The 57,671-nt window shown below is 32.1% G+C and carries 54 protein-coding genes and 1 tRNA gene (1 of these 55 running past the window's edge); 30 read left to right on the forward strand and 25 right to left on the reverse strand.

From position 1 onward, the window contains the following. The 3 genes from ltrA to ybeY all read right to left on the reverse strand — a co-directional run. On the reverse strand, positions 1–1,027 hold a 1,027-nt coding region (ltrA, locus tag ACYSNX_RS03610; protein WP_461753326.1), incomplete at its 3' end, for a group II intron reverse transcriptase/maturase. Positions 1,028–1,542: 515 nt separating this feature from the next. Further along, the gene (gene mnmG / locus ACYSNX_RS03615; RefSeq protein ID WP_461753327.1) at positions 1,543–3,420 is read right to left on the reverse strand and encodes a tRNA uridine-5-carboxymethylaminomethyl(34) synthesis enzyme MnmG; all 1,878 of its coding nucleotides are present in this window, start codon (positions 3,418–3,420) and stop codon (positions 1,543–1,545) included. Between the two features lie 40 nt (positions 3,421–3,460). Beyond that, positions 3,461–3,880 carry an rRNA maturation RNase YbeY gene (gene ybeY / locus ACYSNX_RS03620; protein WP_461753328.1) on the reverse strand — a complete coding sequence of 140 codons (420 nt, stop codon included), beginning with the start codon at positions 3,878–3,880 and terminating at the stop codon, positions 3,461–3,463. Between the two features lie 2,506 nt (positions 3,881–6,386). Between ybeY and gltX the strand changes: the two genes are divergently transcribed. The 3 genes from gltX (at position 6,387) to ACYSNX_RS03635 (ending at position 9,650) form a co-directional block, all read left to right on the forward strand. Next, positions 6,387–7,901, forward strand: coding sequence for a glutamate--tRNA ligase (gene gltX, locus ACYSNX_RS03625; RefSeq protein WP_461753329.1), 1,515 nt, complete (start codon positions 6,387–6,389; stop codon positions 7,899–7,901). 140 nt (positions 7,902–8,041) lie between these two features. Beyond that, positions 8,042–8,575 (forward strand): hypothetical protein, encoded by a 534-nt coding sequence (locus tag ACYSNX_RS03630; protein ID WP_461753330.1) that lies wholly within the window; start codon positions 8,042–8,044, stop codon positions 8,573–8,575. Positions 8,576–8,678: 103 nt separating this feature from the next. Next, positions 8,679–9,650 (forward strand): SPFH domain-containing protein, encoded by a 972-nt coding sequence (locus ACYSNX_RS03635; protein WP_461753331.1) that lies wholly within the window; start codon positions 8,679–8,681, stop codon positions 9,648–9,650. An 82-nt stretch (positions 9,651–9,732) separates the two neighbouring features. Here ACYSNX_RS03635 and ACYSNX_RS03640 read toward each other — a convergent pair whose 3' ends face one another. The 4 genes from ACYSNX_RS03640 to ACYSNX_RS03655 all read right to left on the reverse strand — a co-directional run bounded on the left by ACYSNX_RS03640 (position 9,733) and on the right by ACYSNX_RS03655 (position 12,493). Then, positions 9,733–9,984: a DUF6327 family protein gene (locus tag ACYSNX_RS03640; protein ID WP_461753332.1), complete on the reverse strand. Its 252-nt coding sequence runs from the start codon at positions 9,982–9,984 to the stop codon at positions 9,733–9,735. A gap of 12 nt (positions 9,985–9,996) precedes the next feature. Beyond that, entirely contained in the window at positions 9,997–10,347 is a 351-nt protein-coding gene (locus ACYSNX_RS03645; protein WP_461753333.1) for a phage holin family protein, read from the reverse strand. Between the two features lie 15 nt (positions 10,348–10,362). Next, on the reverse strand, positions 10,363–10,704 hold the full coding sequence (locus ACYSNX_RS03650; RefSeq protein WP_461753334.1) for a YtxH domain-containing protein: 342 nt from the start codon (positions 10,702–10,704) through the stop codon (positions 10,363–10,365). Between the two features lie 106 nt (positions 10,705–10,810). Continuing rightward, positions 10,811–12,493 (reverse strand): glutamine--tRNA ligase/YqeY domain fusion protein, encoded by a 1,683-nt coding sequence (locus tag ACYSNX_RS03655; protein ID WP_461753335.1) that lies wholly within the window; start codon positions 12,491–12,493, stop codon positions 10,811–10,813. 132 nt (positions 12,494–12,625) lie between these two features. Here ACYSNX_RS03655 and folB point away from each other — a divergent pair, with 132 nt between their 5' ends. Next, complete coding sequence (gene folB, locus ACYSNX_RS03660) at positions 12,626–12,982, forward strand: dihydroneopterin aldolase (RefSeq protein ID WP_461753336.1); 357 nt, start codon at positions 12,626–12,628, stop codon at positions 12,980–12,982. Between the two features lie 87 nt (positions 12,983–13,069). Further along, a tRNA-Cys gene (locus ACYSNX_RS03665) sits at positions 13,070–13,143 on the forward strand. 105 nt (positions 13,144–13,248) lie between these two features. On the opposite strand, the gene ACYSNX_RS03670 is transcribed toward ACYSNX_RS03665, so the two are convergent. The 3 genes from ACYSNX_RS03670 to rnr all read right to left on the reverse strand — a co-directional run bounded on the left by ACYSNX_RS03670 (position 13,249) and on the right by rnr (position 16,870). Beyond that, positions 13,249–13,926 carry a LysE family translocator gene (locus ACYSNX_RS03670; protein WP_461753337.1) on the reverse strand — a complete coding sequence of 226 codons (678 nt, stop codon included), beginning with the start codon at positions 13,924–13,926 and terminating at the stop codon, positions 13,249–13,251. 89 nt (positions 13,927–14,015) lie between these two features. Continuing rightward, entirely contained in the window at positions 14,016–14,693 is a 678-nt protein-coding gene (locus ACYSNX_RS03675) for a head GIN domain-containing protein (RefSeq protein ID WP_461753338.1), read from the reverse strand. A gap of 2 nt (positions 14,694–14,695) precedes the next feature. Beyond that, positions 14,696–16,870: a ribonuclease R gene (gene rnr, locus ACYSNX_RS03680; RefSeq protein WP_461753339.1), complete on the reverse strand. Its 2,175-nt coding sequence runs from the start codon at positions 16,868–16,870 to the stop codon at positions 14,696–14,698. Positions 16,871–17,239: 369 nt separating this feature from the next. On the opposite strand from rnr, the gene ACYSNX_RS03685 reads away from it, so the two are divergent. From ACYSNX_RS03685 to rpiB, 3 genes are all read left to right on the forward strand, one after another. Continuing rightward, positions 17,240–18,136 (forward strand): 3-hydroxyacyl-CoA dehydrogenase, encoded by an 897-nt coding sequence (locus tag ACYSNX_RS03685; protein ID WP_461753340.1) that lies wholly within the window; start codon positions 17,240–17,242, stop codon positions 18,134–18,136. 182 nt (positions 18,137–18,318) lie between these two features. Then, the gene (locus ACYSNX_RS03690) at positions 18,319–19,932 is read left to right on the forward strand and encodes an AMP-binding protein (RefSeq protein WP_461753341.1); all 1,614 of its coding nucleotides are present in this window, start codon (positions 18,319–18,321) and stop codon (positions 19,930–19,932) included. Positions 19,933–19,983: 51 nt separating this feature from the next. Further along, positions 19,984–20,415, forward strand: coding sequence for a ribose 5-phosphate isomerase B (gene rpiB, locus ACYSNX_RS03695; protein ID WP_461753342.1), 432 nt, complete (start codon positions 19,984–19,986; stop codon positions 20,413–20,415). A gap of 60 nt (positions 20,416–20,475) precedes the next feature. On the opposite strand, the gene ACYSNX_RS03700 is transcribed toward rpiB, so the two are convergent. Beyond that, positions 20,476–20,742 (reverse strand): DUF1294 domain-containing protein, encoded by a 267-nt coding sequence (locus ACYSNX_RS03700; protein WP_461753343.1) that lies wholly within the window; start codon positions 20,740–20,742, stop codon positions 20,476–20,478. A gap of 56 nt (positions 20,743–20,798) precedes the next feature. Here ACYSNX_RS03700 and ACYSNX_RS03705 point away from each other — a divergent pair, with 56 nt between their 5' ends. Further along, entirely contained in the window at positions 20,799–22,922 is a 2,124-nt protein-coding gene (locus ACYSNX_RS03705) for a Tex family protein (RefSeq protein ID WP_461753344.1), read from the forward strand. Positions 22,923–23,022: 100 nt separating this feature from the next. On the opposite strand, the gene ACYSNX_RS03710 is transcribed toward ACYSNX_RS03705, so the two are convergent. Next, a complete protein-coding gene (locus tag ACYSNX_RS03710; protein ID WP_461753345.1) occupies positions 23,023–23,241 on the reverse strand; it encodes a twin-arginine translocase TatA/TatE family subunit in 219 nt (72 codons plus the stop codon). 190 nt (positions 23,242–23,431) lie between these two features. Between ACYSNX_RS03710 and ACYSNX_RS03715 the strand changes: the two genes are divergently transcribed. The 7 genes from ACYSNX_RS03715 to purD all read left to right on the forward strand — a co-directional run bounded on the left by ACYSNX_RS03715 (position 23,432) and on the right by purD (position 31,645). Then, entirely contained in the window at positions 23,432–24,319 is an 888-nt protein-coding gene (locus ACYSNX_RS03715) for a M23 family metallopeptidase (protein WP_461753346.1), read from the forward strand. A 5-nt stretch (positions 24,320–24,324) separates the two neighbouring features. Next, the gene (locus ACYSNX_RS03720; protein ID WP_461753347.1) at positions 24,325–25,812 is read left to right on the forward strand and encodes a GH3 auxin-responsive promoter family protein; all 1,488 of its coding nucleotides are present in this window, start codon (positions 24,325–24,327) and stop codon (positions 25,810–25,812) included. A 29-nt stretch (positions 25,813–25,841) separates the two neighbouring features. After that, positions 25,842–27,521 carry a DUF6909 family protein gene (locus ACYSNX_RS03725; protein WP_461753348.1) on the forward strand — a complete coding sequence of 560 codons (1,680 nt, stop codon included), beginning with the start codon at positions 25,842–25,844 and terminating at the stop codon, positions 27,519–27,521. A gap of 153 nt (positions 27,522–27,674) precedes the next feature. Continuing rightward, a complete protein-coding gene (gene rfbC / locus ACYSNX_RS03730; protein ID WP_461753349.1) occupies positions 27,675–28,226 on the forward strand; it encodes a dTDP-4-dehydrorhamnose 3,5-epimerase in 552 nt (183 codons plus the stop codon). After that, the gene (gene rfbD, locus ACYSNX_RS03735; protein WP_461753350.1) at positions 28,220–29,005 is read left to right on the forward strand and encodes a dTDP-4-dehydrorhamnose reductase; all 786 of its coding nucleotides are present in this window, start codon (positions 28,220–28,222) and stop codon (positions 29,003–29,005) included. The genes rfbC and rfbD overlap by 7 nt, the downstream gene beginning before the upstream one ends. A gap of 212 nt (positions 29,006–29,217) precedes the next feature. Continuing rightward, positions 29,218–30,201 (forward strand): UDP-glucuronic acid decarboxylase family protein, encoded by a 984-nt coding sequence (locus ACYSNX_RS03740; RefSeq protein ID WP_461753351.1) that lies wholly within the window; start codon positions 29,218–29,220, stop codon positions 30,199–30,201. A gap of 172 nt (positions 30,202–30,373) precedes the next feature. Further along, a complete protein-coding gene (gene purD, locus ACYSNX_RS03745) occupies positions 30,374–31,645 on the forward strand; it encodes a phosphoribosylamine--glycine ligase (RefSeq protein ID WP_461753352.1) in 1,272 nt (423 codons plus the stop codon). Positions 31,646–31,652: 7 nt separating this feature from the next. On the opposite strand, the gene ACYSNX_RS03750 is transcribed toward purD, so the two are convergent. Beyond that, on the reverse strand, positions 31,653–31,883 hold the full coding sequence (locus tag ACYSNX_RS03750; RefSeq protein WP_461753353.1) for a DUF6341 family protein: 231 nt from the start codon (positions 31,881–31,883) through the stop codon (positions 31,653–31,655). A gap of 112 nt (positions 31,884–31,995) precedes the next feature. Here ACYSNX_RS03750 and ACYSNX_RS03755 point away from each other — a divergent pair, with 112 nt between their 5' ends. Next, positions 31,996–32,934: a DUF6427 family protein gene (locus ACYSNX_RS03755; RefSeq protein ID WP_461753354.1), complete on the forward strand. Its 939-nt coding sequence runs from the start codon at positions 31,996–31,998 to the stop codon at positions 32,932–32,934. Here the strand turns inward: ACYSNX_RS03755 and upp are convergent. Continuing rightward, positions 32,929–33,582 carry a uracil phosphoribosyltransferase gene (upp, locus tag ACYSNX_RS03760; RefSeq protein ID WP_461753355.1) on the reverse strand — a complete coding sequence of 218 codons (654 nt, stop codon included), beginning with the start codon at positions 33,580–33,582 and terminating at the stop codon, positions 32,929–32,931. The genes ACYSNX_RS03755 and upp overlap by 6 nt on opposite strands. Before the next feature lie 59 nt (positions 33,583–33,641). Here upp and ACYSNX_RS03765 point away from each other — a divergent pair, with 59 nt between their 5' ends. From ACYSNX_RS03765 to argH, 11 genes are all read left to right on the forward strand, one after another. After that, the gene (locus ACYSNX_RS03765) at positions 33,642–34,247 is read left to right on the forward strand and encodes a DUF4254 domain-containing protein (RefSeq protein WP_461753356.1); all 606 of its coding nucleotides are present in this window, start codon (positions 33,642–33,644) and stop codon (positions 34,245–34,247) included. A 75-nt stretch (positions 34,248–34,322) separates the two neighbouring features. Then, entirely contained in the window at positions 34,323–35,366 is a 1,044-nt protein-coding gene (locus ACYSNX_RS03770) for a glycosyltransferase family 9 protein (RefSeq protein WP_461753357.1), read from the forward strand. Between the two features lie 25 nt (positions 35,367–35,391). Next, positions 35,392–35,910, forward strand: a complete 519-nt coding sequence (locus ACYSNX_RS03775) for an adenine phosphoribosyltransferase (RefSeq protein WP_461753358.1) — start codon at positions 35,392–35,394, stop codon at positions 35,908–35,910. Positions 35,911–36,302: 392 nt separating this feature from the next. Beyond that, a complete protein-coding gene (locus ACYSNX_RS03780; protein ID WP_461753359.1) occupies positions 36,303–36,983 on the forward strand; it encodes a GNAT family N-acetyltransferase in 681 nt (226 codons plus the stop codon). Between the two features lie 18 nt (positions 36,984–37,001). Further along, a complete protein-coding gene (gene argG / locus ACYSNX_RS03785; RefSeq protein ID WP_461753360.1) occupies positions 37,002–38,198 on the forward strand; it encodes an argininosuccinate synthase in 1,197 nt (398 codons plus the stop codon). A gap of 10 nt (positions 38,199–38,208) precedes the next feature. Next, positions 38,209–39,180: an N-acetyl-gamma-glutamyl-phosphate reductase gene (gene argC / locus ACYSNX_RS03790; RefSeq protein ID WP_461753361.1), complete on the forward strand. Its 972-nt coding sequence runs from the start codon at positions 38,209–38,211 to the stop codon at positions 39,178–39,180. Between the two features lie 12 nt (positions 39,181–39,192). Beyond that, on the forward strand, positions 39,193–40,329 hold the full coding sequence (locus ACYSNX_RS03795) for an aspartate aminotransferase family protein (RefSeq protein ID WP_461753362.1): 1,137 nt from the start codon (positions 39,193–39,195) through the stop codon (positions 40,327–40,329). Between the two features lie 15 nt (positions 40,330–40,344). Continuing rightward, positions 40,345–41,337, forward strand: coding sequence for a Rossmann-fold NAD(P)-binding domain-containing protein (locus ACYSNX_RS03800; RefSeq protein ID WP_461753363.1), 993 nt, complete (start codon positions 40,345–40,347; stop codon positions 41,335–41,337). Between the two features lie 23 nt (positions 41,338–41,360). Continuing rightward, a complete protein-coding gene (gene argB / locus ACYSNX_RS03805) occupies positions 41,361–42,143 on the forward strand; it encodes an acetylglutamate kinase (protein WP_461753364.1) in 783 nt (260 codons plus the stop codon). 30 nt (positions 42,144–42,173) lie between these two features. Beyond that, positions 42,174–43,238: a M20 family metallo-hydrolase gene (locus ACYSNX_RS03810; RefSeq protein ID WP_461753365.1), complete on the forward strand. Its 1,065-nt coding sequence runs from the start codon at positions 42,174–42,176 to the stop codon at positions 43,236–43,238. A 1-nt stretch (position 43,239) separates the two neighbouring features. Beyond that, complete coding sequence (gene argH, locus ACYSNX_RS03815; RefSeq protein ID WP_461753366.1) at positions 43,240–44,571, forward strand: argininosuccinate lyase; 1,332 nt, start codon at positions 43,240–43,242, stop codon at positions 44,569–44,571. A 47-nt stretch (positions 44,572–44,618) separates the two neighbouring features. On the opposite strand, the gene ACYSNX_RS03820 is transcribed toward argH, so the two are convergent. From ACYSNX_RS03820 to ACYSNX_RS03830, 3 genes are all read right to left on the reverse strand, one after another. Further along, positions 44,619–45,671 carry a 2Fe-2S iron-sulfur cluster-binding protein gene (locus ACYSNX_RS03820; protein ID WP_461753367.1) on the reverse strand — a complete coding sequence of 351 codons (1,053 nt, stop codon included), beginning with the start codon at positions 45,669–45,671 and terminating at the stop codon, positions 44,619–44,621. Between the two features lie 506 nt (positions 45,672–46,177). Beyond that, complete coding sequence (gene pheS / locus ACYSNX_RS03825; RefSeq protein ID WP_461753368.1) at positions 46,178–47,194, reverse strand: phenylalanine--tRNA ligase subunit alpha; 1,017 nt, start codon at positions 47,192–47,194, stop codon at positions 46,178–46,180. Positions 47,195–47,285: 91 nt separating this feature from the next. Further along, positions 47,286–47,642, reverse strand: coding sequence for a hypothetical protein (locus tag ACYSNX_RS03830; RefSeq protein ID WP_461753369.1), 357 nt, complete (start codon positions 47,640–47,642; stop codon positions 47,286–47,288). Positions 47,643–47,725: 83 nt separating this feature from the next. On the opposite strand from ACYSNX_RS03830, the gene ACYSNX_RS03835 reads away from it, so the two are divergent. Further along, a complete protein-coding gene (locus tag ACYSNX_RS03835; protein ID WP_461753370.1) occupies positions 47,726–48,277 on the forward strand; it encodes a CvpA family protein in 552 nt (183 codons plus the stop codon). Here the strand turns inward: ACYSNX_RS03835 and ACYSNX_RS03840 are convergent. From ACYSNX_RS03840 to ACYSNX_RS03875, 8 genes are all read right to left on the reverse strand, one after another. Further along, positions 48,274–49,035 carry a tetratricopeptide repeat protein gene (locus ACYSNX_RS03840; RefSeq protein WP_461753371.1) on the reverse strand — a complete coding sequence of 254 codons (762 nt, stop codon included), beginning with the start codon at positions 49,033–49,035 and terminating at the stop codon, positions 48,274–48,276. The genes ACYSNX_RS03835 and ACYSNX_RS03840 overlap by 4 nt on opposite strands. Positions 49,036–49,038: 3 nt before the next feature. Continuing rightward, positions 49,039–50,799, reverse strand: coding sequence for a BatD family protein (locus tag ACYSNX_RS03845; protein ID WP_461753372.1), 1,761 nt, complete (start codon positions 50,797–50,799; stop codon positions 49,039–49,041). 6 nt (positions 50,800–50,805) lie between these two features. Further along, positions 50,806–51,684, reverse strand: a complete 879-nt coding sequence (locus tag ACYSNX_RS03850; protein WP_461753373.1) for a tetratricopeptide repeat protein — start codon at positions 51,682–51,684, stop codon at positions 50,806–50,808. 14 nt (positions 51,685–51,698) lie between these two features. Beyond that, the gene (locus ACYSNX_RS03855; RefSeq protein ID WP_461753374.1) at positions 51,699–52,739 is read right to left on the reverse strand and encodes a VWA domain-containing protein; all 1,041 of its coding nucleotides are present in this window, start codon (positions 52,737–52,739) and stop codon (positions 51,699–51,701) included. 6 nt (positions 52,740–52,745) lie between these two features. Further along, positions 52,746–53,747 carry a vWA domain-containing protein gene (locus ACYSNX_RS03860; protein ID WP_461753375.1) on the reverse strand — a complete coding sequence of 334 codons (1,002 nt, stop codon included), beginning with the start codon at positions 53,745–53,747 and terminating at the stop codon, positions 52,746–52,748. Continuing rightward, a complete protein-coding gene (locus tag ACYSNX_RS03865) occupies positions 53,747–55,369 on the reverse strand; it encodes a BatD family protein (RefSeq protein ID WP_461753376.1) in 1,623 nt (540 codons plus the stop codon). The genes ACYSNX_RS03860 and ACYSNX_RS03865 overlap by 1 nt, the downstream gene beginning before the upstream one ends. A 10-nt stretch (positions 55,370–55,379) precedes the next feature. Beyond that, the gene (locus ACYSNX_RS03870; protein WP_461753377.1) at positions 55,380–56,243 is read right to left on the reverse strand and encodes a DUF58 domain-containing protein; all 864 of its coding nucleotides are present in this window, start codon (positions 56,241–56,243) and stop codon (positions 55,380–55,382) included. A gap of 95 nt (positions 56,244–56,338) precedes the next feature. Beyond that, positions 56,339–57,343 (reverse strand): AAA family ATPase, encoded by a 1,005-nt coding sequence (locus tag ACYSNX_RS03875; protein ID WP_461753378.1) that lies wholly within the window; start codon positions 57,341–57,343, stop codon positions 56,339–56,341. Positions 57,344–57,511: 168 nt separating this feature from the next. Between ACYSNX_RS03875 and ACYSNX_RS03880 the strand changes: the two genes are divergently transcribed. Next, positions 57,512–57,671, forward strand: partial view of a DUF5929 domain-containing protein gene (locus ACYSNX_RS03880; RefSeq protein ID WP_461753379.1) — the start only. The gene runs 995 nt beyond the window's last position; only the first 160 of its 1,155 coding nucleotides appear in the window; it begins with the start codon at positions 57,512–57,514; the stop codon falls past the right edge of the window.

The following is a 57,671-nucleotide window of genomic DNA, read 5'->3' on the forward strand; positions in this document are numbered from 1 at the left end:
CCTTGAGCCTCTCTTTGAGTTTACTATAACTTTTAGAGTGAATGTAGAATGCCCACTTCCTATCTTTAGTTACATAAAAACTATATCCTAGGAATTTCTTTCCTCTGATGTAACCAGTAGTTGTCTTTTCTTTATTTACTTTAAGATAAAGTACTTCTTCTATGAACTTAGTGATACTTTCTTTCACGCGGTTACAAGCTCTTTTACTTTTACAGAAGATTAAACAATCGTCTGCATAGCGTATAAAGCGTAGTCCTCGTCTTTCGAGTTCCATGTCTAATTCATGTAACATAATGTTACTAAGTAAAGGACTTAAAGGACCTCCTTGAGGAACACCTAAAGTACTCTCTTCGAATTTTCCTTTTCCAAGTTCACCAGCATTTAAGTATTTATGGATTAAAGATATTACTCGGGGGTCTTTTACTCTTTTAGATAGAAGTTGGATTAACTTACTGTGATTAACCGTGTCAAAGAATTTCTCTAAATCTAAGTCTACCACATAGTGGTATCCCTTATCTAGGTGATTCTTCACTTCTTTTAAAGCGGTATGACATCCTCTTTTAGGTCTAAACCCATGACTGCTAGGATGGAACTCCTTTTCATAGATAGGAGATAGTATCTGAGCAATACTTTGCTGCACTACTCTATCTACCACAGTGGGTATTCCAAGTAGTCGCACTTTCCCTCCTTCTTTAGGTATTTCAACTCGGCGAACGGCTAAAGGGGAATACTTCCCGTCATTTATGGATTGGATTAATGACTCCTTGTTACTGCGGAGCCATTCTAGCAAGTTCTCCGTAGATAACTTGTCGATTCCATAGCTCCCTTTATTGGACTTTACCCTTTTATAGGCTAGGTTCATATTGTTGGAGCTAAGAATTTGAGTAAGGAGATTCTCGCTACTAAAATGTACTTCCATGAGGTTGTTTTCAGTTATCCCAATAAAAGTCTGCACTCCTTGGTAGCTTTCGGATTCCGTCCTATCCTTTCCAAGGTAGTTATCAATATATTTTGATATTTTCTGCATTCCTTCCTTCATTAGGTAACATTCATTTACTACTCATTTAAATTAAGTTCAGTCCTTCAGTATTTCGTAAGACTTCTTGGTATTGCCAAGCTTGTATCCATACCTACTATGACTTCTGCTGACTTCTTACAGCAATTGTTATCCATAGTTCTGTAAAAAAAAAAAACTTTCCTATGTCTGTAAGACCTCCCCAGGTAAGAACAGTAACTTTCCCCTCATATACCTGCTATATTTACCCTAAATATCTCCGTACAACTTTGGACTTCAGTTTGTTTAGCAACCTTATCCGATATTATTGAGCCTGATATAGTTTCTGTTCGTCAGGTCAAGGGTTTGCCTAGCGCTTCCTTCAGATTCCACCTTGCGATGGACACCCTTGCATTTGGCTAACACTTCCCGTTGTAAAGGCGTGTTCGGGACTTACACCCTAGAGTTACTACCCATGCTGGGCACACTAAAAAAAGGGGTTTGTTCCACGTGGAACAAACCCCTTCAGTTAAAATATATTATTTATTTTATCTTCCCATATGAATCAAAAGAATCGAAATATCCGTAGGAGTTACTCCACTAATTCTAGATGCTTGAGATATAGTAACAGGTCTAATATTTTTAAGTTTCTCACGAGACTCAAATGACAATGAAACTATTTTATCATAATCAAAATTCTCTGGAATCTTTACATCTTCTAAACGAGTAAGCTTATCCGCATTGTTTTTTTCCTTTTCAATATATCCGGAATACTTAACTTGAATCTCAGCTTGCTCTAAAATTTCTTGATCTAGATTGTTCTCTTCTATATATTGTTTAACCTTTTCGAACTTCAAAATATCTTCTAGCTCTATTTGAGGTCTTGAAAATACCTTAAACATTTTGTCTGGTTGAACCATTAAAGACGAACCTTTTTCTTCAAGAATTGGATTTGCTTCTTGAATTTTCACACTAGTCTCTTTAAAGAATTGTACGAAGTTTTCAGACTCTTTTAACTTGTGCTCCATTCTTCTTAAGCGAGCTTCGCTTGCAAGTCCCAATTCATAACTCTTAGGCGTTAACCTAAAGTCAGCATTATCTTGACGCAATAAGGTTCTATACTCAGCACGTGAAGTGAACATACGATAAGGTTCATCTGTCCCCTTTGTAATTAAATCATCAATAAGTACCCCTATATAAGCCTCATCTCTTCTAAGAATAAAAGGTTCTTTATCGTTGATCTTTAAGTGAGCATTCATACCAGCCATCAAACCTTGAGCAGCTGCTTCTTCATATCCCGTAGTTCCATTTATTTGCCCAGCAAAATACAATCCTTCTACAAGCTTCGTTTCTAAAGTATGTTTTAATTGAGTAGGTGGAAAATAATCATACTCAATAGCATAACCTGGTCTAAAAATCTTTGCATTTTCAAAACCTGCTACAGAACGAATGGCTTTAAATTGCACTTCTTCTGGTAAGGAAGTAGAGAAACCATTTACATAAATCTCACATGTATTCCAACCTTCTGGCTCTACAAATATTTGGTGTCTATCTTTATCGGCAAAACGATTAATTTTATCTTCAATCGACGGACAATAACGAGGTCCTATACTTTGAATTCTTCCTGTAAACATTGGAGAGCGATCAAATCCCTCCCTAAGTAAATCATGTACTTCAGGAGAAGTATAAGTCATATAACAATCTCTTTGATGCTTTAATGGACTAGTTACATCTAAATATGAAAACTTAGCTGGAACAGCATCCCCAGGTTGAACTTCCATTTTTGAATAATCTAAAGAACGACCATCTACTCTAGGAGGTGTTCCTGTCTTCATTCTACCTGAAATAAAACCAGATTGAATTAAGTCCTCCGTAATACCAAAGGCAGCTCCTTCTCCAGCTCTACCTCCCCCAAATTGTTTTTCACCAATGTGAATTAATCCATTTAGAAAAGTACCATTAGTAAGAATTACGGTTTTGGCCTTAATTTCAATTCCTAAATTTGTAACAACTCCTTTTACTTTATTGTCTTCAATCAAAATGGATTTCACCATATCTTGATAAAAATCCAAGTTAGGAGTTCCCTCTAACATTAATCTCCAAGTTTCAGAAAAGCGCATGCGATCTGATTGTACCCTTGGAGACCACATAGCAGGTCCTTTAGATTTATTCAGCATTTTAAACTGTATAGCTGTCTGATCGGACACAATCCCAGAATAACCTCCTAAAGCATCGATTTCTCTAACAATTTGACCTTTTGCGATCCCACCCATAGCAGGATTACAAGACATCTGTGCTATATTTTGTAAACTCATTGTAATAAGAAGAGTCTTTGATCCCATATTCGCAGCTGCCGCAGCAGCTTCCGAACCAGCATGACCAGCTCCTACAACTATTACATCATATGTATCTTGAAATATACTCATTGTTCCACGTGAAACATTAAAATTAAAAACTAAAAATATACTATTGTTCCACGTGGAACATAGCTATTTTCTCTTCCTCTTTACTACGCATTATTCTTTCTTCCTCTGCATCTTTATCTCCATACCCGCAATAATGTAAAATTCCGTGCGCCATCACCCTAAGTAATTCTTGCTCAAAATCTACCTCAAATTCCTTCGCGTTATCCATTACTCTTTCTACAGACAAAAAGATATCTCCAGAAATGGTATCTCCATCCGTATAGTCAAAACTAATTATATCCGTCAAAGTATCATGATTTAAATACTCTACATTTATTTTATGTAAATATTCGTCATCACAAAAAATATAACTGATATCTCCTTCTATAAAAGACTCAGAAGAAATAATTTTTGAAATCCACTCTCTATATTTATTTTCGTTAAACAATTGAAAATCAGACTCGTAGTTAAAAATTATCATATGAATTTTTATCTTAAAATTATAATATATGCAAAGGTACGATGAAAATTAAAAAGGAGAATAAAAAAGAGACTAAAAATGAATTCTTTAACATAATCATAAGTAAATCAGGCTACTAAATATATTTAGTTTTGCAGTCTTACGAATAAAGAAAATATCCTGGAATAGATTCAACAGAATACAAATTCCCCTCCAAGGAAACTGAATAAAAAAAATAGTTTCCTGAAAATTGCATATTTCGACACGAATAAAAAAAAAATATAAATATGCTACTCTCAAAGCCTTCAAAAAAATAAACTTTCTACTAGTAGACTTAAGGTAAAATTAGTCTTTTAAAAATGAATAAAAGAATTTTCACCAAAAAAATTAAGCTCTCCCCCTATTCTCTAGGCGCAGAAATTAAAACGCTTTTGATCTTTTTATTAATTAAAGTTTGAAACGATCCAACTGGTAAAATACTTACCAAAAAGAATCTAAACTTATATTTCTATTGCTTCTATTTTGCATAAAAAAGTTTTAGGGGAAAAAAAATTGAAATACGATAACTATACTTAAGGAATTGAAAATGCAATTTTATCAAAATGAAATAATTTTAATAGCACATTATGTTTGCAATAAACTAGAAGAAAAAATATAAGACCTCTATATTAGCCACATAATCTTTTCCAACTAATTATAGATTAAAATATTTTTCTACCCCCTTGTATTTTCTATAAAACACTCCAAGTATAAAAAAAAGTAAAATAACCAAACTACAGAGAGTTTAAAAAAATAACTAATCAAACGCACTAAATTTTCTACCCCCTTGTATTTTCTATAAAACACTCCAAGTATAAAAAAAAGTGAAATAACCAAACTACAGAGAGTTTAAAAAAATAACTAATCAAACGCACTGAATTTTTTGCAGCCTGTATTTTCTATAAAACACTCCAAAAATAAAAAAAAACAGAATAACCAAACTACAGAGAGTTTAAAAAAATAACTAATCAAACGCACTGAATTTTTTGCAGCCTGTATTTTCTATAAAACACTCCAAAAATAAAAAAAAACAGAATAACCAAACTACAGACAGTCTTAAAAAATAATTGATCAAACGCACTAAATTTTTTGCAGCCTGTATTTTCTATAAAACACTCCAAAAATAAAAAAAAACTAAATAGGACATTTATAGAAGCTACTTAAAAAAGATAAATAAGCGTTTATATTTTTCATTATAAAAAAAATTATGAAATAAAATCAAATAGGATAAATACAAGAACTACTTAATAGTAGCATTTAACTATTTGTTTTGATCCACAAAATTAAAACTGCGTACTACACCTTTGATATTTCTAATTTAAGTTTTTAAAATTAGAAATATCAAAGTCTCAAAATTCTATTCTCTATTGGATGGCAACAGATCTCGCCTTTATTGAAAAAAATCAAGCCCATTTGTTTGTCATATATAAAAAAAGTAAGCCCTGTAGCCAGATAACAAAATTATGAGCCTTCATTTTCGCTTTTAAAAAAAATACTAGAAAAGCTAAACGTATACTCTTGCATTTTTTTTAAAACAACAAGCCTTTATACTTGCGATATTTAAAATTACACCAAGTATATATCCAAATAACGAAACTGTAACGGGTATTTTTTTTTTTAAATAAAACCGCCATAATTTATACTTCTACATCATAAAAAATATAGAAGCTTTTTAAGGCCTTTTAAGGGCTTATTATTTTTTTTAGCGAAAAATATTTTTTTCACTTATTAACCTTATCAACATTACTAATAATAAATAATAAAAGATTTTTAAAAATAAAAAAAATGGTATGGTATATATAGCTTGTTAATATGTACAATAACTTTTTTTTCAAAATTTCTTTATATTAATTATTAAATCTTATCAACAGATTATCATTTTTTACTTTTTTGAATAACAGTCCTTTAGATAAGTTATTAACAGGCCTTATTTAGCTTATCAACAGGTGTTTTTTGATAATTTGTTACCCTATTTTTTGTGGATAAGTGTGTATAACAGTATGGATATCTCCACAACTCTTTTTTGTAAATAAATTTGGAAATGTCCTTGTATGTAGTGTATTGCAAAAATTTTGAATAAAACAAAAAATAGTTATTGTTTTGTTTCCATAGTTATTAACAAAATTGTTGATTTATTATAAGCTTGAAAACTAAGTATTTAGGAAATTGGACAAACATAGTTGTTGATAAGTGTTACAATGCTTTAAATCAGCTATATAGCATTAAAATTCAAAAATCAACTTTTAAATCATTTTAGATTAATAAAAGGCTTTATATGTAAAAAAATGAAAATAAAAACAACCCTTTTTTGGGACGATATTTACGAACATTTTAATACTAAGTTGGAATTTAAAAAGTGTTTTTTTTCTCTTTTATAGACTCTTTTTTACTTTTTATTTAAAACTATCGGAATTAAAGATTTTAGGATAATTTTCGAAATATTGTCCTTGTAATTATTTAGTATATTATCTTTGTAAAAATTTAAAAGATGGCTAATCAAGTTCGTGTGCGTTTTGCACCTAGTCCAACTGGACCTTTACATATAGGAGGAGTTAGGACTGCGTTGTTTAATTACCTATTTGCTAAGCAAAATAATGGAATTTTTTATGTAAGAATTGAAGATACTGACCAAAATAGATTTGTTCCTGGCGCAGAACAATATATTATGGAAGCTTTAAATTGGCTAGGTATTTCTCCTGACGAGACTATTGGGTTAAATGAAAAATTTGGTCCATATAGACAAAGTGAGCGTAAAGAATTATATGCTAAATATGCCAAAGAGTTAATTGAAAAAGGTTGGGCATATTATGCTTTTGATACCGCACAGGAGTTAGATGCTATGCGTAGCGAGAAAGAAAAAAATGGAGAGACCTTCATTTATAATCACACAGTTAGAGAAAATTTAAAAACTTCTCTAGTGTTAGACTCTCAAGAAGTTGCTAGTAGAATTGAGAAAGGTGAACCTTATGTAATCCGTTTCAAAACACCTGTAGGAGCAACTCTAGTTTTAAATGATTTAATTAGAGGTGAAGTGAAATTTGATACTAGCTTGTTGGATGACAAGGTTTTATATAAAAGTGATGGTATGCCTACTTACCATTTAGCTAATATTGTAGATGATCATTTAATGGAAACTTCTCACGTAATTCGTGGGGAAGAATGGTTACCTTCTTTACCTTTACACGAATTGCTTTATAAAGCCTTTGGTTGGGAAGCTCCAAAATTTGCTCATTTACCATTGATTTTAAAACCTGTTGGAAATGGGAAGCTATCTAAAAGAGATGGAGACAAATTAGGATTTCCTGTGTTCCCATTAGATTGGAAAGATCCAATTTCAGGGGAAGAATCTAGTGGATATAGAGAAAAAGGCTATTACCCAGAGGCAGTGGTAAACTTTTTAGCATTACTTGGTTGGAATGACGGAAGTGAGCAAGAAATTTTTTCACTAGAAGAATTAGTAGAGAAATTTGATTTATCTCGTGTACATAAAGCAGGAGCTAAATTCGATCCAGAGAAAAATAAATGGTTCAACCAACACTATTTAAAGTTACAATCGGATAAAGATCTAGCTCAAGAGTTTTTAAAAGTATTAGAAGATAAAGAGTTAAGTCCATCTATAGAATATATAGAAAAAGTAGTTTCCTTAATAAAAGAAAGAGCTACTTTTGTAAGTGACTTCTATGAATTATCTGACTTTTTCTTTATAGATCCTACATCATATGATCCTAAAGCTTTAAAGAATTGGAAAGAAGATACACCTGATATTTTAGGTGATGTAGCCAATGAAATTCAAAATATTGAATACTTTACAGCTACAAATATTGAAGCTTCTTTAAAACAATGGATTAGTGAGCAAGGAATTGGTATGGGCAAAGTAATGCAACCATTAAGAGTTTGTATGGTTGGAGCATTAAAAGGACCGGATTTATTTGAAATCATTGAAATGATTGGAAAACAAAAAGCTATCCAAAGAATTCAAAATGCTATAAATACAATAAAGTAATCTTAATTACTTTGTCTAAATTAAAAAAGAGTCGAAAATATTTCGACTCTTTTTTTTGAAATGATTTTTTAATATAGTTCTTAAGCTTAAATAATTGGATAATTACTTAATTTTTTCTTAATTTTATATAAACTATTATTATGAAATCAGAAAAAATAATCACTCGTATTCTTCCAATTTTACTGCTTGTAGCTCTTTTAGCCTTAGGCAGTTGTACCCATAATGACAATTCTATTGGAGATAGAGTTACCGAACAATGGGAAAACTTTGTAAAGAAAGATTTAATAGGTAAATGGAATCCTTCTGTAGTGGAGGTTAAACCACTTATAGGTAAGCCAATTTTTACTATGGATTATCCAGTTTTACCTAATTGTTCTGCGGACGTATTAGAATTAAAAAACAATTTAACAGGAACTTTTAGTCATTTTCAAGAGGGGTGTAAGGCTTTAGATATACCATTTAGTTGGAGTCATATTTTACTTCGCCTAAGTTTTACTCTAGAGGATGGTAAAACTGTTACCCCAATTTTATTAAATAAAAATGCGACCACTTTAGAGCTGGCTGTACCTGTAAAATCTTTACTTCCTTTGATAAAAGAGTATTTTCCTGAAATAGATGCTTTGGAAGAAGATGCATTAGATCTTCTCTTTGTCAATATTATATTTAAAAAATAACTATTATTATTACTCTAATTTTTAAAAAAGGCATTAGTGGTTGATTTATCTATATAATATAGATTTAACCTAAATTAAAATTACTATATTTAAATAAAAAAATATGTTTTCAACAGTATTTATCATTTTCGCAATTGTCGTTCTGATATTTTTAGGCTTATTTACCGTTAAACAGCAATCTGCTGTCATAGTAGAGAGATTCGGTAAGTTTAATAGTATTAGACATTCTGGATTACAATTGAAGATTCCCTTAGTGGATCGTGTGGCAGGTGTACTGAATTTAAGAATTCAACAATTGGATGTTTTAATTGAAACAAAAACAAAGGATAATGTTTTCGTTAAGTTAAAAGTATCCGTGCAATTTAAAGTTATTCCAGAGAAAGTTTATGAAGCTTTTTATAAGTTAGAGTATCCACATGATCAAATAACTTCTTACGTTTTTGATGTGGTACGCGCCGAGGTACCAAAATTAATTTTAGACCATGTATTTGAAAGAAAGGATGATATTGCCATTGCTGTAAAAGCAGAATTAAATGAAGCAATGACTACTTATGGTTATGACATTATTAATACCTTAATAACAGATATTGATCCTGATATTCAAGTAAAAAACGCGATGAACCGTATTAACGCTGCTGATCGTGAGAAAGTTGCAGCAGAATACGAGGCAGAAGCTAGTAGAATTAGAATTGTTGCCAAAGCTAAAGCAGAAGCAGAATCTAAACGTTTACAAGGACAAGGTATTGCCGATCAACGTAGAGAAATAGCTAATGGTTTAGTAGAAAGTGTAGACACTCTAAATAAAGTAGGTATTAATTCACAAGAAGCTTCTGCTTTAATTGTAGTGACACAACATTATGATACTTTGCAAAGTGTAGGATCAGATACTCGTAGTAACTTAATCTTATTGCCAAACTCACCTACGGTAGCTTCTGATATGTTGACTAATATGGTTGCTTCTTTCGCTGCAAGTGGAAAAGCATTACAGGATATTAATGAAAATCAGAAAGAAGCTAATTCAAAGGGTTTTAAGCGTTCAAATAAAAACTATGAGAAAAGAGATGACTTAGATTAAAAAGTTGCTTATATAGGCTTATAAATACATAAAAAAAGGATACTATTTACTGTAGTATCCTTTTTTTATGCTTATCACTAAGTTATTTGTTTTTTCTACGATTTAAAATTTGTTTTAAGATTGTTGTAATAATAAATGCTTGAAAACTTCCAGAAGATTTTACATAAGTGACCATTGAGCCAACTGAGCTCTTTAATAATTGATCAGGTGTTAATTCTTCTTTAATAATGTCTACAGATTGAAATATTTTTTGATAATGTAATTCTCTCTTTATACGTAGAATATTTAAGTCTTTATTTATATCCTCTATTGAGGAGTAGGATTTTTTTATCATAGCCAATGTGTTTTAATCTTGAAGCATTATTTCAGATAGCTTTTTAAGTAAAGGTTTCTCTACTATTCTTTTTCTAAGTAGATAAGCCAATAGAGTAAGCAACAAATAAAAGCCACCTACAATTAAAAAACCTAAAGGTCTATGTTGCATACTCTCTCCAATAGCGAATGCAGCAAAAAGAGATAAGAATAACATGGCCATCATTAGAAATAGACTTAGGAGAATTATTGTCATAAAAATACTTCCAGCTTTAGCGCTCACCTTGAAGCCCCATAAACGATAGTAGTTTAAACTGGAGGTAACAAATTCCTCCGAATTTGTTTTAATTTCTCCTATTTCATTTTTGATATCTTTAAATGCCATTGTTATTTTTTTGTTTTATTTCTTAACTTGTTCTGCTACGTGGTGAGTTTCTTTTTTTAATTCAGCTAATTTCTTTTCTAAAGCAGAAATTACTTCATCTCTTTTCTTACCTGTAGTAGAAATAAATTCATCAAAATTTCCTTCGAAGTCATTTTTCTTACGCTCTACAACGCTTCTAACTTGTTTTTTAAGTTCATCAATTTTATCCTCGAATTCTTCTTTAGATGAATCGAATGATTTTTGAATTTTTCTTCTAGTTTTTCTTCCTTCTTCTGGAGCAAATAATACTCCTAACCCTGCTCCTACTACAGCTCCTGCAATAACAGCAATTAACGTGCTTCCTAAACGATCTGACATAACAATAGTTTTTTAAATTAATTACTCTAAGTTATAAAAAAACAAACGCCTTAACTGTTAAAAAAAAGTTAAAGCGATTTGTTTTATCGTTTAGTAAAAAAGCTAATTATTTTTGATCAACTTTTGCCCACGTATCTCTTAGCCCAACTGTTTTGTTAAAAACGATATTATTTTGTGAACTATCTTTATCTACACAAAAATATCCTAAACGTTGGAACTGGAATTTATCCCCTTCTTTAGCCTTTGCTAAGCTCGGCTCTAAGTATCCTTTTACGATTTGTAGAGAATTTGGATTAATAAATTCTAAGAAATCTATTTCCTTATTTCCATCTGGATTCTCATCTACAAATAAACGGTCGTAAATGCGAATTTCTGCTTCAATAGCATCCGGGATAGAAACCCAGTGAATAGTTCCTTTTACTTTACGTTTACTCTCCTCTGTTCCACTACCACTTTTACTTAATGGATCGTACGTTACATGGATTTCTACAATATTTCCTTGTTCATCTTTTACTACGCTTTCACCTTTGATGATATAAGCATTTTTAAGACGTACTTCTTTTCCTAAAGTTAATCGGAAGAATTTACTATTGGCTTCTTCTTTAAAGTCATCTCGTTCAATATATAATTCTCTAGAGAAAGGAACTTCCCTATAAGTCATTGTTTCTTCTTCAGGATTATTCTCTGCCTCTAGCCATTCTTTTTGGCCCTCTGGGTAATTAGTAATAACTAGTTTTACAGGGTCTAAAACAGCCATAACTCTTGGTGCTTTTTTGTTCAAATCCTCACGAACACAAAACTCCAATAAAGAAACATCAATAAGATTATCTCTTTTAGCAATTCCAATAGTGTCTGCATAGTTTCGGATAGATTCAGGAGTATATCCTCTTCTTCTTAAACCAGAAATAGTAGACATACGTGGATCATCCCAACCTGTAACATGTCCTTCACTAACAAGGCGTGCTAATTTTCTCTTACTTACAACGGTATGAGATAAGTTACGACGTGCAAACTCTCTTTGTTTAGGTCTAATTCTATTAGAGTCTACAACCTGGTCTAAAAACCATTCATATAATTCACGGTGTGGCAAGAATTCTAAAGTACAAAAAGAGTGTGAAATACTTTCTAAGTAATCACTTTCTCCATGTGCCCAGTCATACATTGGATAAATACACCAATCGTTAGCAGTTCTATGGTGATGCTTTTTCATGATTCTATACATAATAGGGTCACGCATTAGCATATTGGTATGAGTCATATCTATTTTAGCACGTAAAATATGAGTTCCTTCATCAAACTCACCATCTTTCATTCTTTGAAATAAATCTAAATTTTCTTCAATAGAACGATTTCTATATGGACTATTAGTTCCTGGAGTACTTGGAGTTCCTTTTTGTTGTGCCATCTCCTCAGAAGATTGACTATCTACATAAGCTTTATCGGCTTTAATCATCTCTACTGCCCAATCATATAATTGTTGGAAGTAGTCCGATGCATATACTTCGTTAGCCCAGTTGTATCCTAACCATTGTACATCATATTTAATTGCGTCAACAAATTCTTGTTCTTCTTTGGAAGGGTTAGTATCATCAAAACGCAAGTTAACAGGCGCATTGTATTTTAATCCCAATCCAAAGTTTAAACAAATAGAACTTGCATGGCCTAAATGTAAATATCCATTAGGTTCTGGCGGGAAACGAAAATGAAGTTTCTCAGTTGGCATACCATTTTTGATATCCTCTTCAATGATTTGCTCAATAAAGTTTAATGATTTTTCTTTTGTTGACATGGATATAATTTATAAAATATACACACAAAGGTATCAAATTTCTACTCAAAATGTGTTATTTTGTATTCATGATTTCTTAATAGGCAAAAAATTGTTGTAATTTTATGGCTATTAAATAATAAGTTTTTTTAAATGGGAATTATTAAGTTAAATAATATTAGAGTTTTTTCCTTTCATGGTTGTATGGAAGAAGAAGCTAAAATTGGTTCGGATTACCGTGTTGATTTGCAAGCCAAAGGAAATTTTAGAAATGCAGCTGCTTCAGATGAGCTTTGTGACTCTATTGATTATGTACATTTGAATAGAATCGTAAAAGAAGAAATGGCTATTCGCTCTAAATTATTAGAAAATGTTTGTCAAAGGATAATTAACAGGGTTCTTCTAGAAATACCAATGGTTGAACAAGTAAATGTAGCTGTTTCAAAAATTAATCCACCTGTGGGAGGAGATGTTGAATCGGTAACCGTTGAGATGCAGGAACTTAGATAAAAACAGTAAATAAAGTGGTTTTTTTTTGCTCCAATAGTTTTGAAGTTTAAAAAAAATCACTAAGTTTGCATTCCAATTCGGAGATATGGCATCGTGTCCGAGTGGCTAGGAAGCGGTCTGCAAAACCGTCTACAGCGGTTCGAATCCGCTCGATGCCTCCAAATAAAAAGCCTTAGTGAAAACTAAGGCTTTTTTGTTTTATAGTAAATCTATCCATGGTTTATAAAATAATAAAAGGTCCTTTTTTCTAAAAAAAGGACCTTTTATTATTTCTGTGTATCTATCATTGGTAGAGAAATAGTTTCTTTTTTATTTATTGGAATAACACTTTTAAGCATTATTACTAACCCGAAAATAATTAATACCAGGCTACTTATCTTCTTTATTTTTAAAATATTATGTGGGGTCAATTTCTTTCTTAATTGTTTGGCTAAAGCAATTTTGAATATATCAGTAATAAAGTAAGCTAAAATAGTAAAGCCAAAGAAAGTAAACATCCTCTTAGAATCCATTTCCATTTTAGGCCCCAAAGTTATGATAATAGCTAACCAAAAACCCAGTACCCCTACATTGATAAAGTTCAATAAGAAACCTTTTACAAAAAGGTTAAGGTAATCTTTTCTAAGGTTTGGAGCAGTAAGCAATAGAGTATCTACTTGTACTCTTTTTAATCTTACAAAACTTATTACCCCATAAGTAAGCATTATAAAACCTCCAAAGATAAATAATGCAGGATCGTCCTTAATGGTATTAATAAGACGAAAACTGCTGAAAAAAGCGATGGAAAAAAAGATAGCATCTGCAATAATAACCCCTAAGTCAAAGGAAATTGCTGCTTTAAAGCCTCTAGTAATACTAGTTTCAATAAGTATAAAAAAAACAGGCCCGATCATAAAACTCAAGAAAAAACCTAGAGAAACACCTGTAATTAAGTCATCTAACATTTTATTCAATTAAAAATGCCAATTTCTTTAAAATTGGCATTTGTTTTTTTTTGCAATTTACATTTTTTATTTCAAAAGTAATAATTCACTTATTTAACTTTTTTGATTACTCCACCAGCTATATTTTTCTGATTGATAACTTTTGGATCACCATAAATATAAATATTACCTCCTGCTCTAGTTTTTGCATCCACTAAATCACTTGCTTGAATGCTAGCCTTACCACCAGCATTTACAGTTACTGTAGTTTGCTTAGTTTGCAAATCTTTGTTTTGTACATCTGCTCCAGAATTAGAAACAATATTTTGTACACTTGCCTGTCCACTTACTTTGATAACTGAACCAGCACCAGCTGTAATATTTAGGCGGTCTGTTTGTACCTCAATATCAATTAAGGCACCAGTTTTAGCTTGTAAATCCATTGCAACTGAACTTAGAATTTCATTTGAACGAACAGTTGAACCTTCTCCAGCATTAATTTCATTGATACCATTGTGGTATAATGTTACTTTGATGTCATCACCTTGAAAGCTATTAGCAAAGTTCATTTTAATCTTTAGATGACCATTTTTGTTGATCACATTTACATTATCTGCATCGCTTCCTTTTATCTCAATAGTATTTGATCCGGATGGAGATTCTACTAAAGTAACTCTAATTTGATCAAATACACTTACTTTATTAAAAGTACCAACGTCTTTTGTATTTTGTGAAAATCCTATGCTGATCACTGTCAAGCTTAGAATTAAGGCTAGTTTTTTTATCATTTTTATGCTTTTTTAATATAGTTAAAGTCTAATTGTTTTTTTACTAAATCGGCGTTCTTTACACTTACAATTACTTGATCACCAAGTTGAAGCGTGCTTGAAGTACTTTGACCAACTAAAGCATATTGCTTTTCATCAAATACATAGTAGTCATCCTTTATTTCTCTAATACGAACCATACCTTCGCATTTATTCTCTTGGATCTCTACGTAAATACCCCATTCTGTAACTCCAGAAATTACACCCAAAAACTCTTTATCTTCTTGGCCTTGCATGTATTTCACCTGCATGTATTTAATACTGTCTCTTTCTGCCGAAGCTGCCAGGTTTTCCATAGAAGAAGTATGGGAACACTTTTGTTCATATTCTTCTTGATTCACTGAAGCTCCATTGTCTAAATAATGTTGTAATAGACGATGAGCCATCACATCTGGATATCTTCTAATGGGAGAAGTAAAGTGAGAATAGTAATCAAAAGCTAGACCATAGTGTCCAATATTATTGGTAGAATAGCTTGCTTTACTCATACTTCTAATAGTTAGAGTATCTACTAAGTTTTGTTCGCGCTTTCCATCTACATCTTTTAAAAGTTGATTCAAAGATGACGAGATGCTTTGCTTAGATTTTAAATTGATACTATACCCAAATTTCGAAATAACATTTTGTAATGCAAATAGTTTGTCTTGATCTGGTTCATCGTGAATACGATAGATAAAAGTTTTTTTCTGCTTTCCAATAAATTCTGAAACCTTTCTATTGGCAAGTAGCATAAACTCTTCAATTAAGTGATTTGCTTCTTTTCCTTCTTTGAAATATACTCCAATTGGAACACCATCTTTATCTAAGTTAAATTTCACTTCTATTTTGTCAAAGGAAATTGCCCCGTTTTTCATGCGTACCTCTCTTAGCTGTTTAGCTAAATCATTCATTTTAAGTACTGCCTTTGCGATAGGTTCTGCTACAGTATGTTCCTGTTCTGTAATAGAGATTTCTTTAGGAATAGTAGTGTCTTGTGTATCTATGATATACTGGGCTTCTTCATAGGCCATTCTAAAGTTAGAGTGAGTCACTGTTCTTCCAAACCATTTGTCTACAATTTGTGCTTTGTCATTTAATTCAAAAACAGCAGAAAAGGTAAACTTATCTTCATTTGGACGTAAAGAACATGCAAAATTAGATAGTACCTCAGGTAACATTGGAATTGTCCTATCCACTAAATAAATAGATGTAGCTCTTTGATAAGCCTCTTGATCTAAGATTGTTCCTTCTTTTACATAATGAGAAACATCGGCAATGTGAATACCTATTTGGTAATTACCATTTTCTAATTCTTCAAAAGATAATGCATCATCAAAGTCTTTAGCATCTTTAGGGTCAATAGTAAAGGTTAGAACCTCACGCATATCCCTTCTTTTTAATACCTCTTCTTCTTGAATACTAGTATCAATCTTTTGAGTAAACTCCTCTACCTCTGCTGGGAACTCTGCTGGTAAACCATATTCCGCTAGGATAGCATGAATTTCAGTATTATGTTCTCCTTGTTTTCCTAAAATACGTAGGATCCTTCCAAAAGGACTATCTGCTCTTTCTGGCCAAGCTTCTAATTCTACTAAAACAACATCTTTATTTTGGGCCTCCCCTATTTTATCTTTCGGAATAAAAATATCCGTATACATTTTTGGATTAGCTGTAGATACAAAAGCGAAATTTGGCTGAATATCAATAACCCCAACAAATTGAGTTTTATTTCTTTTTATAATTTCAACAACTTCGGCTTCTGGTTTTTTACCTCTGCGTTTATTATAAATATACACCTTAACGGTATCTCCGTGTAAGGCTTTATTTAAATTATTACTAGGGATAAATACATCTTCTTCTAAATCCTCACAAACAAAATATCCTGTCTTACGCGCAGTCATATCAACTTGTCCTTCGTAATAATTAGATTGACCAATAAATTTATATTTTCCTGGTTCTGTTTCTTCTATTTTTTGATTGGAATGTAAGAATTTTAGATCGCGAATTATTTGATTGCGACCAGCTGTATCTGTTATTTCTAATTTAGCTGCTATTTGTTTGTAATTTAAGCTCTTATTGGCGCTTTTAGAAAGAACTTTGAGAATCTTAGTAGATAAATCAGAGTCTTTCTTCTTTTTATTTTTAAAATTTTTTGCCATTCTTTTCTTCTATTTTTCATTTCAGTACTTTGTACTGAAAATTTTAGTTTAAATGTACAAAATACAATGCGTTTTAAACACATTATACGGATAAATTATAAATTTATTATGTTTTTTTATTATACTTTTCTATAAATATATTTTAGGGACATTAAAATAATCGAAAAAAGAAATTTCTCTATTAGTTTAAAATGGATGAAAATATTTTTTGTATTCTGTCTTTAATGGGAATGCTGACTTATTAAAATATAAATCTCTGCGTATACTTATTGTTTTTTAGTATATTAGTTAACAGAGTTTTTGTCTTTAATCTTTTAAGATTAACCATAGAATATCTACCCGTTATTTATACTCAAAAAACATAAAATTATGACAATAGAAAATGTTTGCGTGGCTGGAAGTGGTGTATTAGGTTTTCAAATTGCTTTTCAAACAGCATATAAAGGATATAAAGTTTCTCTTTATGATATAAATGAGCAGGCTTTAGAAAACGCTAGAAAAAAATGGGAGGAGTTAGCGCGTATTTATCAAAATACTTTAGGAGTTAGTGCAGAAGAATTACAAAAGGCTAAGCAAAACTTATCTTATCATACAGATTTGGCAGAAGCTACAAAAAATGCAGACTTAGTGATTGAAGCAGTACCAGAAGATCCAAAAATTAAAATAGCATTTTATCATAAACTTTCTAGTGTAGCTCCTGAAAAGACAATTTTTGCTACCAACTCCTCTACTCTATTACCGAGTAAGTTAGCAAGTGCAACAAAACGTCCTAAGCAGTTCTTAGCTTTACATTTTGCTAATGAAATTTGGATACATAATACAGCTGAAATAATGGGAAGTGATCAAACTGATCCCGAAGTATTTGACTTAGTAGTTTCTTTTGCAGAATCAATTGGTATGGTTGGTTTACCTTTAAAGAAAGAACAACCAGGTTATATTCTAAATTCTTTGCTCGTTCCTTTTTTAGAGGCAGCCACTAATTTAGTAGTAAATGATATAACGGATTATTCTACGGTAGATAAAACTTGGATGATTGCAACAGGAGCTCCAATGGGACCTTTTGCAATTTTAGATATTGTTGGTATTACTACAGTATATAATATAAATAAAATAAAAGCCGATAGCTTAAAGGATCCAATGGCTATAAAAACCATTGCATATTTGAAAAGTGAATTTATTGATAAAAATAAATTGGGTGTGAGTACCAATCAAGGGTTTTATTCCTATCCTAACCCTGCTTATAAAAACAAAGATTTTTTGAAATAAGAGTTAAATTAGATTTAAAAAGAGATTAGTCTGAGAGTTTTGTATTGTGATTTTTATAAAAATCCACCTTATAGTATTGTAGATTGTGTGTTTGATTGGATAAATAGTAAGATATAACGAATTTCTATTGGCAATTATATAAAATTTTGTAAATTGGCAATTGCCAACAAAATTATTTATATATGGAAAACATTTCTTATGTACATGGTGCTTCCCAAACACCATTGTTAGGAGAAACTATAGGTCAAAATTTAAAAAGGATTTCTCATAAATTCCCAGATAATCCTGCAGTTATTAGTGTTTATCAAGATTATCATGCCACTTATAGTGAATTTTATCAGCAAACCACTGATTTAGCAAAAAGCCTTTTGTCCTCTGGAATTAAGAAAGGGGATAGGGTAGGTATTTGGGCTCCCAATTGTTATGAATGGGTATTATTACAATATGCTACTGCTCGCATTGGGGTTATTCTAGTGACAGTAAACCCTGCTTATCGTAGTTCTGAATTAGAATTTGCTATAAATCAATCCGGTATTTCTTTATTAGTATCAGCTGTTCGCTTTAAAAGTAGTGATTATAAAAGCCTTATTTCTCAGGTAATGGATAATGTCCCTAGTTTGAAAAAAGTAGTTTTTTTAGGAGAACAGTGGCAAGAGCTTTTAACCAATGCCAATCGAATTAGTGATTTAGAATTAGAAATTGTTGAAAATAGTATACAATTTGGTGATCCTGTAAATATCCAATATACATCTGGAACAACTGGATTTCCTAAGGGAGTTACCTTAACTCATCACAACATTTTAAACAATGGGTATTTTATTGGCTTACGCTTAAATTACACCCATAAAGATAGAGTGTGTATTCCTGTTCCTTTCTATCATTGTTTTGGAATGGTAATTGGAAATTTATGTTGCACTTCTCATGGGGCTACCATAGTGATTCCAAACGACGGATTTGACCCAAGTTTGACTCTTGAGTGTGTACAAAACCAAAAATGTACTTCTTTATATGGAGTGCCAACAATGTTTATAGCTGAACTGGATTTACCTAATTTCGAAGACTATGATTTAAGTTCTTTGCGTACTGGAGTAATGGCTGGTTCTTTATGCCCAGAGTCTGTAATGCGTAAGGTTAAAGAGCAAATGAATATGCAAGAAATAAGTATTTGTTATGGTATGACAGAAACTTCTCCGGTTTCCACTCAAAGTAGAATCGGAATTGATATAGTTAAACAAACCACGACAGTTGGTACAGTTCAAGATCATATAGAGATTAAAATTATAGATCCACTTTCAGGACAAATAGTACCACGTGGACAAGCAGGTGAACTATGTACAAGAGGATATTCTGTTATGTTGAAATATTGGAATGATCCAGAAAAGACACAAGAAGTTTTAGATCAAAGTGGTTGGATGCATTCGGGAGATTTAGCCATCATGGACCAAGAGGGATATATATCTATTACTGGACGAATAAAAGATTTAATCATTAGGGGAGGAGAGAATATTTCACCAAAATGGATTGAAGATTTTTTATATACTCACCCAAGTGTTAAGGATGTTCAAGTAATTGGAGTGCCTTGTCAAAAATTTGGAGAAGAAATTATGGCTTGGGTTATTTTAAAAAATGGATGTCAAGAGACACCCAATAGCCTTCAAAATTATTGTAATCAAAAAATTGCGCATTATACCATCCCTAAATATTGGAAGTTTGTATCTGAATTTCCTATGACTATTTCAGGAAAAGTTAGAAAAGTTGAAATGAGAGAGATTGCAACCAAAGAATTGCAACTTTAAAAAGAAAATTGTTTTAAATTTGTAGTTTATAAATAACAACACAACACAACAATGAAAATAGCAATTGGTAATGATCATGCTGGTCCTGCTTATAAGAAGGCAATAGTAGAGTTTTTAGAATCTAAGGGACATGAGGTAGTTAATTATGGAACAGATAGCTTTGAGTCTGTAGATTACCCTGATTTTGGGCATAAAGTTGCACAAGATGTTCAAGATAACAAAGTAGATTTTGGTATTGTAATATGTGGTAGCGGAAATGGAATTGCCATGACAGCAAACAAACATCAAGATGTTCGTTGTGCTTTATGTTGGACAAAAGAAATTGCAGAGCTTGCACGTTTACATAACGATGCCAATGTAATTAGTATACCTGCGCGTTTTACTTCTATAGAACAAGCTGTTTGTATGGTAGAAGCCTTTTTAAATACAGAATTTGAAAATGGTAGACATGCTTTAAGAGTAAATAAAATTAGCTGTTGCTAATCTTAAATAGAATACTAAATAAGAAAACGTTTGTATAAATTTTTATACAAACGTTTTTTTTTATCCTCGTTTCAAAATCATAAATAGAAGTATACCCTGAAATAGGGCAAGACCATAAAATTTAAGCATAAAATTGCTTTTAGAAGTTTTGTGTCTAAACCTTTTCATTGCTAAATAACCTCCAATACTTCCTCCAAAAAAACATAAAGTAAGTAGGTTTTTTTCCTTTACTCGCCTTTTATTCTTTATCGCTTGTTCTTTGTCATGAGCAAAGATGGTAAAGGCTAAGTAGTTTATAATGAATAAGTAAATGAATAAAAATTTCATAAGCCAAAATTATTGGATCAAAGGTAGTATTTTAGCTACTGTAAAAATAATTTATTATGACCCTTATCGAGTTTATTCAGCAAATACTAAGTGCTCCGACTAAGAGTATTGAAAATACCCTTGAATTATTAAATGAATCTTGTACCATTCCTTTTATCGCTCGTTATAGAAAGGATAGAACAGGAAATTTAGATGAAGTTGAAATTGAAAAAATAGCAAAATACCAGCAATTATACCAAGGTATTGTAAAGAGAAAAGAGGCTATTATTTTAGCTATAGAGGAACAAGGAAAATTAAGTGACGAATTAAGAGAAAAAATCCTTGGGAGTTTTGATTTATTAGAAATTGAAGATATTTATCTTCCTTTTAAAAGGACACGTAAGACCAAAGCTGATATTGCTAAAGAAAATGGGTTAGAGCCATTAGCAAAGATAATCATGGCTCAAAATGCCTCTAATTTATCTAAAACTATCGAAAAATTTGTAAAAGGTAATGTAGTAGATAGACAAATGGCAATAAATGGGGCCAAAGATATTATTGCACAGTGGATAAATGAAAATATGTATGTAAGAAAGGTATTGCGTTCAAAATTTGAACGTAATTCTAGCGTGCAAACAAAAGTAGTTAAAGCAAAGGCCGATCTAGAAGAAGCTCAAAAATATAATCAATACTTTGATTGGAATGAACCTTTACATAGAATTCCTTCTCACCGATTATTGGCAATTCTAAGAGCTGAAAAAGAAGGGTATATTAAATTTAGTGCAACTATTGAGAAACAAGAAGCTTTAGATTTTATAGAGAACACTATCCTTAAAAACGATGGAGATTCTGCCCAAATAGTGCAGCAATCTATTGAAGATAGTTACAAAAGATTGTTGGAACCTGCACTAAGTACAGAGGCATTAAATCAAGCCAAATTAAGGGCTGATTTAAACTCAATAGGTGTTTTTGCTGATAATTTATCCCAGTTATTATTACAATCTCCTCTAGGGCACAAACGAATCTTAGCTATTGATCCAGGATTCAAAAGTGGATGTAAAGTGGTCTGTTTGGATCAACAAGGAAATCTGTTGTATAATGAAACCATCTTTCCTCATCCTCCTCAAAAGGATACTACTATGGCTATGAAGAAGATTAGATCAATGGTTAATTCTTACCAAATTGAAGCTATAGCTATTGGTAATGGAACAGCTTCCAGGGAGACTGAATTCTTTATAAAGAAAATCGCTTTTGATAAACCAGTTCAAGTATTCATTGTAAATGAAGCTGGGGCTTCTGTTTATTCTGCATCTAAAATTGCAAGACAAGAGTTTCCCAATTACGATGTTACCGTAAGAGGAGCAGTATCTATTGGGAGAAGGCTTATTGACCCTTTAGCAGAGTTAGTGAAAATAGATCCCAAAAGTATTGGTGTTGGACAGTATCAGCATGATGTAGATCCTACTTTATTAAAGCAAGAATTGGATAATGTAGTGATGAGATGTGTAAACTCTGTAGGAGTAAATGTCAATACTGCTAGTACTTCTTTATTGTCTTATGTATCAGGAATAGGACCTAAGATGGCGGAGAATATTGTTAATTATCGCTCGGAAAATGGAGGGTTTTCCAATAGGGAAGAATTAAAAAAAGTAGCAAGATTTGGGCAAAAGGTCTTTGAGCAGTCTGCTGCATTTATTCGCATTACTCAAGGAGATAATCCATTAGATAATTCTGCAGTTCATCCAGAATCTTATCCAGTGGTGAAAAAAATGGCTAAAGATCTTAAGGTGAGCTTAGAGGATCTAATTTCCAACAAAGAAATGATCAATAAAATAAATATTAAAAGTTACATTTCAGATAAAATTGGAGAACATACTTTAATCGATATACTTAAAGAATTAGAAAAACCAGGTCTAGATCCAAGAAAGCCTGCTAAAGTATTTGAATTTGATCCAAGTGTAAAACAGATAACCGACTTGAAAATCGGACAAGTTCTTCCTGGAATTGTAAATAACATTACTAATTTTGGTTGTTTTGTTGATTTAGGTATCAAAGAAAGTGGGTTAATCCATATCTCTGCTTTACAAAAGGATTTTGTAAGTGATGTGAATCAAGTAGTCAAACTTCATCAACACTTAATGGTCAAAGTTACCGATGTAGATGTTGCTAAAAAGAGAATTCAGCTTACATTGATTTTTTAAAAATATATATTTCTAGGGTTTATTATTTATAAATCCTAGAAATAAAAAAAGCGCTAAATAAAATATTTAGCGCGTGTTATGACCTGTGGTTCAGAATAAACTATTGTTCTGACTTAGTAGTATCGTTTTGATTGCTTTGTTTAGAAGAGGTTTGTGAAGTGTCCTCTTTTGTAGCATCTTTAAATTCTTTTATTCCGCTACCTAAACCTTTCATTAATTCTGGAATTTTCTTACCTCCGAATAATAAAAGAATTATTGCTACAATAACAATAATTTGCCAAGGACCTACTACCCCTAAAAATACCTGTAATGAGTTCATTTTAAATTTATTTGAAACATTATGTTATACAAATATAGTAAGAAAAATGGAAATCAATTCTTTATAGCAAAAATTATTAAACATTTAAGAAAACTAGATGGTCTTTACAATGCATTTATTGAATAATAAAGGGCTATATTTAGCTACATAAGTATTAGAATTATTATATTTGTTTATTAAAAAATAACATATGTCAAGTACAGGGACTGGGCCTAAAAGGTGGAAGACTAAGCTTTTGGATAAGTATCGAATAGTTATAGTCAATGATCGCACATTTGAAGATGTTAAATCTTTTAAATTGAATATTTTAAATGTGTGGATGGGGGTTACTACCCTTGTTTTTGTAATGATTTTATCAACTGTTCTTCTATTAGTACTTACTCCAGTTAAGGAATATATTCCGGGATATTCTTCTTCTGATTTAAAACAAAAGACGATTCAGCTTACTTTAAAAGTGGATTCCTTAGAGGCAGAAGCTAGAAGGAACTCTTTGTTCATTCATGGTATAACCCAAGTTTTAAAAGGAGATGTGGAAATAACCTCTGGGAGTATAGATTCGTTAATGATAACGGCAAATCCAAGTCAAACCTTAGAACATAAAGCGCCAAGTGAAAACGATAAGAAATTGAGAGAGCTAGTTCATTTAGAAGATAAATATAATTTGTTTCCTGAGGCGACTCCAAAGGTTAGTGAGGTTTTGTTCTCTCCAGTAGATGCTGAGGTGGTTAAAAAGTTTGATCCAGCCTCTTCTTCTTACGGTTTAGATTTTATTTTAACTGGAACGACCCCAATTAAATCTATAGCAAAGGGAACAGTATTATTATCACAGTGGAATATAAAGGACGGTTATATGATTGCCGTTTTACATAAGGACGGAATCGTTTCAGTATATAAGCATCTTACAAGTTTGATAAAAGATGAATATGATATAGTGGAATCAGGAGAAGTTTTAGGGCTTTTTGATGTACAAGAACACGATGTAATCGATGTTAATAATAACAATATTTCCTTTTTTAATTTTGAACTATGGAAGGATAGTTTTCCTTTAGACCCTTCCTTATTTATAGACTTAGATTAACAATTATGTCAATTAAATCATTCGCAGCAAAAATTTTTGCATCTATTATTATTAAAAATAGACAAAAATGGGTTAATAAACCTATAGAAACCCAAGAAAAGGTTTTTCAATATTTGTTAAGCCAAGCAAAAGATACGGAATTTGGAAGAGATCACCATTTTGGAGAAATAAGATCTCATTTAGATTTTGTAAAGCAAGTTCCTATCCGAGACTATGAGGAATTAAGACCATATATGGATAGAGTAGTAGAAGGAGAGCCTAACGTTTTGTGGAAAGGTAAACCTATCTATTTTGCCAAAACATCTGGAACTACTTCAGGGACTAAGTACATTCCTTTAACAAAGGAATCTATGCCATATCATATAACAGCTGCTCGTAATGCAATTTTATCGTATATTGTAGAAACTGGTAAAGCTGATTTTGTAGATGGTAAAATGATTTTTTTACAGGGGAGTCCAGTATTAGAAGCAATCAATGGTATTCAAATAGGACGACTATCTGGGATTGTTGCTCATTATGTACCTAGCTATCTACAGAAAAACAGACTTCCTAGTTTAAAGACTAATTGTATAGAAGATTGGGAACGAAAAGTAGATGCTATTGTGGAGGAAACCCAAAAGGAGGATCTAACAGTAATTTCAGGAATTCCAAGTTGGGTTCAAATGTATTTTGAAAGGTTAGTAGAAAAAAATCATAAAGAAGTTGGTGATATTTTCAAGAACTTTAAGCTATTTATTTATGGAGGTGTAAATTACCAGCCCTATAAAGCTAAGTTTGATCAGTTAATTGGTAGAAAGGTTGATTCCATTGAATTATTTCCTGCTTCTGAAGGTTTCTTCGCTTATCAAGATTCTCAAAAACAGGAGGGATTACTGTTACTTTTAAATTCAGGTATTTTTTATGAATTTGTGAAAACTACCGAATTTGACTTACCAAACCCGCCGAGATACACAATTAGAGAAGTTGAATTGGGAGTAAATTATGTAATGATAATTTCTACTAATGCAGGTCTATGGGCCTATAATATTGGAGATACAGTTGAGTTTGTAAGTCTTAAACCTCATCGTATTATCGTAACAGGACGTATAAAACATTTTATCTCTGCCTTTGGAGAGCATGTTATAGCAAAAGAAGTGGAAACAGCTTTGGCTACTGCGATGCAAAATACAGATATAAAAATTAATGAATTCACAGTATGTCCGATGGTGGAACCTCAAGAGGGATTACCTTACCATGAATGGTTTATTGAATTTGAGCAGGAGCCAAAGGATTTAGAAAAGTTTGCCAAAGATATTGACATGGCTTTACAAGGTCAAAATAGTTACTATAAGGATTTAATCCAAGGTAAAGTATTAAGAACCCTAGTCATTAGTAAAGTTGCTAATCATGGTTTTCAAGACTATATGAAAAGTATTGGAAAACTAGGAGGACAAAATAAATTACCACGTCTTAGCAATGACAGAAAAATTGCTGATAATCTTCAAACAATATAATATTGTTTACAACCCAAAAAGTATAAAATATGAATGAATCTAAAAATATAACAAGAACAAGAGCTCAAATGTCTTCTGCGGCTATTGAGCGAATGTATATTACAATGCGCCATTTATTTAACCGTGGATTTTACAAGCCCATGGGAGTTTCTGGGGATACTTTAAGAGAAGCTTTATTGGAGCTTAGCCCTGAGATTTACGGTACAATAGGTGGTGAAAAGGTAGAGTTAAATGGACTATTATATGTTATTGAACGTTTACCTATAGGAATTGAAGAATGTCGTTTTATTAATCTAACTTCAGATGAAGGTTATTCTAATTCTCACTTCCAAGCGATTGTTCCTCCTAAGCGTAGAAGAAACTGCTATAGAATTGATGAAGAGCAGATGAATATTGAGATTACTAGAGGGAGAAGTGATATATATGATGTTTTAACACATTTGACCTTTATATTCATTGAATCTCATAAAATAAAAGACAGAGTTTTAATTAGTGATGACGGGAGTTTTTCCAGAGATTGGAAAAAAATCCAGCTTGCTGCAAATAGGGAAGAACCTTTAGAGCAAGTAGAAAAAGAAGTAGTAATGTCCCATTTATCTAATGTACTTGGACGTTCTTTTTCTGAAGTATTAGATATCTATCAAAAGTTTGCTACACCTACCAATCCGGACCGCTTCTTAGATGTGATCTATTGGTTAGGGAAGTTTGCTATTGAAGAGGATTTAGAGAACCAAAAGAGAACCATTACTTTTAGTCCTTTATTAAGGGAACGATTAGGACACCATATTTATGGAGAGATCTGGTCAGATCGTATCAAAGATGTATTAAAGAAAAATAATCTATTACACCGTCCTATTCATATTATTAGTGCCAATATGCACAGTGTTATGAATTCGATTTTCGCACCATCTGTAGTTAAGAAAGCTACTGGCTTAAAGGATGAACTACAGATTTATGAAGAGTTAAGTAAAGGAGAAAATTGGGAGTTAAGAGATGCTGTACGTCTTAAAGCAAAAAAGGAAGGAATGATTTTCCTAGAGGATCAAAGTGGTACTAATATAGACGTACAAATTTTTGATACACAAAAAATTGACTTTAAGGATACCAACTTCAAGGATACCAAAATTACAAAAGACTTCCCAGTAATAATTGTTATGGATTATGCTTTTGGAGAGCAAGCCTATGAAACAATTGATGAGCTATTAAAACCTTATCAAAAACAAACCTTATTGAATGTAGAATCTGTTTCCATTATGGGTAAAGCAGGAATTCTAGTAGGAGGTAAGGGAGACATTATGATACCTTTTGCACATATTAATGAAGGGACAGGAGATAATTATCCGTTTGATAATGAACTAAGCGTAGAGATGTTTGAAAACGACGATATCCCAGTATTTGGTGGTACGATGGTAACTGTTTTAGGAACTTCTTTACAGAATAAGGATTTACTGAAGTTTTTCCATGATTCTACATGGGGAGTTATTGGACTTGAAATGGAAGGAGCACATTACCAAAAAGCAATTCAATCGGCATCTAAAATTAGAAAGAGTATAAATCCTGATGTTAAAGTAAGGTATGCTTATTATGCTTCTGATAATCCTTTAGAAACAGGAAGTACTTTAGCCTCTGGAGGTTTAGGAAGTACAGGGGTTAAACCTACTTATTTAATTACTATAAAAATCTTAGAACAAATATTTTTGTCTAAGTAATTTTAATATAAAACCATTGAAAAGTAAAAGATGGTTTATCATGATAAAAGCCCCATGTCTGAAGTAGTGGGGCTTTTTTTATAATTTGCATACTTCTTGTGGTATTACAATTAAGGAGGAATATAAATAAGGCTAAAATAATACAATGTGAGTATGGAGATATCTACCACTGCAATTCCTGGGGTTTTAATCCTTACGCCCAGGGTTTTTTCTGACCACCGTGGTTACTTTATGGAAAGCTTTAATGAAAAGAATTTTAAAGCCCTTACAGAATTAGATGTAAACTTTGTCCAAGACAATCAGTCCTTTTCAAGAAAAGGGACTCTAAGAGGGCTTCATTATCAAACAAAGGAATTTCAACAAGCTAAGTTAGTAAGGGTAATTCAAGGGGAAATATTGGATGTAGTTGTTGATTTAAGACCCGATTCACCAACTTATGGGCAGCATGTAAAGATTGTACTAGATGATCAAAAACATCAACAAGTTTTTATACCAAGAGGTTGTGCACATGGTTTTTTGGTGTTAAGTGAAACGGCTATTTTTGCATATAAATGTGATAACTACTATAATATAGATTCTGAAGCAGGGATTATTTACAACGATAAAGATTTAGATATTGATTGGGGAGTAGACTTAGAGAAGGTTATACTTTCACCAAAAGATTTAGAGCTGAATACTTTTAAAAATCATCAAAGCATATGGTAAAAATTCTAGTAACAGGAGCAAATGGTCAAGTAGGCCAAGTCTTACAAAGTATAGCTCATGAATTTAATACTATAGAATTTTCTTTTTTTGATTCCACTTCTCTTGATATTACCTGTTTTAATAAGGTAGAAGAGGTATTAGGCAAAGACAAATGGGATTATTGTATCAATTTAGCTGCATATACACAGGTAGATAAAGCTGAGGTGGAGACAGATCGCGCTTTTCAAATCAATAGTATTGCTGTGCAAAATATAGCCAAGTGTGCACATAAGTTTGGAATAACCTTTATTCATCTGTCTACTGATTTTGTGTTTGATGGTAAAAAGAAGCTTCCTTATACTACCCAAGATATAGCTAATCCTATAAATGTATATGGAAGTTCAAAACTTAAAGGAGAAAGCAGTATCCAGAAAGAGTGTAAGAGATACTATATCGTTAGAACCTCTTGGCTGTATTCGGACTTTGGACATAATTTTAAAAAGACTATGCTGCATTTGGCAAAAATTAAAAGTTCTATACAAGTTGTCAATGACCAAATTGGTACTCCTACCAATGCAGTAGAACTGTGTTATTACTTGATGGAAATTATACAATCCAAAGCCAAGTATGGTTTATATCATTTTGCAGGTAATAAGGTTTGTACTTGGTTTGAGTTTGCAAAAGATATTTTTGAGCAAAATAGTATAGATATAGAAGTTCTACCTATTAGTTCAAAGGATTTTAATAGTCTAGCTCATAGACCAAGTTATAGCGCTTTAGCTACTACACCAATTGACTAATATATAAAACGCTTTAGATAGAATTTGCTTCATTAGAATACTCTTAGCAATAAGGAAGTAGGGTAGAGACCCTATGAAAAAATTCGATTTACAATTTATTATTAGTAATTTTACCGTTGCTTGTTTGGATAAAATTCTATGTAAGAGTAAAACGTTTTATCCTACATTGTTTAATAAATCGACTTAATTAATAAATATACACCTAAATTTAAATGAAACGCATACTTATAACTGGAGCTGCAGGTTTTTTAGGATCGCATTTATGTGATCACTTTATAACTCTTGGTTACCATGTAATCGCTATGGATAACTTGATCACAGGTGATATGCGAAATATTGAGCATTTATCCGACAAAAGTAATTTTGAGTTTCACCATCACGATATTACAAAATATGTAGATGTTCAAGGAGATTTGGATTATATTTTACATTTTGCCTCTCCTGCAAGTCCTATTGATTATTTGAAAATTCCCATTCAGACTTTAAAAGTTGGTTCTTTGGGTACCCATAATTTATTGGGACTAGCTAGAAAAAAGAAAGCTAGGGTGTTGATTGCTTCTACCTCTGAGGTTTATGGAGACCCTTTAGTTCATCCGCAAAATGAAGATTATTATGGAAATGTAAATACCATTGGTCCTCGAGGAGTGTATGATGAAGCTAAGCGCTTTCAAGAGTCTATTACAATGGCTTATCATACCTTTCATGGTGTAGAGGTTAGAATAGCACGTATTTTCAATACCTATGGACCTAGAATGAGATTAAATGATGGTAGGGTAATACCGGCTTTTATAGGACAGGCCCTAAGAGGAGAAGATTTAACTGTTTTTGGAGAAGGTTTACAAACAAGGTCTTTTTGCTATGTAGATGACCAAGTACAGGGAATTTATCGACTTTTACTAAGTGATTATTCATTACCAGTGAATATTGGAAATCCAGAAGAAATTTCTATCCTAGATTTTGCAAAAGAAATAATCGCCTTAACAAGCAGTAAGCAAAGTATTGTGTTTAAAGATTTACCTCTTAATGATCCAATGCAAAGATGTCCAGATATCACTAGAGCTCAACAAATTCTAGGCTGGGAGCCAAAAGTAGATAGAAAAACGGGTATGCAACTAACGTATGAATATTTTAAGCAGTTTTCAAAAGAAGATTTATTAAAACAAGAACATAAGGATTTTAGTAATTATATCCGCTAATTTTAAAGTAAGGGTATAAAAGATATATTCCCTTTTGTCTTAGAGCAAAGGGTAGATTTATATAAAAAAGGCATTAACGATTTAGTTAATGCCTTTTTTATTAGAATACTATTTTTTAATAGTTCAGTAAAATAAGTTATTTTTGATGCATAATTACAAACAACACAATACAATGAATATTTTATTATTAGGTTCCGGTGGACGCGAGCATGCTTTTGCTTGGAAAATGCTTCAAAGCGAACATTGCCAAAAGCTATATGTAGCTCCTGGAAATGCTGGTACAGCTCAAATTGCTCAAAACTTAGCTTTAAATCCAAATGATTTTCAAGCAGTTAAAACTGCCGTATTACAATACGATATTGATATGGTAGTAGTTGGACCTGAAGATCCTTTAGTACGTGGGATTGTTGACTTTTTTCTACAAGATCAAGAGTTGAAAAATATTCCTGTAATTGGTCCATCTCAAAAAGGAGCACAATTAGAAGGTAGTAAGGATTTTGCTAAAGAATTTTTATTTCGTCACAATATTCCAACGGCTGCATACCAATCTTTCACTAAGGATACAATAGAGCAAGGAAAGGCATTTTTAGAGACTCTGAAAGCACCTTATGTTTTAAAGGCAGATGGATTAGCAGCAGGTAAAGGAGTTGTTATTTTAGAAGATTTAGATCAGGCTAAGCAAGAATTAGAAGATATGCTTGTGGATGCTAAATTTGGAGATGCTAGTTCTAAAGTAGTTATTGAAGAATTTTTATCTGGTATTGAGCTTAGTTGCTTTGTATTAACTGACGGGAAGAGTTATAAGATTTTACCAACAGCAAAAGATTACAAAAGAATTGGAGAAGGAGACACTGGTTTAAATACTGGAGGAATGGGAGCTATTTCCCCTGTACCTTTTGCAACTAAAGAGTTCATGGATAAAATTGAACAACGTGTTGTTATTCCTACAATTGAAGGAATCAAAAAGGATAACTTAAACTTTAAAGGATTTGTTTTTATCGGTTTAATTAAAGTTGGAGACGACCCTTATGTAATTGAATACAATGTTAGAATGGGAGATCCTGAAACGGAGGTAGTTCTACCACTTGTAAAAAGTGATTTAGTTACAATATTTAAAAGTATTGCTAATGAAACTTTAAACGATATAGAAATTGAAATTCACGATAATACAGCTGCAACAGTAATGTTAGTTTCTGGTGGTTATCCAGAGGACTATGAAAAAGGAAAAGCAATTAGTGGTTTAGATCAAGTAGAAGGATCTTTAGTTTTTCATGCAGGTACTACATTAAAAGACCAAACTGTTGTTACAAATGGTGGTAGGGTATTGGCAGTTACTTCTTTAGGAGATAACTTCCAAGAGGCATTAAAAAAATCTTATCAAAACATAAATAAAATTTGTTTTGATAAGATTAATTATCGAAAAGATCTTGGATTTGATCTTTAAGATGAGACTATTTTAAGAATGAGTGGGCTGTAGTATCTTGATCATCCTCATTATTTGCTTTGAAAATTTCTAGTTGTTTTAACCAGTATACAAAGTAATAACAAGTAATCAGGATGAAAATCCAAGTCACTGTATTAGCAGCCCACCAATTTGTTAGTTCTAATTTAGCCAAATAATCCATTGGTAAAAAAAGAACTCTTTCGAATAGGAATCCAATTCCATTAAATAATGAAGTCATTTTACTTTATTTTAAATTAAATAAAATTATTTTTATTAATCCGTAATATAGGTCTTACTCTTTGTAAAAAAGAGAACACTCCATATTAGTTACAAAAATATAAAATATATAAATGTTAGCAAGTGTTTTTAGTAAAACAAAACCGATAAATTATATTATACTTACAGTGTTACTTGTTTTTGCATATGTAATTTATCAGTTAACTACTATTGAGGTACAGCAAATTACTCTTCTGGAATCAACAGAGTACACAATAGAGTTAGTGCTTTTACTATTAATGATGTATTTATCCCAATTCATTGTTTCTCGCAATAGATTGGTTAGAGATCATGCATTTGTACCTTTATTATTTGTTAGTTTTATTTTGTTTTTTCCTAGTTTACTAATAAGTGCTAAGTTAATTGTCTCTAATTATTTTATAATGTTGGCTTTAAGAAGGATTTTTTCCTTACACTCTTTAAAGCAATCTAAGGAGAAAATTTTTGATGCTTCTTTGTGGATTTTAATGGCGAGTTTATTCCATTTTTGGAGTATATTGTTTTTAATTCTACTTTTTGTAGCTCTTATTTCATTTGTACAAAAGGACTTTAGGAACTGGATTATTCCTTTATTGGCTTTTTTAACTGTCTTTATAGGTATATGTCTTTATTTACAAATCACCAATATTCCTCTGCAACAGTGGCTAGATGGAAGGTTTGATATGAGTTTAAATTTCTTATATTTTGATGATGTTTTTGCCAATATTGCCTTAGCAGTATTTGCCTCTATATCTGTTTTGTTTTTTACCTCGGAAACCTTAAGCCTTGGACAAAAAGCTTACAACATGCAAAATATGTACAAAAAGATTTTATTGACTTTTGTAATAGGGGTAGCAGTATATATTATTTCTCCAGAAAAAAGTAATGCAATTCTACTATTTTCTTTTTTCCCATTATCTATTTTAGGTGCTAATTATTTAGATAATATACCCCAAAAATGGCAACAAGAAGCCGTGGTATATTCTGTATTTATTTTGGGGTTATTTTTCTTTATCGCTCAGGTTCTCCTATAGCTTTTGGCCATAGGCTAAGTCTCCTGCATCTCCCAATCCAGGTATGATATAGTTATTTTGATCCAATCCTTGATCCAAAGTAGCAACCCATAAATGTACATTTGAAGGCAGGTTTTCTTTTAAATAACTAATACCCTCTGGAGCTGCAATAACAACAGCAATATGTAATTCTTTAGGTGTTTGATCTACCAATAGCTTATTGATTACTGCCACTAAAGATTGTCCAGTGGCAAGCATAGGGTCAATCATGATTAGTACCTTATCATTAAAAGATGGTGCAGCTTGATATTCTACTAGAATTTCACTTGTATTATCTTGTTTGTTATGGGATCTATAAGCAGATACAAAACCATTTTCCGCATCATCATAGAAATTCATAAATCCTGTATGTAGGGCTAAACCAGCTCTTAAAATAGAACACAATACTACTTTATCCTCAATACATGTAGTGTTTTTAATTCCAAGAGGCGTTTGAACGTTGATTTGCTTATACTGTAAGTTTTTACTTAGCTCATAAGCCATTATTTCACCAATTCGCTCAATGTTTTTTCTAAATCGCATACTATCTTTTTGTACATCTACATCACGTAATTGTGCTAGAAAATGATTTAAGATACTATTTTGCTCGGAGATATAGTGAATTTTCATATAAATATAATTAGTAGTATAAAAGTATTAAAACTATATTTGTAAATAAAATATTTATCATGTTTTCAGAACTAGCATTTCCTATATTCGAACAAGTAATTAAAGATTATCACACTTTTGATAATGTAGATCAACCAATTTCGAATCCTTATCCTAAAGATGATATTAAACATCTTTTATATTTAAAGAACTGGATTGACACGGTACAATGGCATTTCGAGGATATCATTAGAGATCCTCAAATTGATCCTGTAGGAGCATTAGCTTTAAAGCGTAGAATTGATGCTTCAAATCAAGAAAGAACTGATATGGTTGAATATATTGATAGCTATTTTCTTCAAAAGTATAAAGATGTAGTTATACAAGAAGATGCTAAAATTAATTCAGAAAGTCCTGCTTGGGCAATTGACCGTCTATCTATTTTAGCTCTTAAGATTTATCATATGCAAGAAGAAGCTAATAGACAAGAAGCTTCCGTAGAGCACAGACAAAAATGCCAAGAGAAATTAGATGTTTTATTAGAACAAAAGAAAGACTTAACAACTGCAATTGATGATTTGTTAAGCGATATCTCTGAAGGTAAAAAATACATGAAAGTGTATAAACAAATGAAAATGTATAATGATGAGGAATTAAACCCTGTATTATACCAAAATAAAAAATAGTTATATCTGATTTTTCAATACTAAAAGCGTGAATTTTTCACGCTTTTATTGTTGAAAAACAGTAATTACATTGATATGGAAAAACCCAAACACATTGTTATTTTCCGGCTATCTGCTATGGGAGACGTAGCCATGACTGTACCTGTTGTTCGTGCTTTAGTAGAACAACATAAAGATATTCGTGTAACCGTTGTATCTAGGCCTTTTTTTAAACCTTTTTTCCAAGGAATAGACAGGGTCGAGTTTATGGCTATTGATCTAAAGAAAAGGCATAAAGGTATCAAAGGGTTATATCAATTATACAAGGATATCAAGGCTAAGAAAGTAGATTATTTTGCAGACTTTCACAATGTATTGCGTTCTAGTTTCGTTCGAACTCTATTTAGTTTAAGTGGCGTAAAAGTTGCTGCATTAGATAAAGGTCGTAAGCAAAAGAAGGCACTTACTTCATTGAGCAATAAGATTTTCAAACCTGTTCCTACTATGTTTGAAAACCATTTAAAAACATTGGATAAGTTAGGTATTAAAGTTAACTTAGATAATCCAACATTTCCAGAAAAGCCTACATTAGCTCCTGAGCTATTACCTTATGTAAAAAGTAAAGATACCTATTGGATTGGTATTGCTCCATTTGCACAATATTCCTCTAAGGTATATCCTTTGGATTTGATGCAAAAGGTCATCGATACTTTGGCAGAAAGAGAGAAGTCCATTCTGTTTTTATTTGGAGGAGGTGAGAAAGAGGTAGCTCTTTTAAATCAATTAAAAAGGGATAACCAAAATGTAATTGTTATAGCAGGAAAGGTTAAATTAGATGTGGAGTTGAATTTGATCCATAATTTAGATTTAATGCTATCTATGGATTCAGGGAATGCTCATATTGCAGCAATGCTAGGAGTTAAGGTAATTAGCCTTTGGGGAGCAACCCATCCTTATGCAGGTTTTTCTCCTTTTAATCAACCTTTAGATTATTGTATAACTGCCGATAGAGACAAATATCCTTTATTGCCAACTTCTGTGTATGGTAATAAAGAGGTAGAGGGGTATCAAGATGTTATGCGTAGCATTGATCCAATGATGGTGTGTGATAAAGTAATTAATGAAATAAAAAAAGTATAGTTAACTATTTTTAAAAATTATAAAGATGGAGTTTGAAATTGAAAAATACATAAGAGACGTACAGGATTTTCCAAAGGAAGGGGTTGTTTTTAAAGATATTACTCCTTTATTAAATGATCATTATGCACTTGTTCAGACAACAAATGCACTTTTAGATCTTATTGGAGATCAAAAAATTGATGTAGTAGTTGGAATGGAAAGTAGAGGGTTTTTCTTTGCTACTATTTTAGCTTATAAGTTGGGTGCTGGATTTGTACCAGTTCGTAAACCAAATAAATTGCCTTGGGAGAAGATTTCTCAGGAGTTTAGTTTAGAATACGGTACAGATATCCTAGAAATGCACAAAGATGCAATCAAGCCAGGTCAAAAAGTATTAATTCATGATGATGTTTTAGCAACAGGTGGTACTGCTCAAGCTGTATGTAAATTAGTAGAATCTTTAGGCGGAGAGATTGTAGGTTTAAATTTCTTAATGGAATTAAGCTTCTTAAATGGAAGAGATAAAATAAAATCTTACGATGTAAAAAGTTTAATGACTTATTAGTGAGTTATTTAGCATATATCAATTAAAAAAATCCAATTAAAAAAATTAATTGGATTTTTTTTTAAATTAATTTGGATTTCTCAAAAATAATTCGAAATATTTGCACTTGCATTTAGCAAATAATTCAAAATGAAGCACACAAACCTACATATAGGAGATTTAAAAAACTACATCGAGCTTTCGATGTCAGTTGTGCTATTGAATTTTTTCTCGCGGTCTTCGCGGTTTTGGGCATAATTACACTTTGCCTATTCTTATATATATGATGTAGTTTTTACATCATCGATTTTTTATCCATAATTTTAATGTTTTTCAATTAACCTAAGGCATTGCTGTATACTTGTATTACGCTTTTGCTTGTGGCTACTTGGATTTTAATTCACTGATTTAGAATGAATTCAAATCAATTTCTGGTTGTACCAGCAGATCACACACATGTGGATTACGCTGAACAAATTTGTGAAGAAATGGCTCAATCTGCCAAAGCTCGTGGTACTGGTATTGCTAGGAGAAAATCCGAATACATAGCAGGCAAGATGCTTGAAGGTAAAGCTGTTATAGCACTGCATAAGGACGGAAGATGGGCAGGTTTTTGTTATATAGAAACTTGGGGCCACGGAGAGTATGTTGCTAACTCAGGTTTAATAGTTAATCCCATTTTTAGAGAAGAAGGCCTAGCTAAGGCTATCAAAAAGAGAATTTTCGAGCTATCAAGAAGTAAATATCCAGAGGCAAAAATTTTCGGTTTAACTACAGGTTTTGCTGTAATGAAAATTAACTCTGAATTAGGCTATGAACCAGTTCCATATTCTGCTCTAACCCAAGACGAGACCTTCTGGAAAGGATGTGAGAGTTGCGTAAACTTTCAAATCTTACAAAGCAAGGAGAAAAAAAATTGTTTATGTACAGCCATGTTATGGGATCCTTTGGATAAGCAAAAAAAATTGCGTAGTAAAATAGATCTTAGACAAGAGGCTAAGGAACGTTTGCAACGTATGAAAAAGAAGCAGTCCTTATTGAAGAAGCTTCAAATTCAGTTAAGAAAAACAATAAAAAAAACCCATTTATTTTAATTTATACACACAACCAAGATGAACAATAAGAAAATAGTTTTAGCATTTAGCGGAGGATTAGACACTAGCTTTTGCGTTATATATTTAAAAGAAGAATTAGGATATGAAGTACACTCTGTAGTTGTAAATACAGGTGGATTCGATCAAGAAGAGTTAGCAGAAATTGAAAAGAAAGCTTTTGCTTTAGGAGTTGCTTCTCACGTTTGTATTGATCAAACACAAAGCTATTACCAAGAGAGTGTAAAATACCTAATATTTGGAAACGTACTTAAAAACGGAACATACCCATTATCAGTTAGTGCAGAAAGAGTTTGTCAAGCAACTGCAATTGCAAACTATGCTAAGAAGATTGGAGCACAAGCAGTAGCTCATGGTTCAACAGGTGCTGGAAATGACCAAGTACGTTTTGATATGATTTTCAATATCTTAGTTCCTAATGTTCAAATCATCACTCCAATTAGAGATTTGAAATTAAGTAGAGAGCAAGAAATCGAATTCTTACAAAAACACGGAGTAGAAATCAACGCAGAGAAAGCGCTTTATTCTATCAATAAAGGACTTTGGGGAACTTCTGTAGGTGGAAAAGAAACTTTAAATTCTAGAGAGTACTTACCAGAACATGCTTGGCCAACCCCAATTACTAAAACTGGAAGTGAAACAGTAGAGATTTCATTTGTAAAAGGAGAGCCAGTTGCTTTAAATGGAGTGACTATGGAGCCAACTAAGGTGATTCAAACTCTTCAAGATATGGCTCAACCTTATGGAATTGGAAGAGATATTCACGTTGGAGATACTATCATTGGAATTAAAGGTAGAGTTGGATTTGAGGCTGCAGGTCCAGTTATTTTAGTGAAAGCTCACCATACTTTAGAAAAGCATACCTTAACAAAATGGCAATTGAGCTGGAAAGAACAATTAGGATCTTTCTATGGTAACCATTTACACGAAGGACAATTCCATGATCCAATTATGCGTGATATGGAGGCTTTCTTACAAAGTACCCAAAAAAGCGTAACAGGTACTGTTTTTGTGGAGTTACATCCTCATAGATTTGTAATAGTAGGAATCGAGTCTGCATTTGATTTAATGAGTAATGAGTTCGGTAGCTACGGAGAAATGAACAATGCTTGGACTGGAGAAGATGTAAAAGGATTCTCTAAAGTATTTGGTAACCAAACAATGATTTGGCACTTAATTAATAATAAGGAAAAATAATAATATGAAAATGCAAAAGATAAAAGTTGGTATTCTTGGAGGAGCTGGATATACAGGTGGGGAACTACTTCGTATTTTGTTGAATCATCCTGCCGTAGATATTAGTTACATTCATAGTAATAGTAATGCAAATAAAAAAGTTTACCAGGTACATCGCGATTTAATTGGAGATACTGAGTTAGAATTTACAGATGCCTTTTCTCAAGATATTGATGTATTATTCTTATGCATGGGACATGGAGATTCTAAAGTATTTTTAGATAATAATCCAATCAATGAATCCATTAAAATCATTGATTTAAGTCAAGACTATCGTTTAAAAAAGCAGGACAATCCATTTGTTTATGGATTACCTGAGTTAAATAAAGAACAGATAAAACAAAGTAGTTATATTGCTAACCCTGGCTGCTTTGCAACAGCAATTCAACTGGCTTTATTACCACTAGCTGGGCAAAACAAATTACCAGAACAAATATGCTTAACTGCACTTACAGGAAGTACAGGAGCAGGGCAAAAGCCAAGTGCAACTACTCATTTTAGCTATAGAAGCAATAATATATCTGTTTACAAAGCTTTTGAGCATCAGCATTTAGGTGAAATAGGACAAAGTCTGGCGCAATTACAAGACAACTATGAAAATACCATCCAATTTATTCCACAAAGGGGAGATTTTGCAAGGGGAATTTTTGTTAGCGTTGTTTTAAAAAGTAATGATTCACTAGAGGATTTGCAAGCAGTATATAAAACGTTTTATCAAGATGCTCCATTTACTTTTTTAAGTGAGGATCCAATTGATTTAAAACAAGTAGTTAATACAAATAAATGTCTTATTTCCATTGAAAAGAGTGAAGATAACATTCTAATTACATGTGCGATAGATAATTTATTAAAAGGGGCAAGTGGTCAAGCTGTTCAAAATATGAATTTAATGTTTGGCTTGCCTGAAGATTTGGGTTTAAAATTAAAAGCATCTGCTTTTTAAAAAGAAATTAAGATGAAATTATACGATGTTTATCCTTTGAATCCTATTGAAATTGTTCAAGGAAAAGGAAGTTATGTTTACGATAATAAAGGAGTAGAGTATTTAGATTTATATGGTGGTCATGCAGTGATTTCTATCGGGCATAGCAATAAACATTATGTAGAGTCTATTAAAGAACAATTAGAAAAGATAGGGTTTTATTCCAATTCCATTCTAATTCCCAAACAACAAGAAGTAGCAAATTTACTTGCAGAAGTAGCAAACTTACAAGATTACCAGTTATTTTTATGTAACTCTGGAGCCGAAGCAAATGAAAATGCATTAAAGCTTGCTTCTTTTTATAATCAAAGAAAAAAGGTTATCTCTTTTAGTGGAGCATTTCATGGAAGAACTTCTTTAGCTGTTTTAGCTACGGATAATCCTAAGATAGTAGCACCGGTTAATGAATCGGATAATGTTATTTTCTTACCATATAATGATGTAGAGGCTTTAAAGAATGCTTTTAAGCTGTATGGTAATGAAATTTGTGCAGTAATTCTAGAGCCAATTCAAGGAGTAGGTGGTATTATCGAAGCTACAAAAGAATTTGCAACTGTTATTAGAGAGCTAACAAAACAATATAATAGTGTATTTATTGCCGATGAAGTACAAAGTGGTTATGGAAGAACAGGAAAGTTCTTTGCTTTAGACCATTTAGATCTCAAAGCGGATATTTACTCTATGGCTAAAGGAATGGGTAACGGATTTCCAATTGGTGCAATTGCAGTGAGTGATCAATTTAAACCTTGGCACGGACAATTGGGAACAACCTTTGGAGGAAACCATTTAGCATGTAGTGCTGCTTTAGCAGTATTAGAGCAAATAAAAGAGCATAAAATGATTGAAAATGCTCAAGCGATAGGACAATATTTAATAGATAACCTAAAAGGCTTAGAGAAAATAAATCAAATAAGAGGTAAGGGATTAATGATAGGAATTGACCTAGATCCTTCTTTTAAAGACCTGAGAAAAGACCTTCTTTTTGAAGACCACATTTTTACAGGTACTGCTAGCCCTAATGTGATTAGATTACTACCAGCTTTAAATCTTACTAAAGAACAAGCTGATATCTTTTTAGATAAATTTAAAACTAGATTAAACCAATATTAAAAAATTCATAGAATTATGAAACAGTTTTTTAGCGTAAACGATGTACAGAATTTGGATAAGCTTGTAAACGATGCTTTACAAGGGAAAGCTTCTCCTTTTGCCGATCAGGCATTAGGGAAAAATAAAACACTTGGTTTAGTGTTTTTGAATCCAAGTTTACGTACTAGGATGAGTACTCAAAAAGCCGCCATGAATTTAGGAATTAATGTGATGGTTTTAAATATGGGTACTGATGGCTGGGCATTGGAAACCAAAGATGGCGTAGTGATGGATTCTGATAAAGCAGAACACATTAAAGAAGCTGCAGCTGTTATGGGAGAATATTGCGATATTCTTGGTTTACGTTGTTTCCCATCTTTACAAGATGCAGAACAAGATTATAGCGAAGAGCTATTCACTAAGTTTACCAAGTACTGTAATAAACCAGTAATTAGTTTAGAAAGCGCTACAAGACACCCTTTACAAAGCTTAACGGATTTAATCACGATAGTGGAGAATTGGGGATTCGATTATGATGATCAAACACAAAAATATACACCCAAAACCAAGAAACCAAAAGTTGTTCTAACATGGGCACCACATGTAAAGGCTTTACCACAAGCTGTACCTAACTCCTTTGCCGAGTGGATGTGTAAAGCGCAAGACAATGGCCTAGTTGACTTTGTAATTACTCATCCAAAGGGATATGAGCTTAAAGAAGAGTTTACACAAGGTGCTCAAATAGAATATGACCAAGACAAAGCTTTAGAAGACGCAGATTTTATTTATGTAAAAAACTGGTCTAGTTATTCAGACTATGGACAGATAACTTCTAAAGATCCACAATGGATGCTTACTTTGGATAAACTAGTTCCTACTAATAATGCAAAAGTAATGCACTGTCTACCGGTTCGTAGAGATGTAGTAATAAGCTCTGAGGTTTTAGATAGTGATAGTTCTATTGTTATTGAGCAAGCTGGAAATCGTGTTTGGGCAGCACAAGGGGTTTTAAAAGAAATGTTGAAGTAATAATAAGTCAAAGTAATAAGAGAATGCAACAAAAAATTACAGTAGTTAAAATAGGAGGTAATATAGTAGATGATGCTAAAGCATTAGAAGATTTCTTAGACGTATATGCTCAAATTCCAGGAAAGAAGATTTTAGTACATGGGGGAGGAAAGCTAGCTACAAAAATGGCTAAAGATCTGGACTTACCTACCACTATGATTCAAGGTAGAAGAGTAACTTGTGATAAGATGCTACCTATAACTGTAATGGTTTATGCAGGACTTATAAACACCACTATTACTGCTTTATTACAAAAAAGAAAGTGTGATGCCATTGGCTTAAATGGAAGTGATGCCGCAATTATCACTGCAAGTAAAAGACCTAGTGAGCCCATTGATTTTGGATTTGTAGGTGACTTCCAAGCCAAAGATGTAAATGTAAAGAGAATCGAGCAATTGTTAGATTTGGATTTATATCCTGTGTTCTGTGCAATAACAGCAGATCAAAATGGTCAACTCTTGAATACTAATGCCGATACTATTGCTAGTAATTTAAGTATTGCCTTAGCCCAAGACTATAGTGTAGACCTTATTTATTGTTTTGAACACAAGGGAGTATTAATAGATATAAAGGATCCAAACTCTGTAATATCCAATATAAACTCTAGTAGCTTTACCTCCTTATTAGACAAGGGAATTGTAAAGGATGGTATGGTACCTAAAATACAGAATGCTTTAGTTGCTACTAAACAAGGAGTAAGTAAAGTATGTATTAAATTAGCGCAGGATCTTTTAGATCCAGCCCAGGGTACAACAATAGAAAATTAGAATAATAGTTTTAAACTAAACCATTATAACATGGAAATTAAACAAATAACACAACAAAGCATAGAACTTTTAAAGCAGCTTATTCAAACACCTTCTTTTAGCAAGCAAGAGAATTTGACGGCTGAGTTAATTGCAAATTATCTTACTTCTCAAAATGTAGAAATACATCGAAAGCTAAATAATGTGTGGGCTTTTAATAAGTACTATGATCCTTTAAAACCAACGATACTTTTAAATTCTCATCACGATACTGTGCGACCTAATAAGGATTATACTAAAGATCCATTTCAAGCGCAGATTATAGAGGATAAGTTATTTGGACTAGGGAGTAATGATGCTGGAGGTTGTTTAGTTAGTTTAATTGCAACTTTTATTTATTTCTATGATCAAAAGGATTTAAAATATAATATCTGTTTAGCTGCTACTGCTGAAGAAGAAATATCTGGAAATGATGGATTAGAGTTAGTAGTTCCATTATTGGGGGATTTAGAATTCGCAATTGTAGGTGAGCCAACAAAAATGGATTTAGCAATTGCAGAGCGTGGCTTAATGGTTTTAGACTGTGTAGCGCATGGGAAAAGTGGTCATGCAGCTAGAGAAGAAGGAGATAATGCTATTTTTAAAGCAATACAAGATATTCTATGGTTTAATAGCTTTAAGTTTGAGAAAGAATCCGAACAGTTCGGTCCAATCAAGATGAGTGTTACCATGATTAATGCTGGGACACAACATAATGTTGTACCATCTACTTGTGACTTTGTTGTAGATATTAGAGTTACTGATGCATATACAAATGAGCAAGTATTAGAAATAATAAAGCAAAATGTACATTGCCAGGTTACTGCTAGATCTACACGTTTAAAGCCATCTTCTATAGCAAAGAATCATCCGATTGTATTAGCAGGGATAGAGCTTGGAAGAAGTACCTATGGCTCTCCAACAACAAGTGATCAAGCATTACTTAGTATTCCTTCGTTAAAGTGTGGACCTGGAGATTCGGCTCGTTCTCATACTGCTGATGAATTTATCTATGTTCAAGAGATATTTGAAGGAGTAGAGCTGTATATACAAATGTTAACTAAAATTGTGAAGTAAGATGAAATTATGGCAAAAAACTACTCAGGTCAATCAAGACGTTGATCTTTTTACGGTAGGTCAAGATAGAGTATTAGATTTGAATTTAGCAGCTTTTGATGTATTGGGTTCTTTAGCCCATACAAAAATGCTTTGTGCTGTTGGTTTATTAAGCCAAGAGGACTTAGAAAGTATTGAAAAAGAGCTAAAAAATATATATAAAGAAATCATCAATGGAGATTTTACCATTGAACCAGAAGTAGAAGATATTCACTCTCAAGTAGAGTTACTTCTAACAAGAAGAATAGGGGAAGCAGGAAAAAAAATTCACTCTGGAAGATCAAGAAATGATCAAGTTTTAGTGGATTTAAAACTGTATTTCCGTTTTGAAATCGAGCAAATCGTTCAAAAAACAAAAGTATTATTCGAAACCCTACAAACATTAAGTAATAAGCACCAAGACGTTTTACTTCCTGGGTACACGCATTTACAAATAGCTATGCCAAGTTCATTTGGATTATGGTTTGGAGCTTATGCAGAGAGTTTAGTAGATGATTTAGAGTTAATGCTAGCAGGTTGGAAGATTACCAATAAAAACCCATTAGGATCTGCAGCTGGATATGGATCTTCTTTTCCATTAGACAGACAGATGACAACAGATCTTTTAGGATTCCAAAGTATGAATTATAATGTAGTTTATGCTCAAATGGGAAGAGGTAAAACAGAAAGAGTTTTAGCTCAAGGACTTTCTAGTATTGCTGCTACTTTAGCTAAGTTTTCTATGGATGCTTGTTTATATATGAGTCAAAATATGGGCTTTATCAAGTTTCCGGATCATTTAACTACAGGATCAAGTATAATGCCTCATAAGAAAAATCCTGACGTATTAGAATTAATACGTTCTAGATGTAATAAGATACAAGCATTACCAAATGAGATTGCCTTAATGACAACTAATCTACCAAGTGGTTACCATAGAGATCTACAGTTATTAAAAGAAAATTTATTTCCAGCATTTGATTCTCTAAAAGAGTGTTTAGATATCTTAAAGTTAATGCTAGATAATATTGAAGTAAATCCATCTATTTTAGAAGATCCTAAATATGATTACTTATTCAGTGTTGAGGTAGTTAATGAACAAGTATTAAAAGGAGTTGCATTTAGAGATGCATATAAAGATATAGGTTTATCTATAGAACAAGGTACGTATAAGCCTTCCAAAGAGGTTAATCACACCCATCAAGGAAGTATCGGTAATCTGATGAACCAAGAGGTCAAAATGGAATTTAATCGCGTATATGGCGAATTTAATTTTGACCAAGTAAACGATAAACTAGTAAGTTTAGTGTTGTGATTTTTTGTAAAAGGTCTTTGTATAAAAAATACAAAGACCTTTTTTTATTACATTTGATCGAAGTCTACACTAATCTCATCTGATGTAACAATTGCCTGACAGGATAAGATAAGTCCATCTGCAACTTCTTCATCCGATAAAATACTATTTTTACGCATTGTAGCACTTCCTTTAGTTACTTTACACATACAAGAACTACAAATACCCCCTTGACAAGAGTAAGGTGCATCAATATCATGGTCTAATATTGCATCTAAAAGGATAGTATCCTTTTTCATTTCAAAGACAGTTTCCATATCATCTACCAATACGCTAACCTTTACTAGATCAGAACTTGCTTGTATAGGTGCAACAGTATCGTTATTTGGAGTAAATATTTCAAAAGCTACTTTTTCTTTAGAACCTTCTTTCTCTTCAATAGTATGTGCTACTATATCAATCATTGCTTCTGGCCCACATAAAAAATACTTTTGGAACTCTACCTCTTTGTGCTTATTATTAATAACAAAGTTAGTTGCTGCTTTATCAATTCTTCCAAAAAGAGCATTGTCTTGCTTTTCTCTAGAGAAAACAAAATGAACATGCAATTGCTCTGGATATTTTTGTTGTAGGTTATGTAATGTAGTGTGGAAGATAGTTTCTTGCACGCTTTTATTTCCATATACTAAAACAAACTTACTTTTAGGTTCGCTTGCAAGTACAGTTTCAATCATTGACATTACTGGAGTGATACCACTTCCAGCTACAAAGGCTGCATAATTATTTTGATTGTCTTTATTGGTTGAAAGAGTAAACCTACCTTGTGGTAAATCTACCTCCAGAGTATCACCTACTTTAAGTTCTTTATTAGCATAGTTTGAAAAAACACCATTTTCAACATTTTTAACCACAATACGAACATCTCCAGATTCAGGAGTGGAGCAAATAGAATATGCTCTTCTTATTTCTTTTTGGTTATAAGTATGTTTAATGTTTATGTATTGTCCTGCAATAAAATTATAGTCTTTTTGAAGTTGTGCAGGAACATCAAATAGAATAGATACCGCATTAGGTGTTTCTTGACGAATTTCCTTTACAGTTAATAAATTAAATTTAGACATAGTTTTGCTTAGTTTGTAAAAGACAAAAATACGAAAGACAAAGAGTTAAATGAAAATTAAATGAGATAAGAACTAAAAATAATATGCAAAGTCTAGCGAAATTGTCTCATTTTATCATTTTAGAATTAAAGGGTATAAGAATGTTACTTTGTTTTTTGCTGAAAATAGAAAAATACACCTTCTTATCTCCTGGGAAAAAAGAGTTATTCAATATACAATCAGACAATAAAGTGTCATGTCAACACAAAGGTTTATAGCTACTGCTTTACAAACTTCTTACTTGTATAGTATAATAAGTATTAAATAATGTAGGAATAGGTATTAAGACCTTTTCTAGGTTAGGGTACTCTAGAGTATTTAGGTATTTAACTCTAACCATTAAAAAACGCTTACAAAAGATTTAAAAATCCTTTATAAGCGTTCTATTATTTTTTTAAAAGCTATTTTTCTAAAAAGGGTTATCCCTTTAAAAAAATGGCCTTTTATATTCTATATCCTTAGATAGGTTAGAAGTTCGTTTTAAATTGTTCTAAGAAACGTACATCATTTTCATAGAACATACGAATATCTCCGATTTGGTATAAAAGCATAGCAATTCTTTCTATTCCCATTCCAAATGCGAATCCACTGTATTCATTAGGATCAATGTTACAGTTCTTTAAAACGTTAGGATCAACCATTCCACAACCCATAATCTCTAACCAACCAGTACCTTTTGTAATACGGTAATCTGTTTCAGTTTTTAAACCCCAGTAAATATCTACCTCAGCACTTGGCTCAGTAAATGGGAAATAAGATGGACGTAGACGAATCTTTGATTTACCAAACATCTCTTTTGTAAAATATAAAAGAGTTTGTTTTAAGTCAGCGAAAGAAACATCTTTATCAATGTATAGTCCTTCTACTTGATGGAAAATACAGTGAGAACGAGATGAAATCGCCTCATTTCTAAATACTCTTCCTGGAGAAATAGTACGTAAAGGAGGAGTATTCTTTTCCATATAACGAACCTGTACCGATGAGGTATGTGTTCTTAATAGGTGTTCTGGATTTGTTTGAACAAAGAAAGTATCTTGCATATCTCTTGCCGGGTGATATTCCGGAAAGTTTAATGCAGAGAAGTTATGCCAATCATCTTCAATCTCTGGACCTTCTGAAATATTAAATCCAATAGAGTTAAAGATATCCACAATTTGATTCTTTACTAAAGAAATAGGGTGTCTAGATCCAATTTCTGTAGGATATCCAGGACGTGTTAAATCTCCAAAAAGACCTTGAACATCTTTAGAGTCTAACTCATCTTGAATAGACTTTACTTTATTTTCAATAGTGCTTTTTAATAAATTAATCACCTGTCCAAACTCTTTCTTCTGGTCATTTGGAACTGTTTTAAAGTGGGCGAATAAGTCATTTAATATTCCTTTTTTAGATAAGAATTTAATTCTGAATTCTTCAAGGGTTTCTTTGTTGTCGGTGGTAAACTCTTGCGCTTGACCAACGTATTCTTTTATTTTATCTATCATCTTAAGTAAAGTAAAAAGCAAATTTACTGCTTTTCAATTAGACATTAAAATTTTAAAACCTTATTATGAATATAATTAGGGAAGTTTATGCTTAATCTATGAATTTTGAAGCCAAGAAATAATTTATAATAGCTTCTTTCATTAAAACGGATTGCTCTCCTGCTTTTAAAGCTGGTAATTCTGCTTTGATATTATAATGAGGCCACCCATCTTGATCATAGTGATCAAACTCGTAATAGCCATAAGGCTCTAATAAACGACAGATCGCAATATGCATTAAATTAACCTTATCGTCTTTCTTATATTTTTTCTTAAATTTGCCCCTTTCCTGTATACCGATTAAATATATTATAGATTCTAAGTCTAATGTATCTCCATCGGCAAACTTATCGGATATTTTTTGAACAAGGGTATCCCACCTGTGTTTCATTTGTTCATCTCTTGCCATATGCTTATATATATAAAGTATAGCAAAGATACGATTTACAATTGAGTGTAATTTAGAGAATGTATTAACTTAATAAACAAATTATGATTTTAGATATAATAGTGGGTATCGCTTTAATATTCGGTATTTATAAAGGAGCAAAAAATGGGTTGTTTGTATCAGTAGCTGCATTTATTTCCTTATTGATAGGTGTAATTGCCGCTTTAAAGTTTTCCAATGTAGTCAAAGAGGCGTTGTTTTCTTATTTCGGATGGGACTCTACCTTTTTACCTTTAATCTCTTTTTTGATTACTTTTTTTGCTGCTATTTTAGTAGTAAAGTTCATAGCTAAATTGATTACCAATTTATTACAAGCAGTTTATTTAGGTTTTGTTAATAGAATATTTGGTGCTGTTTTTCAAGTTTTCGTAGTTGTTTTACTTGTGAGTTTAGGACTTAGCCTTTTTGATAAGTTTAATGCTAACTTCGCTTTTGTTACTGCAAAGGAGTTAAATACATCTTATAGTTATAGAGTATATTTAGAGTTATCTCAACATTTTTTTCCTAGTTTCTTTTCTTTAGTAAATAACTTATTTGAAAAAAGCGTAGAGGTAATCAATACATCTACGCCTTCGTTTAATTCAGATTCTTTCTAAAAATTTTTCAAGGATTTTTTAGGAACCCATCCTTGTTCTAGGTTGTCTAGTTTTACTCTTACCCAAAGAGATTTGTCTTCTAAAAGATATACTTTAGTTCCTTTATGTAATTTTATAATAGTCTCAGAATTACTCCTAGGCTCTTGCTTTAGTTCCACTGTGTTTTCCCATAATAGGGCTGAAGGGGTTTCTAAGTGGAAGTTTTCTTCAAAATAAGCGCAGTATGTTGTAAACCCTATGGAAAGTATACCCAGTACAAATAAGCAGAAAAATATTCTTTTTAAAGTAGGGCTCTTAGCCAAATAGAAAACAGCAAAGAGTACAACTAATACAAAAGCTAATGTGGTAGTAATAAAAGCCCAGTCATCTGGACTTAACTTTCCTATACTTTGATGTATAATGTCTTGATTATTGTACTTCTTAATAATAGTTATATCATCTTCTAAATTTGCTTTTGCATGATCTAAGTTAGTTATGATATCCTTATCCGTGGGAGCAAGAAGTAGTGCTTTTTCAAAATAATAGACAGCTTCTACATCCTGTTTTGTTTTAAAGTAAGCATTACCTAAGTTATAATATAACTCTGGGGAATCTGTTACCTCTTGACTTAACTCCAAATAAGACTCTATAGCCTTTTTATACTGTTCTTTTTTATAGAAGGAATTGGCTTGTTTAAATTGCTCTTGAATAACTTTAGGATCATTTGCATAGCTTATTATATTAAATAGCAGTAAGAGCAATGTGATGTATTTTTTCATTGTCTATTTAATTTGTTTTTCTAACTCTGCAATTATATTAATAGCAGTTTGATAATCTTTGTTACTATCTACTTTTTCTGAAGGGGTATATCTAGCCCACTCACAAGCATTCTTTAAGTCTATAAAACTTTGAATGCTGGAATCCTCTATTTGTCTTTCCTTCAATAGCTCTTTTATATTATCATTACTCATTTGAGTAGTTTCTATATTTAATTTAGCTTTAAGGAAGTTATGAAGACACAGCTCTAATGCTTCATAGAATAGATCTTTGTCTTTTAAGTGTTTTTTAGCTTGGCTTAAGTATTTTCTTGCTAATTTATTATTTGCTTTTAATTTATTTCCAAGGACATCTTTTGTTGCGTTTTTTCTAGTTTCTACGATACCAACAACTAAAAAGATAGCAACTAAAGCTGATGCGTTTAAAACATAAAACAATGTAGAAGACCAATAGGTAGATCTATATGGAGAAACCCTATTTAAAGTTTCTTTTATTGGTTGAAATAACTCTTGTTCATTTACTAAAAGATCCCCTTGTAATTCTTTGTTTGTAGGTAATGTAGGACCTTCTAATACATTAATGGTAATACTATCTGTCGAGATAGTTTTATATGCTTTAGTGCTTAAATCAAAGTAAGAAAAATGCATGGGCTCAATACTATAGTCTCCTTGGTATTGAGGGATAATTGTGTAGTCATTCTTTCTACTTCCTTGAATACCATATATACCTGTATTTACCTTCTCACTATAGATAGGGTCATATATTTCTAAGGCTGAATTTGCTTTAGGAGTGGGCATTTTTAGTAGGTTTAGATTACCTCTACCACTTACCTCTACCTTTAAGTTAAGCATTTCCCCAGCTTTTAACTGTGTTTTACTTGGAGTTGCTTTGAAATCAAAACTTCCCACAGCCCCAGAAAAGTCTGCAGGTTTTCCTGCTTCGGGTAAAGCCTTGGCTGTTATTTTTACGGAATTGGTTGAAAATTCTTGTTCAACATACCCGTATTCTGGAAATCCAAAGAAATCTCTTCTACCTGTTAATACTTGTGCTTGTACATCTAATATTAGAGGGTCAATAGTAAAGTCACCTACTTCTTGGGCCATTAATACATCCTGTTTAATTAGTATAGAATAATAGGGCTCTCCTTTATAGGTTGTTTCTACTGGATGTGGGTCTGGAACTTGTACATTATGTACCCAGAACTTATCGAAAGTAGGTATCTTCTTTCCTGCGTATCCACTTAAACCTTCTCTGAAATAGATTTTATAACTAATAGTAACTGGTTCGTTTATATAAGGATTTCGATTAGAAACTTCTGCAACTAAATGAATGGTTTCTAAGGATTGGGTTTGAATAGAGTTTAAGTTATTTACCTGAGCATCTGATTTTACTGCATCAGTGACATTTACAGATATTGCTTGTGTTTTATACACTTCTCCTTTAATGTCAATACTTGCACTTCCAATTGTAATTTTACCCTTTCTAGTTGGTTGTAGCTGGAAAGAATACGTCTTATTAAATGATTTCTTTCCATTGATCCACGACACGCTAACACTTTGGTTCGGCCCAGAAATTATTCTAAAACCTTCAAAGTTTGGAGCCTTAAAATAGTCTCCGTCTTCATTCATTGAAAATTCTACTGTAAGACTTTGATTTAGTGGAATACTTTCTTTATTAACACTCGCTTTAAAATAAGACTGTGCTAAAAGGCAAGTACTACTAACTAGAAGTAGAATTAAAAAAAAATATCTTTTAAAATTATACATAATGTTTTACCAGTCTTTTTTACGTTGATTTTTCACCGGTTCTCCTTTTATAGAATCTGTCGGAGTACCAAAGGTACCATTGCCCTTTTTAATTAATCGATCTTGTACCTGTTTTTCATCTCTTTCTAAGGACTCTAAGATGTTTTGCATTTGTTGCTCACTCATAGGACCTTGTTGAGGTTCAGGTTGCTGATTATCTTGGTTGTCCTGATTATCTTGGTTGTCCTGATTATCTTGGTTGTCCTGATTATCTTGGTTATCCTGATTATCTTGGTTGTCCTGATTATCTTGGTTGTCCTGATTATCTTGGTTGTCCTGATTATCTTGGTTATCCTGATTATCTTGGTTATCCTGATTATCTTGGTTATCCTGATTATCTTGGTTATCCTGATTATCTTGGTTATCCTGATTATCTTGGTTATCCTGATTATCTTGGTTATCCTGATTATCTTGTTCTTCTTGTTTATTTAGTTCTTTTGCTAAAGCATAATTATATCTTGTTTGCTCGTCTTTAGGATTATTTTTCAGAGCTTCTTTATAGGCTAATTCTGCTTCTTTATAGTTTTTTTCTTGCATGAAAGTATTACCAATATTATGGTAAGCTTGGTGCTTTTGTTCTTTGGTAGTTGCACTTTCAATTGCATTGGTATATGCTGTTCTAGCTTCTTTAATACGGCCCTGCTTCATTAAGGCATTACCCATATTATATTGAGCTGTAGAGCTTGTATTTAATTTTGAATTAGCAATTCTGTAAGAAGCCTCTGCTTGTGAGTACTGTTCACTGGTATATCCTTCATTACCTTTGCTCAATGCTCTAGCTCCAGATTGGGCCATAGCAATACTAGAATAAAAAGTAAGGAGTAAAATAGTTAAAAAGTTTTTCATAGGATGTAAAATCTTTATTCTTTTGGCTGCTTGTCATTAAATAAATTCCATTTTTCTAACCACTGTGTTTTGCGCTCTAGTATAAATGTATTGATAAATAATAGTGCAAATGCCAATGCTAAAAACCATTGAAATTGAGATTGAAACTCCGCAATTTGCTGGGACTCAAAATCTGTTTTCTCTATTTTTGATAAGTCATTTTTAATTAAGTCTACTACTTCTTGGGTATTAGCTCCATAGTAATACGCCCCAGAGGTTTGTTTAGCTATTTGTTCTAAAGTAGAAGGGTTTAATTTGGTTATAACCACTTGGTCATCCCAATCTCTTTTATAAGATGTACCATTTTTGTCTGAAATAGGAATTGGTGCTCCTTTCTCTGTTCCAACTCCGATGGTGATAATCTTAATGCCCTTTTTCTTTGCAATTTCGATAGCACTTTGCATGTCATCTCCATGATCTTCACCATCACTAATTAGGATCATCACTTTACTAGTATTAGGATTATCATAGTAGTTACTTGCTACTTGAATAGCCTGTGCAAAGGCAGTACCTTGGGAAGAGACCATATCTGTATTCATGGATTGTAAATACATTTTTGCAGCATAATGATCTGTGGTGATAGGCAATAACGGGAAGGCGCTCCCTGCATAACCTACGATACCTACTCTATCTGGCCCCAGGTTATTGATAATCTGTGAAACTAATTGTTTCATTTTAGCTAACCTATCCGGAGCCATATCTTGTGCTAACATACTCTTAGAGACATCTAGAGTAAAAACAATGTCTACACCTTGTCTTTTTACTGTTACAATTTTTGTTCCAATTTTAGGATTAACAAGAGCTATAATAATGAATAGTAATGCAGCAAGTGGTAAAATAGCTTTTATTATTACTTTACTAAAAGATTGATTAGGCGCTAATAACAGTATTGCTTTTGGTGAAGCAAATTCAGCTTGTTTTCTTTTTCTCCACAATATATCTACAATAAACAATACAATAAGTACTGCTATTGGTATAAGTAAAAAAAAGTATTTTGTTTGATCTAGTTCCCACATAATATCTTATATAAAACCTCTAAATAATGTTCTTCTTAGAATAAAGTTAATGCTTAATAATCCAAAACTAATCAAGGCCAATATGTGGAACTTCTCATCTGTGTTTACAAACTTTTGCTCATCAATCTTGGTTTTTTCTAGCTGATTAATTTCTTCATAAATGTTTTTTAAGCTTTCTGTATCTGTTGCTCTAAAGTATACCCCATTAGTGATATTGGCTATCTCTTTCATAAGCTCTTCATCCAGCTCTACTGGAATTTTCTCATAAACAATTTCACCATTTGCTTTCATACCAACTGGAGATTCTGCTAAGCCATTAGATCCTATTCCGATAGTATAGACTTTGATATTATATTGTTTAGCTATTTCAGCAGCCATTAAAGGGTCTATAGCACCTGTGTTGTTTACACCATCTGTAAGTAATATGATTACTTTACTTTTAGATGGGCTATCCTTCAAGCGGTTTACTGCTGTTCCTAGTCCTACGCCTATGGCTGTTCCATCTTGGATATCGTTGGAATACTGAATGTCCTTTAAGGCATTTAAAATTAAAGGTTTGTCACTAGTTGCAGGTGTTTTTGTATAAGCTTCTGCTGCATAGATAACAATCCCAATGCGATCTGTAATACGTTGTTTAACAAAATCAGAAGCTACATTTTTAAGGGCCTCTAGTCGGTTAGGTTTTAAATCCTTGGCTAACATACTTCCTGAAATATCCATTGCCATAACAATATCAATCCCATGGGTCGAATGAACATGGTTGTGTACGCTAACAACTTGTGGTCTTGCTAAGGCTACTATAAGTAATGTCATTGCCAATAGTTGCAAAACTATTTGAATAGGAAGAAGCTTTATAATTGGGGAGGTATATCCTTGAAAGGCTTCTATAGAACTTAGTTTTATAGTAGGACGATGTTTTTTTCTATTGCGATACCAAACATAAAAAGCGATTGGTAGCAATAAAAAAAGCCAAAAAAATTCAGGATTTAAAAAACTTATATCTCTCATTATTTTTTCACTTGTTTATAGAGGATGGACTCAAAAATTCGATTCGAAAGCTCTAACGCTGCCTCATCTTTTTGTCGATAAAATATCCAAACTTGATCTGTATTTATACCAAATTGAGTAAATACAGTTTGGAATTCCACTTGTTCTACTTTACTATTTGGGGTGGGCTTGAATTCAAAGTTTCCTTGAATTTTAGTTCCTTTTACTCCATTAGAATTTTCAAAAGTACTTTGGTCAAAATTTATATCTTTTATATTGTAATTTTGAGTTAATAGGGTAATAAACTGCTTGATAATTTGACCTTGGTTTACTTTGTGATCCTTTACCATGGTCAAATTATTTGCGATAATAAATATAGGATCCTCTAGTTCATTAAAACGGAACTGTTCAATGTATTCAATTCCTTCTAGTTTAGCATCTTTTATAGTTGGTTCATTCTTGTGTGTTAATACAGAAGGAGTAGATAAAGTAATCCCTGGACTATATCCATAGGTACTTTGTATCCATTGTTTTTCTAATAGGATTTTGGTAGAATCAAAAGTGAAGAAATTATATTCCTTTTCGCTTTTTGTATTTATCAAATATACTATTCCTGTTACTAGTAGCAGCAACGAGGTTACAGCTATTGGGAGCCAGATTCTAAATCGCATTCTTTTTTTCTTGCGTTCTTCGCGTAATCGAATACGCATAGTTTGATTGGCTGCGGAAATAGGATAGGCGATATTTATATCGTAAACAATTTTTTGAATTTTATTTGTATCGGATAGTATTTGTTGTTCAGAAGGCTGGCTTTTAGCAAATTTTACTAAGTCAGATGTTTCTAAAATACGCTTAAATTCAGCTATCAACTCTGGTTGAACTTTAATATCCTTATCTTTTAAAGTATGTTTTAAAAGGGTAAGAATCTCAAAAGTAGTAAGCTCATGTGCAGAAATATCGAAGGTATCCTCTAAGAAGGATCGTACAATATTACTCATATCCGAATAATACGGTTTAGCTCCTTGCTTTGTCCAGTTTTTACGAAGCTCTAACTTTCTTAATTTTTTAGATGCTTTTTCAAAAGGTGTTTTGTATTTATCTTCCTCTGTTAAGTTTTTATCTTGTTGGTACTTTATATAAAAGAAGGTTAGTATACCTAGAATAAAAGATACTATAATGAAGAAAATATAATACCAATAGGTAGAAAAGGATGCTCCAGCAGTAGAAATATCTTTAATAGGATATAATGGTGTTTTCAGAGTATCTACTTCTACGCCTAAAACATCTATTGCAATACTCTGGGTTTTGTATAGTTTATCTCCAATTACAATCGGTAATTCTGGCAATTGGTGCTCCCCTTGGTCAAATTGGGTAAGTTCATACTTTTTAATAAGCTCCATTAAATCACCAGATACAATGGTATCTACAGGCCAAGCTTCCAATACGTCAAAATCTCCTAAAGTAGGGGTATCTGGAAAAGACACTTTATCCTGTGTATTGGCATGAACTCTTAAGGTCAATGCAAAACTATCTCCCATTTTGATGGAAGTAGTGTCTACTTTAGTTTCAATGGGATCTTGCGCATAAAGTGACCCAATTAAACTACATATAAAAATTAAAGTATATAAATATTTATGTTTCATTTTGCTGCAATTATCTTGATTTAAAATAACCTAGAAGTTTCTTAACGTAACTCTCACCAATTTCTATATCAATGCTTCCTGCTCCTGATCTAGAGAATAGTTTTTTAAATTGATCTTCCCTTTGTAAATAATTTTCTAAATACTTTCTTCTTCTTGTGGAATCGGAACTATTTATAAGTAGTTCCTGCCCTGTTTCGGGATCGAAAATATTCATAATACCAACATTGGGAATTTCCTTCTCTCTTTTATCAAATACTCTAATAGCTGTTAAATCATGTTTTTTAGCAGTAATTTTTAAAGTAGGTTCAAATAAAGGAGTTATAAAGTCAGATAAAATGAAAACAATAGCTTTCTTTTTTATTACTTTAGATAAGTACTGTAAAGCAAAACCCACATCTGTTTTGTTACTTTTTGGTTGAAAGTCAACCAATTCACGAATTATGCGCAATACATGAGTTTTCCCTTTTTTGGGTGGTATAAATAATTCTATTTGATCAGAAAATAGAATTAATCCAATTTTATCATTGTTTTGAGTGGCAGAAAAGGCCAATGTAGCAGCTATTTCTGTTACGATATCACTTTTAAATTCATCGGCAGATCCAAAGTCTTGAGAACCACTAATATCTACAAGAAGCATCATAGTTAACTCTCTTTCCTCTTCAAAAACCTTTATATAAGGTTCATTATACCTAGCAGTTACATTCCAGTCAATTGCCCGAATATCATCACCGAATTGGTATTGTCTTACCTCTGAAAAAGTCATCCCACGTCCTTTAAAGGAGGTATGGTATTCTCCGGAGAAAATATGATCACTTAAACGCTTGGTTTTGATTTCTATTTTTTTGACTTTTTTTAATAACTCTTTGGTATCCATAACAATATTCTATGCAAAAATGTTGAACCTTAAAAACCTATTTGTTTCATAACAAATAGGTTCGTTTATTTTAAATTATAGTTTATTAATGTCTATTAAGGAACTTCTATCTCGTTGACAATTTGGTTAATAATATCAACAGTTGTGATGTTTTCTGCTTCTGCTTCATAAGTTATTCCAATTCTATGTCGTAGTACATCAACAACTACAGCTCTTACATCTTCAGGAATAACATAACCTCTTCTTTTAATAAAAGCATAAGCTTTAGCTGCTGTAGCTAAGTTAATACTTCCACGAGGAGAAGAACCAAAACTTATTAGTGGCTTTAATCTTTCTAATTTGAAGTCTTCTGGATAACGTGTAGCAAAAACTATATCTAAGATATATTTTTCTATTTTCTCATCCATATAAACTTGTTTAACCACTTGTTGGGCTTTTAGAATTTGTTCTAAACTTACAACAGGGTTAATTACAGGTCTTTGACCTTCTAAATTTTGACGAATAATTAATCTTTCTTCTTCTAATTTAGGGTAGTCTATTACAGTTTTAAGCATAAAACGGTCCATTTGAGCTTCAGGTAAAGGATAGGTTCCTTCTTGCTCAACTGGGTTTTGGGTTGCCATTACTAAGAAAGGACGTGGTAATGGATAAGTTGTATCTCCAATGGTTACTTGCTTCTCTTGCATTGCTTCTAAAAGAGCAGATTGCACTTTTGCAGGAGCTCTGTTTATTTCGTCGGCAAGTACGAAGTTTGCAAAAATAGGTCCTTTACGAATCGAAAAATCATTTTCTTTTACGTTATAAATCATCGTCCCAATAACATCAGCTGGTAATAAATCGGGAGTAAATTGAATTCTACTAAAGCTACCTTTTACAGCCTGTGACAAAGTGTTAATTGCAAGTGTTTTAGCAAGTCCAGGAACACCTTCTAATAAAATATGTCCTTGGCCAATTAAGCCAATAAGCAGTCGATCAATCATATGTTTTTGACCAACAATTGCCTTGTTCATCTCCATGGTAAGGAGATCAATGAAAGCACTTTCTCTTTCAATTAGTTCATTTAACTCACGAATATCATAATTTGATGCTGTTGTATCCATACCTGTTTTTTTGTTTAAATACCCTCTTTTCTAATACTTTACGCAAATTGGAAAATTATTCCATACAAAGTTGTTAAAATATGGTTAAATATATAGTTTTAAATACTCAATTAACACTGATTTATATTTTTCTTTTTACTATTTTTAAGTACTAAAAATTAGTTAGTTGTGATTAATAAACGCCTACTTATAAAAAACATCCTGGCATACTATGATGAGAATAGCTTTTATGATAAGAAAAGGCAATTAAATCTTCATACTGCAAATGGAAAAGCAAAGTTTTTGAAGCACATTTGTGCACTATCTAATTCAAATCCCTTGAATAATG

The sequence above is a fragment of the Myroides sp. LJL115 genome, from assembly GCF_054871665.1.

Excerpts from the sequence above, each read along its gene's own strand:
- upp (WP_461753355.1), bottom strand. The coding sequence starts at position 33,582 with ATGAAAATTCACTATATCTCCGAGCAAAATAGTATCTTAAATCATTTT.
- ACYSNX_RS03780 (WP_461753359.1), top strand. The coding sequence starts at position 36,303 with ATGAATTCAAATCAATTTCTGGTTGTACCAGCAGATCACACACATGTG.
- ACYSNX_RS03850 (WP_461753373.1), bottom strand. The coding sequence starts at position 51,684 with ATGAAAAACTTTTTAACTATTTTACTCCTTACTTTTTATTCTAGTATT.
- ACYSNX_RS03715 (WP_461753346.1), top strand. The coding sequence starts at position 23,432 with ATGTCAAGTACAGGGACTGGGCCTAAAAGGTGGAAGACTAAGCTTTTG.
- rnr (WP_461753339.1), bottom strand. The coding sequence starts at position 16,870 with ATGGCAAAAAATTTTAAAAATAAAAAGAAGAAAGACTCTGATTTATCT.
- ACYSNX_RS03855 (WP_461753374.1), bottom strand. The coding sequence starts at position 52,739 with ATGTGGGAACTAGATCAAACAAAATACTTTTTTTTACTTATACCAATA.
- ACYSNX_RS03765 (WP_461753356.1), top strand. The coding sequence starts at position 33,642 with ATGTTTTCAGAACTAGCATTTCCTATATTCGAACAAGTAATTAAAGAT.
- folB (WP_461753336.1), top strand. The coding sequence starts at position 12,626 with ATGGGAATTATTAAGTTAAATAATATTAGAGTTTTTTCCTTTCATGGT.
- ACYSNX_RS03840 (WP_461753371.1), bottom strand. The coding sequence starts at position 49,035 with ATGAAAAAATACATCACATTGCTCTTACTGCTATTTAATATAATAAGC.
- ACYSNX_RS03705 (WP_461753344.1), top strand. The coding sequence starts at position 20,799 with ATGACCCTTATCGAGTTTATTCAGCAAATACTAAGTGCTCCGACTAAG.
- ACYSNX_RS03650 (WP_461753334.1), bottom strand. The coding sequence starts at position 10,704 with ATGTCAGATCGTTTAGGAAGCACGTTAATTGCTGTTATTGCAGGAGCT.
- ACYSNX_RS03835 (WP_461753370.1), top strand. The coding sequence starts at position 47,726 with ATGATTTTAGATATAATAGTGGGTATCGCTTTAATATTCGGTATTTAT.
- ACYSNX_RS03750 (WP_461753353.1), bottom strand. The coding sequence starts at position 31,883 with ATGACTTCATTATTTAATGGAATTGGATTCCTATTCGAAAGAGTTCTT.
- argH (WP_461753366.1), top strand. The coding sequence starts at position 43,240 with ATGAAATTATGGCAAAAAACTACTCAGGTCAATCAAGACGTTGATCTT.
- ACYSNX_RS03830 (WP_461753369.1), bottom strand. The coding sequence starts at position 47,642 with ATGGCAAGAGATGAACAAATGAAACACAGGTGGGATACCCTTGTTCAA.
- ACYSNX_RS03740 (WP_461753351.1), top strand. The coding sequence starts at position 29,218 with ATGAAACGCATACTTATAACTGGAGCTGCAGGTTTTTTAGGATCGCAT.
- ACYSNX_RS03630 (WP_461753330.1), top strand. The coding sequence starts at position 8,042 with ATGAAATCAGAAAAAATAATCACTCGTATTCTTCCAATTTTACTGCTT.
- ACYSNX_RS03720 (WP_461753347.1), top strand. The coding sequence starts at position 24,325 with ATGTCAATTAAATCATTCGCAGCAAAAATTTTTGCATCTATTATTATT.
- rpiB (WP_461753342.1), top strand. The coding sequence starts at position 19,984 with ATGAAAATAGCAATTGGTAATGATCATGCTGGTCCTGCTTATAAGAAG.
- ACYSNX_RS03875 (WP_461753378.1), bottom strand. The coding sequence starts at position 57,343 with ATGGATACAACAGCATCAAATTATGATATTCGTGAGTTAAATGAACTA.
- ACYSNX_RS03860 (WP_461753375.1), bottom strand. The coding sequence starts at position 53,747 with ATGAGAGATATAAGTTTTTTAAATCCTGAATTTTTTTGGCTTTTTTTA.
- gltX (WP_461753329.1), top strand. The coding sequence starts at position 6,387 with ATGGCTAATCAAGTTCGTGTGCGTTTTGCACCTAGTCCAACTGGACCT.
- ACYSNX_RS03870 (WP_461753377.1), bottom strand. The coding sequence starts at position 56,243 with ATGGATACCAAAGAGTTATTAAAAAAAGTCAAAAAAATAGAAATCAAA.
- ACYSNX_RS03690 (WP_461753341.1), top strand. The coding sequence starts at position 18,319 with ATGGAAAACATTTCTTATGTACATGGTGCTTCCCAAACACCATTGTTA.
- rfbD (WP_461753350.1), top strand. The coding sequence starts at position 28,220 with ATGGTAAAAATTCTAGTAACAGGAGCAAATGGTCAAGTAGGCCAAGTC.
- ACYSNX_RS03810 (WP_461753365.1), top strand. The coding sequence starts at position 42,174 with ATGGAAATTAAACAAATAACACAACAAAGCATAGAACTTTTAAAGCAG.
- argB (WP_461753364.1), top strand. The coding sequence starts at position 41,361 with ATGCAACAAAAAATTACAGTAGTTAAAATAGGAGGTAATATAGTAGAT.
- ACYSNX_RS03645 (WP_461753333.1), bottom strand. The coding sequence starts at position 10,347 with ATGGCATTTAAAGATATCAAAAATGAAATAGGAGAAATTAAAACAAAT.
- ACYSNX_RS03820 (WP_461753367.1), bottom strand. The coding sequence starts at position 45,671 with ATGTCTAAATTTAATTTATTAACTGTAAAGGAAATTCGTCAAGAAACA.
- ACYSNX_RS03700 (WP_461753343.1), bottom strand. The coding sequence starts at position 20,742 with ATGAAATTTTTATTCATTTACTTATTCATTATAAACTACTTAGCCTTT.
- ACYSNX_RS03755 (WP_461753354.1), top strand. The coding sequence starts at position 31,996 with ATGTTAGCAAGTGTTTTTAGTAAAACAAAACCGATAAATTATATTATA.
- ACYSNX_RS03865 (WP_461753376.1), bottom strand. The coding sequence starts at position 55,369 with ATGAAACATAAATATTTATATACTTTAATTTTTATATGTAGTTTAATT.
- ACYSNX_RS03770 (WP_461753357.1), top strand. The coding sequence starts at position 34,323 with ATGGAAAAACCCAAACACATTGTTATTTTCCGGCTATCTGCTATGGGA.
- ACYSNX_RS03635 (WP_461753331.1), top strand. The coding sequence starts at position 8,679 with ATGTTTTCAACAGTATTTATCATTTTCGCAATTGTCGTTCTGATATTT.
- argC (WP_461753361.1), top strand. The coding sequence starts at position 38,209 with ATGCAAAAGATAAAAGTTGGTATTCTTGGAGGAGCTGGATATACAGGT.
- rfbC (WP_461753349.1), top strand. The coding sequence starts at position 27,675 with ATGGAGATATCTACCACTGCAATTCCTGGGGTTTTAATCCTTACGCCC.
- ACYSNX_RS03800 (WP_461753363.1), top strand. The coding sequence starts at position 40,345 with ATGAAACAGTTTTTTAGCGTAAACGATGTACAGAATTTGGATAAGCTT.
- ACYSNX_RS03640 (WP_461753332.1), bottom strand. The coding sequence starts at position 9,984 with ATGATAAAAAAATCCTACTCCTCAATAGAGGATATAAATAAAGACTTA.
- purD (WP_461753352.1), top strand. The coding sequence starts at position 30,374 with ATGAATATTTTATTATTAGGTTCCGGTGGACGCGAGCATGCTTTTGCT.
- ybeY (WP_461753328.1), bottom strand. The coding sequence starts at position 3,880 with ATGATAATTTTTAACTACGAGTCTGATTTTCAATTGTTTAACGAAAAT.
- ACYSNX_RS03845 (WP_461753372.1), bottom strand. The coding sequence starts at position 50,799 with ATGTATAATTTTAAAAGATATTTTTTTTTAATTCTACTTCTAGTTAGT.
- ACYSNX_RS03675 (WP_461753338.1), bottom strand. The coding sequence starts at position 14,693 with ATGATAAAAAAACTAGCCTTAATTCTAAGCTTGACAGTGATCAGCATA.
- ACYSNX_RS03670 (WP_461753337.1), bottom strand. The coding sequence starts at position 13,926 with ATGTTAGATGACTTAATTACAGGTGTTTCTCTAGGTTTTTTCTTGAGT.
- ACYSNX_RS03685 (WP_461753340.1), top strand. The coding sequence starts at position 17,240 with ATGACAATAGAAAATGTTTGCGTGGCTGGAAGTGGTGTATTAGGTTTT.
- ACYSNX_RS03775 (WP_461753358.1), top strand. The coding sequence starts at position 35,392 with ATGGAGTTTGAAATTGAAAAATACATAAGAGACGTACAGGATTTTCCA.
- ACYSNX_RS03725 (WP_461753348.1), top strand. The coding sequence starts at position 25,842 with ATGAATGAATCTAAAAATATAACAAGAACAAGAGCTCAAATGTCTTCT.
- ACYSNX_RS03710 (WP_461753345.1), bottom strand. The coding sequence starts at position 23,241 with ATGAACTCATTACAGGTATTTTTAGGGGTAGTAGGTCCTTGGCAAATT.
- argG (WP_461753360.1), top strand. The coding sequence starts at position 37,002 with ATGAACAATAAGAAAATAGTTTTAGCATTTAGCGGAGGATTAGACACT.
- mnmG (WP_461753327.1), bottom strand. The coding sequence starts at position 3,420 with ATGAGTATATTTCAAGATACATATGATGTAATAGTTGTAGGAGCTGGT.
- ACYSNX_RS03655 (WP_461753335.1), bottom strand. The coding sequence starts at position 12,493 with ATGTCAACAAAAGAAAAATCATTAAACTTTATTGAGCAAATCATTGAA.
- pheS (WP_461753368.1), bottom strand. The coding sequence starts at position 47,194 with ATGATAGATAAAATAAAAGAATACGTTGGTCAAGCGCAAGAGTTTACC.
- ACYSNX_RS03795 (WP_461753362.1), top strand. The coding sequence starts at position 39,193 with ATGAAATTATACGATGTTTATCCTTTGAATCCTATTGAAATTGTTCAA.